Raw genomic sequence first — 57,671 nt, 5'->3', positions numbered from 1 at the left:
GGGCGGCGGCTCGGGCCAGAAGCGCCGGCGGCGGAAGGCGTACCCGGGCAGCGGCACCCGCGCGGTGTCGGCTCCCGCGTACAGCCTCGTCCAGGCGACCTCCACCCCGCCGACGTGCAGCTCGGCGAGGGCGGTGAGCGCCGACGTGGGCTCGGGGCGGTCGCGGCGCAGCAGCGCCACGGCGGAGGTCTCGTCGTCGGCCAGGACGTCGCGGGTCAGCGCGGTGAGCACTCCGCTGGGGCCGACCTCCAGGAACGTACGCACGCCCAGGGCGCGCAGCTGCTCGACGCCGTCGGCGAAGCGGACCGCCTCCCGCACGTGCCGCACCCAGTACTCGGCGGTGCGGATCTCGTCGGGGTCGGCGACGGCGCCGGTCAGGTTCGACACGATCGGCAGCGCCGGCGGGTGCAGCTCCAGCCGGCGCACCACGGCGGCGAACTCGGCGAGCATCGGTTCCATCAGCGGGCTGTGGAAGGCGTGGCTGACCCGCAGCGGCCTGGTGCGTACGCCCTGGTCGGCCCAGCGGCGTTCGAGTTCCTCGACGGCCTCGGCGGCGCCGGAGACGACGACGGCGGTGGGCCCGTTGACGGCGGCCACCGCGACCCGGTCCTCGACGTCGGCCAGAGCGGACCGGACGGCGTCGGCGGGGAGCTGGACGGCCAGCATCGCGCCGCCGGCCGGCAGGGCCTGCATCAGCCGGCCCCGGGCGGCCACCAGCGTGGCGGCGTCGGGCAGCGACAGCACGCCGGCCGCGTGCGCGGCGGAGAGCTCGCCGATCGAGTGGCCGAGCAGCACGTCCGGGACGACCCCCCAGCTCTCCAGGAGCCGGAACAACGCGACCTCGACGGCGAACAGACCGGCCTGGGTGTAGAGGGTCTGGTTGAGCAGCCCGGCCGCCTCGTCGCCCTCGGGCGCGAAGAGCACCGGGGCGAGCGGGCGGGGCAGGTGCCGGTCCAGCTCGGCGCAGACCTCGGCCAGTGCCCGGTCGAAGACGGGGAACGCGGCGGCCAGCTCGCGGCCCATGCCGCTGCGCTGCGCGCCCTGGCCGGAGAAGAGGAACGCGAGCTTTCCGCCGCGCGGACCCGCGCCGGTGACCAGGCCCGGGGCGTCGCCGCCGGCGGCCAGCGCGCGCAGGGCGGCGGCCAGGTCGGCGCGGTCGGTGGCGAGCAGTACGGCGCGGTGCTCCAGGCCGGCCCGGGTGCTCGCCGACGACCAGCCGACGTCGGTCAGCCGCAGCCCGGGGCGGTCGTCGAGCCAGTCGGCCCAGCGGGTGGCCTGCGCGGTCAGGGATCCGGCGTCGCGGGCGGAGACCAGCACCGGCACGAGGCCGGCCCCGTCGACCGGGGCGGTGCCAGGCGCCGTGACCGGGTCGGTCTCGGAGGCGGAGCCGTCCGGGGCGTCCGCCGGGGCCGGGTCGGCGGCGGGTGCCTCCTCGATGATCACGTGGGCGTTGGTGCCGCTCATGCCGAAGGAGGAGATGCCGGCGCGGCGGGGCCGCTCCCCGGCGGGCCACGGCCGCGGCTCGGTGGCCAGCGCGACCGCGCCGGCCGTCCAGTCCACGTTGGGGGTGGGCTCATCGACGTGCAGGGTGGCGGGCACGGTGTCGTGCCGCAACGCCATCACCATCTTGATCACGCCGGCCACGCCGGCGGCGGCCTGGGTGTGGCCGATGTTCGACTTGACCGAGCCGAGCCAGAGCGGTTGGTCGGCCGGCCGGCCCTGCCCGTACGTCGACAGCAGCGCCTGCGCCTCGATCGGGTCGCCGAGGGTGGTGCCGGTGCCGTGCGCCTCCACGACGTCGACCTGCTCGGGCGCGAGCCGGGCGCTGGCCAGCGCCTGGAGCACGACCCGCTGCTGGGACGGGCCGTTGGGGGCGGTCAGGCCGTTGCTCGCGCCGTCGGAGTTGACGGCGCTGCCGCGTACGACCGCGAGCACGGGGTGGCCGTTGCGGCGGGCGTCGGAGAGTCGCTCGACGAGCAGCAGGCCGGCCCCCTCGCCCCAGGCGGTGCCGTCGGCGGCGGCGGCGAACGACTTGACCCGGCCGTCCAGGGCCAGGCCGCGCTGGCGGCTGAAGCCGATGAACGCGGACGGGGTGGACATGACGGTGGCGCCGCCGGCCAGCGCCAGGGTGCACTCGCCCTGCCGCAGCGCCTGGCAGGCCAGGTGCAGCGCGACCAGCGACGACGAGCAGGCGGTGTCGACGGTGACGGCGGGCCCCTCGATGCCGAGCGCGTACGAGATCCGGCCGGACACGACGCTGGCCGCGGTGCCGGTGAGGATGTAGCCCTCGGTGCCGGGCGGCGGCTGCTGAAGCAGCCCCACGTAGTCCTGGCCGGTGGTGCTGGCGAACACCCCGACCTGGTGGCCTCGCAGCGTCGAGGGGTCGATGCCGGCGTGCTCGAACGCCTCCCACGAGGTCTCCAGCAGCAGCCGCTGCTGGGGGTCCATGGCCAGCGCCTCGCGCGGCGAGATGCCGAAGAACGCGGCGTCGAACTCGGTAGCGGAGTCGACGAAGCCGCCCTCGGCGACGTACGACGTGCCGGGATGGTCGGGGTCCGGGTGGAACAGCCGCGCCAGGTCCCAGCCGCGGTCGGCGGGGAACGCGGAGTAGGCGTCGCGGCGGGAGTCGACGAGTTCCCACAGTTCCTCGGGCGAGCCCACCCCGCCCGGGAAGCGGCAGGCCATGCCGACGATGGCGATCGGCTCGCGGCTGGCCGCCTCAAGCTCGCCGAGCTTCCTCCGGGTCTGGTGAAGGTCCGCCGTCACCCATTTCAGGTACTCCCGGAGCGTATCTTCAGTCGCCATTGACGCCACCTCTTCGGGTCGGAGAGAAACAGCGACCCAATACCGTCCACGGACGCCACAAGCCGCGAAGATCCAAACCCATTCAGCCGACCACGAATTGCCAGACAAAATGGCGTTTCAGCCCCCCACCAGGTCTTACGCGCCGGACGAAAGGTAATTGTCGCCGGACGGCGGTCACAACCCCTAGCGTGCCCCTACGGGTGCCCCTAGGTGGCGGGGGCGCAGGCTGGGCCGACCCGCCCTGCGAGCGGTGCGGCGCACCGCCCTCGCGGGGTGCGGCCGGGCGAGTGCGCGGACCCGCCCGGCCCGGCGTGTCACGACCGCCGACAACGGTCGTACGACACCATTTCTAGATCCCTGGCAAATTGCCGCCGGGGCCACCCAGCTCGCGGTGGATGAAATCGAAGATCTCGGCGTCGGTGGCGTCGTCGAGGGTGTGCGTGGCCGATTTCTCCTCGGCGGGACCACGGTCGTCGCCCCACCGGGCGACGAACGCCTGCAGCTGCACCAGCAGCTTCTGCCGGGTCAGCCGGTCCGGCGCCTCGGCCGCGAAGGCGCCGTCGAGCCGTTCCAGCTCGGCGAGCAGCGGCGCCGCCGCGGCGGCGCCGTCCTCGGCGAGCCGGTCGCGCAGGTGCCGGGCGAGGGCCGCCGGCGTGGGGTAGTCGAACACCACGGCGGCGGGCAGATGGACGCCGGTGGCGGCGCGGAGCCGGTTGCGCAGCTCCACGGCCGTCATCGAGTCGAAGCCGACCTCGCGGAACGCCCGGTCAGGCTCCAGCCCCGCGTCGCCGCCGTGGCCGAGCACGGTCGCCGCCAGGCCGCCCACGAGGTCGACGAGGACGCCCTCGCGGTCGGCGGGGCTCAGCGGACGCAGCCGCTCCCGCAGCGCGGTCGCCGCCTCGTCGTCAGCCGGCCGGCGCTCGTCGTCGGCGGGCATCGCCGCGCCCGCCTCCGGGACCCCGGTCAGCAGCGGGCACTGCCGCATCGACGCGAACGTCGGCACGAACCGGTCCCAGCGCACGTCGGCGACGATCAGCGCCCCCTGCGCGCGCAGCGCCTGCCCGAACGCCTCGACGGCCAGCTCCGGGGGCAGGCCCGGCAGGCCCCGCCGGCGCAGTTGCGTCTGCTCCGCCGACTCGGGATCGTCGCGCCACGGGCCCCACGCCACGGCGGTGGCCGCCAGTCCCCCGTGGCGCAGGCTCGCCGCGAGCGCGTGCAGCAGCGCGTCGCCGGCGGACTGGCCGGCCCGGCCGCCCGCGCCCCACACCCCAGTGGTCGAGGTGCACAGCACGAACGCGTCGAGCGGGCGGTGGGCCAGCTCGTCGGCGTACCTCGGGACGTCGCCGACGGTGGCGGCCAGGTCGGCGGCCAGGGCGGCGAGGGTCAGCTCGGTCAGCGGCACCGAGCCGGTCTCGGCCGGGACGTGCACGAGCGCGGTCACCGGCCGTTCCTCGGCGGCGAGCCGCTCCATCAGGTCGCCGAGCTTGCCCGTGGCCGGCTCGGCCAGCGGGAGCACCTCGGCGCCGTGGCGGCCCAGCCAGTCGGTGGTGTGCCGGGCGAGGGGGCCGGTCCCGCCGGTGAGCAGGACGGTGCCGTTCGGCCGGTAGCCGTCGCCCGCCGCCGGCAGCCCGGTGTCGCGGACCAGCCGCCGGGTGTGCACGCCGGCCTCCCGGACGGCGATCTGGTCCTCACCGTCGACGTTGACCAGGGCCCCGGCCAGGGCCGCGTACGCCGCCTCGGCCGGGTCCGCCGGCAGGTCGACGACTCCGCCGACGTGCCGGGGGTGCTCCAGCGCGGCGACGAGGCCGAGGCCCCAGGTGGTGGCCTGCGTCGGGTGCACGACCGCTTCCCCGCCGACGGCGACGGCGCCGGTGGTGGCCAGCCACAGCGGCACGGCCGGGCCGGAGCGGCCGGTGTGCGCCTGCACGAGCAGCAGGTTCGCCGCCAGGCCGGTCGGCAGCGCGGACTGCTCCGGGTGCGGCGCCTCGTCCAGCGCCAGCAGGGACAGCAGCGCCGTCGGCTGGTGCGCGGCGGCGAGCCGGTCGAGGTCGGCGGTCAGACCGTCGCGGGTGACGGTGGCCGGGTCGACGGTCAGCAGGTGCACCGTCGCGGCGCCGGCCGTGAGGGCGGCGAGCACCCGCTCGGTGACCTGGTGCGGCGGGGCCACCACCAGCCACGTGCCGGGGTCGGCGACGGTCAGCGCCCGGCGTTCCCAGGTGACCCGGTACCGCCAGCCGGCCAGGGTGCCGTCGAGCTGCCGGCGGCGCCGCCACGACTCCAGTTCCGGCAGCAGCTCGCGCATCGGCTGGTCCGGGTCGAGGCCGAGGCGGCCCAGGTCGCCGTCGGTGACGGCCCGCCAGAACGCGTCGTCGACCGGGTCGTCGGCGGCCGGTGCCGGCAACGTGTCGAGGGTCGGCCAGTAGCGCTGCGGCCGGAACGCGTACGTCGGCAGCTCGGGCAGCAGCCGGCGATCCGGGCGGGGGCCGGCCAGCGCGGCGAGCACCGCCGCCCAGTCGACGTCGCGCCCGGTGCCGTGCACGACGGCCAGCGCGGCGAGCAGGGCGGCCGGCTCGTCGGCGCCGGCGCGCAGCGCCGCCACGGCCGTGCCGTCGTCGGCGCCGGGGAGCAGGCCGGCGGTCATCGCCGTCAGCACCGCCTGCGGTCCGAGTTCCAGGAAGGTGTCCACGCCCGCGTCGCGCAGCGCGGCGATCCCGTCGGCGTACCGGACGGCCTCCCGGACGTGGCGCACCCAGTAGCCGGGCGTACGGATCTCGTCGGGCTCGGCGAGCCGCCCGGTCAGGTTCGACACGATCGGCAGCAGCGGCGCGGCGAACGTCAGTCCGTCGAGGACGGCTCGGAACTCGGTCAGCATCGGCTCCATCAGCGGGCTGTGGAACGCGTGGCTGACCCGCAGCCGGCGGGTGCGTACGCCGCGTTCCCGCCAGAGCCGTTCCAGCCCGTCGAGGGCGTCGAGGGCCCCGGCGAGGACCACGGCGGTGGGGCCGTTGACGGCGGCGACGCCGACCCGGTCGCCCAGCCCGGCCAGGGACTCGACGACGGCCGCCTCGTCGGCGGCGACGGCGAGCATCCCGCCCCCGGCGGGCAGGGCCTGCATGAGCCGGCCCCGGGCGGCCACCAGCGTGGCGGCGTCGGCGAGGGACAGCACGCCGGCGACGTGAGCGGCGGTGATCTCGCCGATGGAGTGCCCGGCAACGTGCCCGGGCACCACCCCGAACGACTCGACCAGCCGGAACAGGGCCACCTCCAGCGCGAACAGCCCCGCCTGGGTGAAGACCGTCTCGTCGAGCAGCGTCGCCTCGGCGCTGCCCTCGGCCGCGAACAGCACCGGCTTCAGCGGCTGCGGCAGCTGGTGGTCCAGGGCCGCGCAGACCTCGTCGAGGGCCGCCGCGAAGACGGGGAACGTGTCGTACAGCCGGCGGCCGGCACCGGGGCGCTGGGCGCCCTGGCCGGAGAACTGGACCGCGAGGCCGCCGCCGCGTCGCCGGGCGGTGACCAGCGCGGGGTGCTCCTCCCCGGCGGCCAGGGCCCGCAGCGCGGCCGTTCGGGTCGCCCGGTCGGCGGCCACCACTGTGGCCCGCCGGCCGAGGTGGGCCCGGCCGTCGGCGAGCGCCCAGGCGACCAGGTCGGCGGGGTCGTCGCCCGTCGCGACGCGGTCGGCCAGCCGGCCGGCCTGCTCACGCAGCGCGGGCAGGTCGGCTGCGGAGACCGGCCACGGCAGGATCGCCGCGGGACGGTCCCCGTCGGGGAAGGCCGGCTCCGGGCGGTCCGGGGCCTGTTCCAGGATGACGTGGGCGTTGGTGCCGCTGATGCCGAACGAGGAGACGCCCGCCCGGCGCGGCCCTTCCGTGGTGGTCCACGGTCGTGCCTCGGTGAGCAGCGCCAGCGTGCCGGAGGACCAGTCGACGTGCGGGGTCGGCGCGTCGACGTGCAGGGTCTTCGGCAGCACCTCGTGCTGCAGGGCCAGCACCATCTTGATGAGGCTGGCGGCGCCCGCCGCGGCCTGGGTGTGGCCGATGTTCGACTTCACCGACCCGAGCCACAGCGGCCGGTCGGCGGTCCGGTCCCTGCCGTACGTGGCCAGCAGGGCCTGCGCCTCGATCGGGTCGCCGAGGGTGGTGCCGGTGCCGTGCGCCTCGACGACGTCCACGTCGGCGGGGGTGAGGCCGGCGTTGTCGAGCGCGTGCCGGATGACCCGCTGCTGCGCGGGCCCGTTCGGCGCGGTGAGGCCGTTGCTCGCGCCGTCGGAGTTGACGGCGCTGCCCCGTACGACGGCGAGGATCCGGTTGCCGTCGCGCTGGGCGTCGGAGAGCCGCTGGAGCAGCAGGACGCCGACGCCCTCGCCCCAGCCGGTGCCGTCGGCGGCCTCGGCGAACGCCTTGACCCGCCCGTCGGCGGCGAGGCCGCGCTGCCGGGAGAACTCCAGGAACGCGCCCGGCGTCGACATCACCGTCACGCCGCCGGCCAGCGCGAGGTCGCATTCGCCGCTGCGCAGCGCCTGCGTGGCGAGGTGCAGGGCCACCAGCGACGACGAGCAGGCCGTGTCGACGGTGACCGCCGGGCCGTGCAGCCCGAACGAGTACGCCAGGCGGCCCGAGACCACCGACGCGCCGTTGCCGGTCGCCTGGTAGCCCTCCACCTGGGCTCGGGCGCCCAGCAGCAGTGTGGCGTAGTCCTGCCCGTTGGTGCCCATGAAGACGCCGGTGGCGGAGCCGCGTACGCCGTGCGGGTCGATGCCGGCGCGTTCGAAGGCCTCCCAGGTGGTGTGCAGCAGCAGCCGCTGCTGCGGGTCCATGGCGAGGGCCTCGCGCGGGTTGATCCCGAAGAACGCGGCGTCGAAGCCGGCGACGTCGTGCAGGAAGCCACCGCTGCGGGTGTAGCTGGTGCCGACCTGCTCCGGGTCGCTGTCGAACAGGGCGTCGAGGTCCCAGCCCCGGTCGGCAGGCATCGGCGTGACCGCGTCCACTCCGTCGGCCAGCAGCCGCCACAGCTCCTGCGGCGACGACACCCCGCCCGGGAAGCGGCAGGCCATGGAGACGATCGCGATCGGCTCGTCGGCCGCGGGCCGGGCCGCGGTCGCGCCGCCGGCAGCCGGGCCGCCGTCCGCGCCGACCACGATTTCGGTACGCAGGAAGCGGGCCAGTTCCGCCGCCGAGGGGTGGTCGAAGACCACTGTCGACGGCAGGGTCAGGCCGGTGACCCGGCCCAGCCGGTCCCGCAGCTGCACGGCGGCGAGGGAGTCGAAGCCCAGCTCGCGGAACGCCCGGCCGGCCGGCACCTGGTCGGTGGTGGGGTGGCCGAGCACGGCCGCCGCCTCCGCGCGGACGAGGTCGACCAGCAGCGCCTCCTGGCCGGTCGCCGGCAGCGTGGCGAGCCGGTTGCGCAGCCCGTCGGTCGCGGCGGTGTTCTCCGGCCGCTGCGGCTCCCCGGCGACGGCGGGGGCGACCCGGTCGAAGAGGTGGCTCGGCCGTACGGCGGTGAACGCCGTGACGAACCGGGACCAGTCGACGTCCACGATCACCGGGGCCGCCTCGGGGGCGTTCACCCAGCGGCCGAGCGCCGCGACGGCGGCGTCGGGCGCGAGCGGGCTGAACCCGCGGCGGCGCAGGCCGTCCGCGGTCTCCCCGGCGGCCATGCCGTCCTCCGCCCACGGGCCGTACGCCAGCGCGGTGGCGGGCAGGCCCTTCGCCCGGCGGGCGGCGACGAGGGTGTCGAGCAGGGCGTTGCCGGCCGCGTAGCCGGCCTGCCCGCCGCCGCCCCAGACACCGGCGACCGAGGAGAAGACCACGAACGCGTCGAGGTCCCGACCCCGGCAGGCGGTGTCGAGGTGCAGGGCGCCGAGCACCTTGCCGGCCAGGGTCTCCGACAGCTCGCCGTCGGTCACCTCGTGCGCTGCGGTGGTGCCGCCGGACGCCCCGGCGGTGTGCACGACGGCGGTCAGCTCCGGCAGCCCGGAGACCATAGCCTCGACCGCGGCCCGATCGGTGACGTCGCACGCCACCACCCGCACCGCGCCCAACTCGTCGACCAGCTCGGCCGCGCCCGGCGCCGCCGGACCCCGCCGCGAGGCCAGCACCACCTCGGCCGCCCCGTTCGCCAGCAACCAGCGCGCCACGTGCCGACCCAAGGCGCCCGTACCACCGGTCACCAGCACCGTCCCGGCGGGCCGCCAACCCGCACCCGCGGGCGGCGCGGCCGGCACCAGCCGCCGGCCGAAGAGGCCGTTGCGGCGGACGGCCACCTGGTCCAGGGTGCCGTCGGCGAGGACCGCGACGAGCCCGGCGCGGGCGCCGCGGTCGGCGCGGTCGGGCAGGTCGACCAGGCCACCCCAGCGGTCCGGCTGTTCGAGGGCGACGACCCGGCCCAGGCCCCACGCCAGCGCCGCCCACACGTCGCCGGCCCGCTCCCCCGCCGTGACCGGCATCGCGGTCCGGCTGAGCGCCCACACCCTTCCGGCCAGGCCGGTGTCGGTCAGCGCGCGGACAAGGGTGAGCAGCACCGCCGTGCCGGCGGGCACCGCCGGGGTGTCCGCCAGGGGCCGGTCCTGGCGGGGCAGCACGCAGAGCACCCCGGCCCAGCCGTCCCCGCTGATCCGGCCCAGTCGCTCGCCCAGTTCGGCGCGGGCGAGGGTGGACGACACGGTGAGCGTGTCCACCCGGGCGCCCGCCTGGGTGAGGGTCTTCGCCACGCCCGCGTCGGCGCCGCTGTCGACGGTGACGACCAGCCACCGCCCGGACAGCCGGGTCGCCGGGGCCGGCCGTACCGGCTCCCACCCGATCCGGTACGACCACCCGTCGAGGGCGGTGTCGCGCGACCGGTGCTGACGCCAGCGCGCCAGGAGCGGCAGGGCCGGGCCGAGCGCGTCCAGGTCCTCGGTGTCGTCGCCGAGTTCGGCGGCGAGGGCGGCCAGGTCGCCGCGCTCGACGGCGGCCCAGAACTCGGTGTCGCCGCCCTCCGGGGCGGCCTGCCTCGTGGGCGTGCCCTCAGGCCAGTAGCGCTGGTGCTGGAAGGCGTACGTCGGCAGGTCGACGCGGCGCGCGCCGGTGTCGGCGAACCACTGCGTCCAGGTCACCGGCATCCCGTGCACGTGCAGCTCCGCCAGGGCGTGCAGCAGCGCGTGCGCCTCCGGACGGTCCCGGCGCTGCACCGCGACGGCCAGCACGGCGTCGTCGCCGGGCAGCACGTCGGCGGCCATCGCGGTCAGCACACTCTGCGGCCCGACCTCCAGGAACGTGTCCACCCCCGCCTCGCGCAGGGCGGTGACCCCGTCGGCGTACCGGACGGCCTCGCGGACGTGCCGCACCCAGTAGTCGGCCGTACGGATCTCGTCCCCGGCCAGGGCACCGGTCACGTTCGACACGACCGGCAGCAGCGGCGTGGCAAAGGTGAGGCCGTCCAGGACCGTGCGGAACTCGGCCAGCATCGGCTCCATCAGCGGACTGTGGAACGCGTGGCTGACGGTGAGACGGCGGGTACGCACACCTCGGTCCCGCCAGGCCTGCTCCACCTCGTCCAGGGCCTCGACGGCACCGGAGACGACGACGGCGGCCGGACCGTTGACCGCCGCGATACCCAGCCGATCGGTCATCCCGGCGAGAGACTCCGCCACCGCAGCCTCGTCAGCGGCCACGGCCAGCATGCCGCCGCCCGTGGGCAACGCCTGCATCAACCGACCCCGCGCGGCCACGAGGACGCACGCGTCGGCCAGGGACAACACCCCGGCCACGTACGCCGCCGTCACCTCACCGATCGAGTGACCAGCCACCACGTCCGGCACGACCCCGAACGACTCCACCAGACGGAACAACGCCACCTCGACCGCGAACAACCCGGCCTGCGTGAACACCGTCTGATCCAGCAACTCCGCCTCGGCGGAACCCGCCGACGCGAACAGCACCTCCCGCAGCGGGCGCGGCAGCAACGGGTCGAGGTGTCCGCACACCTCGTCCAGCGCGGCGGCGAAGACCGGGAACCCGGCGTACAACTCCCGGCCCATGCCGGCGCGCTGCGCGCCCTGGCCCGAGAAGAGCAGCGCGAGCTGGCCGCGTACGGCGGTGGAGCCGGTCACGACGGTCCCGGAGGGCTCGCCCGCATCGAGGGCCCGAAGCGCGGTGAGCAGGTCGTTGCCGTCGGCCACCACGGCGACGGCGCGCTGTTCCAGCGCGGGCCGGGTGGTGACGGAGGACCAGGCCACGTCCAGCGGACGCGGGGCCTCGTCGACGGCGAGCCAGCGCGCCCACCGGCCCGCTTGGCCGGCCAGGGCCGCGTCGGAGCGCGCGGAAAGCAGCACCGGCACGACCGGCGGCACGTCGCCGGCGACGACCTCACCCTCGATCGTCTCAGCCGGCGGCTGCTCGATGATCACATGCGCGTTCGTGCCGGAGATCCCGAACGACGACACCGCCGCCCGACGCGGCCGGTCCACCCGCGGCCACGGAGTGGGCTCGGTCGCGAGGGCCACCGCCCCGGCCGACCAGTCCACATGCGGCGACGGCTCGTCCACGTGCAGCGTCGCCGGCACCAGGCCGTGGCGCATCGCCATGACCATCTTGATCACACCAGCCACACCCGCAGCCGCCTGCGTGTGCCCGATGTTCGACTTCACCGAGCCGAGCCACAACGGCTCCCGCCCCTGCCGGTCCTGCCCGTACGTCGCCAGGACGGCCTGCGCCTCGATCGGGTCACCCAGCGTCGTACCCGTGCCGTGCGCCTCGACCACATCCACGTCGGACGGCGACAGCCGCGCCGACGCCAGCGCCTGCCGGATCACCCGCTGCTGCGACGGACCGTTCGGCGCGGTCAGACCGTTCGACGCGCCGTCCTGGTTCACGGCCGTACCACGCACCACGGCGTAGATCTTCCGGCCCTCGCGCTGGGCGTCGGAGAGCCGTTGCACCAGCAGCACGCCGATGCCCTCGGACCAGCCGGTGCCGTCGGCGGACGCCGCGAACGACTTGCACCGGCCGTCCTGCGACAGACCACGCTGACGCGAGAACTCGATGAACGTCCCCGGCGTCGCCATCACCGTCACACCACCGGCCAACGCCAGATCACACTCACCCGACCGCAACGCCTGCGCGGCAAGGTGCAGCGCGACGAGGCTGGAAGAACAAGCGGTGTCGACGGTGACCGCCGGGCCCTCCAGCCCGAAGGTGTAGGCGACCCGACCGGACAGCACGCTGCCGGAGGTGCCGGTCCCGACGTAGCCCTCCACCTCGGTCGGCAGGTCCATGAGCCGGGAGGCGTAGTCGTGGTACATGACACCGGCGAACACACCCGTCCGGCTGCCCCGCAACCGCTGCGGGTCCAGCCCCGCCGACTCGAACGACTCCCACGACGCCTCCAGCAGCAACCGCTGCTGCGGATCCATCGCCAGAGCCTCACGCGGCGAGATCCCGAAGAAGCCCGGGTCGAACTCCGCCGCCCCGTACAGGAAACCACCATGGCGCGTGTACGACGTACCGCTGCGGTTCGGGTCCGGGTCGAACAACGACTCCAGGTTCCAGCCCCGGTCCGCCGGGAACTCGGAGATCCCGTCGCCGCCGCCGGCCAGCAGCCCCCACAGTTCGTCGGGGGATTCCACCCCGCCCGGGTAGCGGCAGGCCATGCCCACGATCGCGATCGGCTCGTCGGTGCCGACGACCGGGCCGGCGACCGGGCCGGCGGTCGACTGGCGCACCCCGGCCAACTCCGACCACAGGTGGTCGGCGAGCACGGCCGGGGTCGGGTAGTCGAAGACCAGCGTCGAGGCCAGCCGCAGCCCGGTGGCCGCGTTCACGCGGTTGCGCAGGTCGACGGCGGTCAGCGAGTCGAAGCCCAACTCCCGGAACGCCCGGTCCGCCGGCACCGACTCCGCGCCACCGTGCCGCAACACCTGCGCGACCAGACCCCGTACCAGCACGTCGACCTGGGCGCGGCCCTCGTCCTCGGTCAGCCCGGCGAGCCGGTCGGCCCAGCCGCCACCGCCCTGCCCCGCCTGGCGGCGGGTGCCGGTCACGCCGATCAGGGTACGCAGCATGGCCGGCACGGGGCCGCCGGAGGTCGCCGCCCGCAGCGCGGGCACGTCGATCACGGCCGGTACGAGGACCGCCCGGTCGGCGCCCAGCGCGGCGTCGAACAGCTCCAACCCGGTCCCGGCGCTCATCGGCGTCAGACCCGCCCGCGCGGACCGCGCCCGGTCCGCCTCATCGATCGAGGCGGCCATGCCTGCCGTGTCCCACATCCCCCACGCCAGACTCACCGCCGGCAACCCGAGCTGCCGCCGGTGGACCGCAAGCCCGTCCAGGAACGCGTTACCCGCCGCATACGCCGACTGACCCGGCGAGCCGAGCACACCCGCAACCGACGAGAACACCACGAACAAGTCGAGATCCAGACCCGCCGTCGCCTCGTGCAGGAACCAACCCGCCGACACCTTCGGCGCCAACACCCCCGCCAACCGCTCCGCCGTCAGCCCCTCCACCACACCGTCGTCCAACACACCAGCGGTGTGCACCACACCTGCCAGCCGACCCTCGGCGGCCACCTCGGCCACCAGACCGAACACCTGGTCCCGGTCCGTCACGTCACAGGCAACGACCCGCACGGACGCACCCAGCGCGGACAGCCGCTCCGACAGCTCGCCCGCACCCACAGCCTCCGGGCCGCGCCGCGACACCAGCACGAGAGACCGCACGCCGTGCACCGACACCAGGTGCTCCGCGACCAACGCCCCGAGCGCACCCGTACCGCCGGTGACCAGCACCGCACCGTCACCCACGGCCGGCGTCTCCGCCGCCGTGATGCCGGCCCGGACCAGGCGCGGCGAGTGCACCGCACCCCCGCGGACGGCCAACTGGCCGCCGGTCGCGGTCGGTTCCCGCAGGACGCCGTCCAGCAGGGCCATCAGCGCGGCATCCGGGTCGCCGTCGACGTCCGCGAGCACGATGCGGCCCGGGTGCTCCGACTGCGCCGAGCGCAGCAGACCCCACACCGCCGCGCCGGCCAGGTCGGTCACCCGGTCGTCGTCCCCGACGGACACCGCGCCCCGGGTCACCACCACGAGCCGCGAGTCCGCCAGGGCATCCGCCGCGAGCCAGGACTGCACGGTCGCCAGCACGTCCGAGGTCACCGCCCGGACCGACTCCACCGTCGCCGACCCGGGCACGGGGAACACCGGCAGCAGCAGCGTCCGGGGGACGGACTCCTCCCCCGCGGCCGTCGCCACGCCGGGGTACGTGGGCATTCCGACGGGTGCCGACAGCTCCCGGCCGCCGGTCACCAGCGCCCAGCCGGAAAGCTCCCCGGCGGGCGCGGCCTCCACGGCCGGCCATCGCAGCTCGAACAGCGACCGCGTGGCCACGCCCGGCGCGGCCACGCCGGTCAGCTCCCGCAGGGCGAGGGAGTCCACCGACACGACCGGCGCGCCCACCTCGTCGTACGCGGCCAGCCGCAGCCCGGAGCCGTCGCGGGTCAGGCGTACCCGCAGCGCCCCCGCTCCCGAGGCGTGCACCTGCACGCCCTCGAACGCGAACGGCACCCGTGGCCCGCCCGACTCCTCGCCGCCCAGCAGCAGCCCGATCGGGTGCAGGGCGGCGTCCAGCAGCGCCGGGTGCACGCCGAACCCGGCGGCCTCCGTCGCGTCGTCCGGCAGGACCACCTCGGCGTACACCTCGTCGCCGCCGGTCCAGGCACGCCGGAGCCCCTGGAAGGCCGGCCCGTACGTCAGGCCGTGTTCCGCCAGCGTCGGGTACCAGCTCGCCAGGTCCACCTCCGCCGCGACGGCGGGGGGCCAGGTGACCGGGTCCGGCTCGTCGGCGGTGGAAGGCTCCAGCACGCCCTCCGCGTGCCGGGTCCAGCCCGCCTCGGGATCGTCGTCGGGGCGGGAGTAGACGGCGACGGGACGCTGCGGCGACTCCGACGTGGACACCCGCACCTGGATCCGTACGCCTCCCGTTCCGGGGAGGGCCAGCGGGGTGGCCATGGTCAGCTCCCGCAGCCGGGAGAGGCCCACCTCGTCGCCGGCCCGCACCGCCAGCTCGACCAGGGCGGTGCCCGGCACCAGCGTCAGCCCGGCGACCGTGTGGTCGGCCAGCCACGGGTGCGTGGCCAGGGAGAGCCGGCCCGTCAGCACCATCTCGTCGTCACCGGCCAGGTCCACCGTCGCGCCGAGCAGCGGGTGCCCGGTGCGGCCGAGCCCGGCCCCGGACACGTCGCCCGTACGCGCCCGGCCGGCGGTGGGCCAGTAGCGCTGGTGCTGGAAGGCGTACGTGGGCAGGTCGACGCGGCGCGCGCCGGTGTCGGCGAACCACGACTGCCAGGTCACCGGCACGCCGTGCACGTGCAGCTCCGCCATGGCGTGCAGCAGCGCGTGCGCCTCCGGACGGTCCCGGCGCTGCACCGCGACGGCCAGCACGGCCTCGTCGCCGGGCAGCACGTCGGCGGCCATCGCGGTCAGGACGCTCTCCGGCCCGACCTCCAGGAACGTGTCCACCCCCGCCTCGCGCAGGGCGGTGATCCCGTCGGCGAAGCGCACGGCGTCGCGGACGTGCCGCACCCAGTAGTCGGCCGTGCGGATCTCGTCGCCGGCCAGGGTCCCGGTCACGTTCGACACGACCGGCAGCAGCGGCGTGGCAAAGGTGAGGCCGTGCAGGACCGTGCGGAACTCGTCGAGCATCGGCTCCATCAGCGGGCTGTGGAACGCGTGGCTCACCGTCAGGCGGCGAGTGCGCACGCCCCGGTCGCGCCAGTACCGCTCCACCTCGTCGAGGGCCTCGACGGCACCGGACACCACCACTGCGGTGGGTCCGTTGACCGCAGCGACGCCCACCCGGTCGGTGAGCCCGGCGATCGACTCGACCACTGCGGCCCCGTCGGCCGCCACGGCCAGCATGCCGCCGCCCGTGGGCAGCGCCTGCATCAACCGACCCCGCGCGGCCACGAGGGCGCACGCGTCGGCCAGGGACAGCACCCCGGCCACGTACGCGGCCGTCACCTCACCGATCGAGTGACCAGCCAGCATGTCCGGCACGATCCCGAACGACTCCACCAGACGGAACAACGCCACCTCGACCGCGAACAACCCGGCCTGCGTGAACACCGTCTGATCCAACAACTCCGCCTCGGCGGTGCCCGCCTCGGCGAACAGCACCTCCCGCAACGGACGCGGCAGCAACGGATCGAGGTGTCCGCACACCTCGTCCAGCGCGGCGGCGAACACCGGGAACCCGGCCGACAGCTCCCGGCCCATCCCGGCGCGCTGCGCGCCCTGGCCCGAGAAGAGCAGCGCGAGCCGGCCGCGCTGGCCGGTGGCGCCGGAGACGACCGTACCGGTGGGGTCGCCGTCGGCGAGGGCGGTCAACGCCGCGACCAGGTCGTCCCGGTCGGCGGCGGTGACGACCGCCCGGTGTTCCAGCGCGGGCCGGGTGGTGACGGAGGACCAGGCCACGTCCAGCGGACGCGGGGCCTCCTCGACGGTCAGCCAGCGCGCCCACCGGCCCGCCTGCGCCGACAGCGCGGCGGCGTCGCGGGCCGACAGCAGCACCGGCACGACCGGCGGCAGGTCGCGGGCGACGATCTCGCCCTCGATCGTCTCAGCCGGCGGCTGCTCGATGATCACGTGCGCGTTCGTGCCGGAGATCCCGAACGACGACACCGCCGCCCGACGCGGCCGGTCCACCGCCGGCCACGGAGTGGGCTCGGTCGCGAGGGCCACCGCCCCGGCCGACCAGTCCACATGCGGCGACGGCTCGTCCACATGCAACGTCGCCGGCACCAGACCGTGCCGCATCGCCAACACCATCTTGATCACACCAGCCACACCCGCAGCCGCCTGCGTGTGCCCGATGTTCGACTTCACCGACCCCAGCAACAACGGCCGATCCTGCGGACGCTCCTGCCCGTACGTCGCCAGCAGAGCCTGCGCCTCGATCGGATCACCCAGCGTCGTACCCGTACCGTGCGCCTCCACGGCATCCACGTCCGCCGGGGACAGGCGCGCGTTCGCCAGCGCCTGCCGGATCACCCGCTGCTGCGACGGACCGTTCGGCGCCGTCAGCCCGTTCGACGCACCGTCCTGGTTCACGGCCGTGCCACGTACCACCGCCAGCACGCGGTGCCCGTTGCGCCGCGCGTCCGACAGCCGCTCCACGAGCAGCACGCCGACGCCCTCGGACCAGCCGGTGCCGTCGGCCGAGGCGGCGAACGACTTGCACCGGCCGTCCTGCGACAGGCCGCGCTGCCGGGAGAACTCGATGAACGTCCCCGGCGTCGCCATCACCGTCACACCACCGGCCAACGCCAGATCACACTCACCCGAGCGCAACGCCTGCGCGGCAAGGTGCAGCGCGACGAGGCTGGAAGAACAAGCGGTGTCGACGGTGACCGCCGGGCCCTCCAGCCCGAAGGTGTAGGCGACCCGACCGGACAGCACGCTGCCCGACGTGCCCGTGCCGACGAAGCCCTCGGCGTCCGGCGGCAGGTCCATCAGGCGGGAGGCGTAGTCGTGGTACATGACACCGGCGAAGACACCCGTCCGGCTGCCCCGCAACCGCTGCGGGTCCAGCCCCGCCGACTCGAACGACTCCCACGACGCCTCCAGCAGCAACCGCTGCTGCGGATCCATCGCCAGAGCCTCACGCGGCGAGATCCCGAAGAAGCCCGGGTCGAACTCGGCAGCCCCGTACAGGAAACCACCATGGCGCGTGTACGACGTACCGCTGTGCTCCGGGTCCGGGTCGAACAGGCTCTCCAGGTCCCAGCCGCGATCGGTGGGGAACTCCGAGATCCCGTCGCCGCCGCCGGCCAGCAACGCCCACAGCTGGTCCGGACCATCGACGCCACCGGGGTAGCGGCAGGCCATGCCCACGATCGCGATCGGCTCGTCGGTGCCGGCGGTGAGTACCGCCGTCTGGCGGGCGGTGATCTGCCCGGAGACCTGCTCGTGCAGGTGGTCGGCGAGCACGGCCGGGGTCGGGTAGTCGAAGACCAGCGTCGAGGCCAGCCGCAGCCCGGTGGCCGCGTTCACGCGGTTGCGCAGGTCGACGGCGGTCAGCGAGTCGAAGCCCAACTCCCGGAACGCCCGGTCCGCCGGCACGGCTTCCGCACCACCGTGCCCCAGCACGTGCGCGACCAGACCCCGTACCAGCACGTCGATCTGGGCGCGCGCCTCGTCGGGCGCCAGGCCCGCGAGCTGGTTGGCCCAGTCGCCGCTCCGCGCGGCCCGTCGCCGGGCCGCCGTCGACCCGATCAGGGTACGCAGCACGGCCGGCACCGGGCCGGCGCCGAGCGCTGCGCGCATCGCCGGTACGTCGATCACGGCCGGCACCAACGCCGGCCGCTCCGCCACCAGGGCGGCGTCGAACAGCTCCAACCCGGTCTCGGCGCTCATCGGCGTCAGACCCGCCCGCGCGGACCGCGCCCGGTCCGCCTCGTCGATCGAGGCGGCCATGCCTGCCGTGTCCCACATCCCCCACGCCAGACTCACCGCCGGCAACCCGAGCTGCCGCCGGTGGACCGCAAGCCCGTCCAGGAACGCGTTACCCGCCGCATACGCCGACTGACCCGGCGAGCCGAGCACACCAGCAACCGACGAGAACACCACGAACAAGTCGAGATCCAGACCCGCCGTCGCCTCGTGCAGGAACCAACCCGCCGACACCTTCGGCGCCAACACCCCCGCCAACCGCTCCGCCGTCAGCCCCTCCACCACACCGTCATCCAACACACCAGCCGTGTGCACCACACCCGCCAGCCGACCCCCGGCAACGATTTCCGCCACCAGCGCGGACACCTGGTCCCGGTCCGTCACGTCACAGGCAACGACCCGCACGGACGCACCCAACGCCGACAACCGCTCCGACAACTCACCCGCACCGGCGGCCTCCGGGCCGCGCCGCGACACCAGCACGAGAGACCGCACGCCGTGCACCGACACCAGGTGCTCCGCCACCAGCGCACCGAGCGCACCCGTACCGCCGGTGACCAGCACCGCACCGTCACCCACGACCGGCGTCTCCACCGACGCCGCAGCGACCGCGCGCACCAGACGCGGCACGAACACCGCGCCCGAGCGCACCGCGACCTGACCGCCGTGCGTCGACGGCTCGTCGGCCACCGTGGTCAGCACACCCAGCAGCCCGGCATCCACGTCACCGTCCACGTCCGCCAGCACGATGCGACCCGGGTGCTCCGACTGCGCCGACCGCAGCAGACCCCACACCGCCGTACCGGCCAGGTCCGACATCCGGTCGTCCGCCGCCACCGACACCGCACCCCGCGTCATCACCACGAGCCGCGACTCCGCCAGCGCATCGGCTGCCAGCCAGGACCGGACGGTCGCCAGCACCTCCGAGGTCGCCGCGCGTACCGCGTCGGGGACGGCCGTCTCCGGCCCGTCGAGCGGCAGCAGCAGCGCCCTCGGTGCGACCGTCCGGCCGGCGTCGACCGCCGCGACGAGCGCCTCGACGTCGCCGTACGCCGGCAGGTCGGCGGTTGCCGGCGAGCCGACCAGCGCCCACCCGGAGAGGTCCCCGGTGGCGGCGATCTCCTCGGCCTGCCAGGTGAGTTCGAACATCGCGCGGGCCGCCGCGCCCGCCGCGGTCACGCCGGTCAGCTCGCGCAGGGCGAGGGTGTCGACCGAGACCACGGCCGCGCCCGACTCGTCGCACGCGACCAGCCGCACCGCCGAGCCCGTACGCGACAGCCGCACCCGCAGCACCCGCGCGCCCGAGGCATACACCTGCACACCCTCGAACGCGAACGGCACCCGAGGCCCACCCGACCCCTCGGTGCCGGGCAGCAACCCGATCGGATGCAGCGCGGCGTCCAGCAGCGCCGGGTGCACACCGAAGCGCGCCGCCTCCGTCGCCACCTCGTCCGGCAACGCCACCTCGGCGAACACCTCGTCGCCGCCCGTCCACACCCGGCGCAGCCCCCGGAACACCGGCCCGTACGAAAGGCCGTGCTCCGCCAGCGTCGGGTACCAGCCCGCCACGTCCACCTCGGACGCGCCGACCGGCGGCCACTCCCCCAGGCTCGGCTCGCCGGCCGACGTCGGCTCCAGCACGCCCTCCGCATGCCGCACCCAGTCGGCCTCCGGATCACCCTCGGACTGCGAGTGCACCGCCACGACCCGGACGCCGGACTCATCGGCCGCACCGACGCGCACCTGCACCCGCACCGCGCCGGCCTCCGGCAGCACCAGCGGCGCGGCCACGGTCAGCTCCCGCACCCGCGACGCGCCCACCTCGTCGCCCGCCCGGACCGCCAACTCCACCAGAGCGGCACCGGGAACGACCACCACACCGGACACGACGTGGTCCGCGAGCCACACGTGCGTCGACACCGACAACCGGCCCGTCAGCACCACCATGTCCACACCGGCCACGGAGACCGCCGCGCCGAGCAGCGGGTGCCCGGCCACGCCGAGGCCCGCCCCGGACACGTCGGCGGCACGCGCCTGGCCCGCGCCGAGCCAGTACCGCTGGTGCTGGAAGGCGTACGTCGGCAGGTCGACCCGGGCGGCGCCGGCGTCGGTGAACCACTGCGTCCAGGTCACCGGGACGCCGTGGACGTGCAGGTCGGCGAGGGCGTGCAGGAGTGCCTGCGGGGCGGGCCGGTCCCGGCGCTGGACGGCCACCGCGAGCGCGTCCTCGGCGAGCAGGTCGGCGTTCATCGCGGTCAGGACGCTCTGCGGGCCGACCTCCAGGAAGGTGTCGACCCCGGTGGCCCGCAGGGCGGCGATGCCGTCGGCGTAGCGGACGGCCTCCCGCACGTGCCGCACCCAGTACTCGGCGCGGGTGATCTCCTGCGGGTCGGCGAGCGCGCCGGTCAGGTTCGACACCACCGGCAGCAGCGGCGCCCGGAACGTCAGCCCCGCCAGGACGGCGCGGAACTCGTCGAGCATCGGCTCCATCAGCGGACTGTGGAACGCGTGGCTCACCGTCAGCCAGCGCGTACGCACACCCCGCTCCCGCCAGACCCGCTCCACCTCGTCGAGAGCCTCGACGGCACCCGACACCACCACTGCGGCCGGACCGTTGACCGCCGCGATACCCAGCCGATCGGTCATCCCGGCGAGAGACTCCGCCACCGCAGCCTCGTCAGCGGCCACGGCCAGCATGCCGCCGCCCGTGGGCAACGCCTGCATCAACCGACCCCGCGCGGCCACGAGAGCGCACGCGTCGGCCAGAGACAACACCCCGGCCACGTACGCCGCCGTCACCTCACCGATCGAGTGACCAGCCACCACGTCCGGCACGACCCCGAACGACTCCACCAGACGGAACAACGCCACCTCGACCGCGAACAACCCGGCCTGCGTGAACACCGTCTGATCCAGCAACCCCGCCTCGGCCGTGCCCGACGACGCGAACAGCACCTCCCGCAACGGACGCGGCAACAACGGATCGAGCTGCTCACACACCTCGTCCAGCGCGGTCGCGAACACCGGGAACCCGGCGTACAACTCCCGGCCCATCCCGGCGCGCTGCGCGCCCTGGCCGGAGAAGAGCACGGCCAGCTGCGTACGCGCCGCGCCCGTGCCGGTGACCACGGTGGCGGCCGGCTCACCGTCGGCGAGGGCGCGCAGCCCGGCCAGCAGTTCGTCCCTGTCCGTCGCGGTGACCACCGCGCGGTGCTCCATGACGGCCCGGCTGACGGTCGACGACCAGCCGACGTCGAGGGGGCGCAGTTCCTCGTCGCCGGCGATCCAGCGGGCCCAGCGCTCCGCCTGGGCCGCGACGGCGGCCTCGGAGCGGGCCGACAGCAGCACCGGCGACGGCAGCTGCCCGGCGGTGGGCGTCGGCGCGCCCTCGCCCCGGGTCGGCTCCGCCTCGGCGGGCGGCTGCTCGATGATCACATGCGCGTTCGTGCCGCTGACGCCGAACGACGAGATCGCGGCGCGACGGGGCCGGCCCGCCGCAGGCCAGTCGCGGGCCTCGGTGAGCAGGGAGACCGCCCCGGCGCTCCACTCGATGTGCGGGGACGGCTCGTCGACGTGCAGCGTCGACGGCAGCACGCCGTGCCGCATCGCCATGATCATCTTGATGATGCCGGCTGCCCCGGCGGCGGCCTGGGTGTGGCCGATGTTCGACTTGACCGAGCCCAGCCAGAGCGGCCGGTCGGCGGGCCGGTCCTGCCCGTACGTGGCCAGCAGGGCCTGCGCCTCGATCGGGTCGCCCAGGGTCGTGCCGGTGCCGTGCGCCTCGACGGCGTCCACGTCGGCGGCGGTGAGCCGCGCGTTGGCCAGCGCCTGACGGATCACGCGCTGCTGCGACGGGCCGTTCGGGGCGGTCAGACCGTTCGACGCGCCGTCCTGGTTGACGGCAGTGCCACGCACGACCGCCAGCACGCGGTGCCCGTTGCGCTGCGCGTCCGACAGGCGCTCCACCAGGAGCACGCCCACGCCCTCGGACCAGCCCGTGCCGTCCGCCGACGCCGCAAAGGACTTGCACCGGCCGTCGGCCGACAGGCCACGCTGCCGGGAGAACTCGATGAACGTCCCCGGCGTCGCCATCACCGTCACGCCGCCGGCCAGGGCGAGGTCGCACTCGCCGCCGCGCAGCGCCTGCACCGCCAGGTGCAGCGCGACCAGCGACGACGAACACGCGGTGTCCACGGTCACCGCCGGGCCTTCGAGCCCGAACGTGTACGCCACCCGGCCGGACAGCACGCTGCCGGAGGTGCCGGTGCCGAGGTAGCCGCCCACGCCCTCGGGCAGGTCCTGCACGCCGGAGGCGTAGTCGTGGTACATCAGGCCGGCGAAGACGCCGGTCCGGCTGCCGCGCAGCCGCGACGGGTCGAGGCCGGCCGACTCGAACGTCTCCCAGGACGCCTCCAGCAGCAGCCGCTGCTGCGGGTCCATGGCGATCGCCTCGCGCGGCGAGATGCCGAAGAAGTCCGGGTCGAACTCGGCGGCCCCGTACAGGAAGCCACCGTGGCGGGTGTACGACGTCCCGGGGTTGTCCGGGTCGGGGTGGAAGAGCCGGTCGAGGTCCCAGCCCCGGTCGGTGGGGAACTCGCCGATGCCGTCGGCGCCGGCGGCGACCAGGTCCCACAGCTGCTGCGGGTTCGTCACGCCACCCGGGTAGCGGCACGCCATGCCCACGATGGCGATCGGCTCGTCGACGGTTGTCGCCCGCACGGCCTGCTGCTGCGCGGCGACCTGGCCGGACAGCTGCTCGTAGAGGTGCTCCGACAGGGCACCGGGGGTCGGGTAGTCGAAGACGAGTGTCGACGTGAGCCGCAGCCCGCTCGCGCTGTTGATCCGGTTGCGCAGCTCGACGGCGGTCAGCGAGTCGAAGCCCAGCTCCCGGAACGCCCGGTCCGCCGGCACCGCCTCGGCGCCGCCGTGGCCGAGGACCTGCGCGATCATTCCGCGCACCAGCAGCGCCACCTGCGTACGCGCCTCCTGCGGGTCGAGGCCGGCCAGCCGGTCGGCCCACGCGCCGGTGCCGGAGCGGCGGCGCTTCGCGGCCGGTCCGACCAGGCCCCGCAGCATCACCGGCACCCGGCCGGCGGCGGTCTGCGCCCGCATGGCGGGCAGGTCGACCACGGCCGGCACCAGGGCCGCGCCGCCGTGGGTCAGGGCGGCGTCCCACAGCCCGAGCCCGACGGGGGCGGTCATCGGGACCAGGCCGGCCCGGGTCACCCGGGCCCGGTCGGCGTCGTTGATCGACGCCGCCATGCCGTCGGTGTCCCACATGCCCCAGGCGAGGCTGACGGCGGGCAGCCCGCGCTGCGCCCGCAGCAGGGCGAGGGCGTCCAGGAAGGCGTTGCCGGCCGCGTACGCGGCCTGGCCGGGAGAGCCGAGCACTCCGGCGACGGAGGAGAAGAGCACGAAGAGGTCGAGGTCCAGCTCGGCGGTCGCCTCGTGCAGCCACCAGCCCGCCGTGACCTTCGGGGCAAGCACGTCCGCCAGCCGGTCGGCGGTGATCCCGCTGACGATGCCGTCGTCGAGGACGCCGGCGGTGTGGACCACCCCGGCCAGGCGGTCGTCGGCGGTGATGGACCGGACCAGCTCGCCGACGCGCTCGCGGTCGGTGACGTCGGTGGCGACCACCCGGGCGGTCGCGCCCAGCGCGGCCAGCCGCCGCACCAGTTCGTCGGCGCCGGGGGCAGCCGGCCCCTGCCGGGACACCAGCACCAGCGAACGCACGCCGTACGCGGTGACGAGGTGTTCGGACACCAGGGCGCCCAGCGATCCGGTGCCGCCGGTCACCAGGACGGTTCCCCCGCCGAGGGCCTCCGGGGTGCGCGCGGCGCCCGTGGCGCGGACCAGCCGCGGCAGGTACGCCGTGCCCGACCGCACCGCGACCTGCCCGCCGAGGGCGGGGCCGTCGGCGACGGCGGCGAGCAGGGCCAGCAGGTCGGCGTCCAGGTCGGTGCCGGGTTCCAGGTCGGCCAGCACGATCCGGCCGGGGTGCTCCGACTGGGCCGAGCGCAGCAGGCCCCAGACCGCCGCCCCCGCCAGGTCGGTGACGCGGTCGTCGGCGCCGGTAGCCACCGCGCCGCGGGTCACGACGACCAGCCGCGAGTCCGCCAGCGGCCCGGCCGCCAGCCACGCCTGCACCACGCCGAGGACGTCCGCCGTGACGGAGCGCACCGCGTCGGGCACGTCCGCGCCGGAAGGCGCCGGGGTGACGGGCAGCAGCAGCGCCGCCGGGGCGGTGCCGTCCGTCGCCACCGTGGTCAGATCGGCGACGCCGGCGTACGCCGGAAGCTGCGGGGCGCCGTCGAGCGGACGCCCACCGAGCACGACCCAGCCGTACGTGCCGTCGGGCGCGGCGATCTGCTCCGGCTGCCAGGAGACCTCGAACAGGGATCGGTACGCCTCGTCCGGCGCGGCCGCCAGGCCGGTCATCTCGCGCAGCGTCAGCGAGTCCACCGACACCACGGGCACGCCCGTGGTGTCGGTGGCTACCAGCCGCACCGAGCTGCCGGAGGCGGTGAGGCGGACCCGGAGCGTCCGGGCGCCGACGGCGTGAACCTGCACCCCCTCGAACGCGAACGGCACCCGGGGACCGCCGCCCGCCTCGTCGGCGGGCAGCAGCCCGACAGGGTGCAGGGCGGCGTCCAGCAGCGCCGGGTGCACCCCGAAGCCCGCCGGATCACCGGCGAACTCGTCGGCGAGGGCGACCTCGGCGAACACCTCGCCGTCGGCGGTCCACGCCCGGCGCAGGCCCCGGAAGACCGGCCCGTACGCGAGCCCGTGCTCAGCGACCGTCGCGTACCAGCCGATGACGTCCACCTCGGACGCGCCGGGTGGCGGCCACGCGCCAAGGGTGGGCTCGTCGACAGTGGGGGCGTCGACGAGGCCGTCGGCGTGCCGGGTCCACCCCGACTCGGGGTCGTCCTCGGACTGCGAGTGCACGGTCACCGACCGGCTGCCGGTGCCGTCGACGGGACCGACCCGGACCTGCACCCGTACCCCGCCGCCGGTGGCGGGCAGCACGAGCGGGGCGAGGACTGTCAGCTCACGGACACGGGAGGCACCGACCTCGTCGCCCGCCCGGACGACGAGGTCCACCAGGGCGGTGCCCGGCACGACCACGGCGCCGGAGACGACGTGGTCGGCGAGCCACGGGTGCGTCGACACCGACAGCCGGCCGGTCAGCACCACCATGTCCTCGCCGGCGACCGACACCGCCGCGCCGAGCAGCGGGTGTCGCGCCACGCCGAGGCCGGCCCCGGAGACGTCGGCCGACTGGCCGGCCGGCGGCAGCCAGTACCGCTCCCGCTGGAAGGCGTACGTGGGCAGGTCCACCCGCCGCGCGCCGGTCTCGGCGAACCACGACTGCCAGGTCACCGGCACGCCGTGCACGTGCAACTCGGCCAGGGCGTGCAGCAACGCCTGCGCGTCCGAACGGTCACGGCGCTGCACAGCCACCGCCAGCACGGCCTCGTCATCGGCGAGCAGGTCGGCGTTCATAGCGGTCAGGACGCTCTGCGGGCCGACCTCCAGGAACGTATCCACACCGGCAGCCCGCAGGGCGGCGACCCCGTCGGCGTACCGCACAGCCTCGCGCACGTGCCGCACCCAATACTCCGGCGTGCAGATCTCGTCACCGGCCAGGGCACCGGTCACGTTCGACACGACCGGCAACAACGGCGCCGCAAACGCCAACCCACCCAGAACCGTACGGAACTCATCGAGCATCGGCGCCATCAACGGGCTGTGGAACGCGTGGCTGACGGTGAGCCGGCGGGTACGCACCCCCCGATCCCGCCAGGCCCGCTCCACCTCGGCCAGGGCCTCGACGGCACCCGACACCACCACTGCGGCAGGCCCGTTGACCGCCGCGATACCGACCCGATCGGTCAGCCCTGCGACCGACTCCGCCACGGCCGCCTCATCAGCGGCTACGGCCAGCATCCCGCCACCGGTCGGCAGCGCCTGCATCAACCGACCCCGCGCCGCCACAAGCTCACACGCATCCGCCAGGGACAACACACCCGCGACATGCGCCGCCGTCACCTCACCGATCGAGTGACCGGCCACCACGTCGGGAACAATCCCGAACGACTCCACGAGGCGGAACAGCGCCACCTCGACCGCGAACAACCCGGCCTGCGTGAACACGGTCTGGTCCAGCAGCTCCGCCTCGGAGGTGCCCGCCTCGGCGAACAGCACCTCCCGCAGCGGGCGCGGCAGCAGCGGGTCGAGGTGTCCGCACACCTCGTCCAGCGCGGCGGCGAACACCGGGAAGACCCCGTACAACTCCCGGCCCATCCCGGCACGCTGCGCACCCTGACCGGAGAACAACAGCGCCAGCTGGCCGCGCTGGCCGCCCGGGCCGGTGAGGACGCCGGCCGAGAGCTCGCCCGCCGACACGGCTTCGAGGCCCGCCAGCAGTTCGTCCCGGCTCGCCCCGGACACGACGGCCCGGTGCTCCAGTACGGAGCGCGACGCCACCGAGGACCACGCCACGTCGAGCGGGCGCGGGGCCTCGGTGCCGCCGAGCCATTGCGCCCAGCGGCCGGCCTGCGCCGACAGCCCGGCGGCGTCGCGGGCCGACAGCAGCAGCGGCAGCACCGCCGGCACCCGGGACGGCTCGTCACCGGTGACCGGCTCGTCGCCGTCGGCCGGCTCGTCCGCGTCGGTCGGCGCGGACGGCTGCTCCAGGATCAGGTGCACGTTCGTACCGCTGATGCCGAACGACGACACGGCGGCCCGGCGCGGCCGGTCCACCGCCGGCCAGGGGCGCGCCTCGGTGAGCAGGGAGACCGCGCCGGAGGACCAGTCCACGTGGGGGGTCGGCTCGTCGAGGTGCAGGGTCCGCGGGAGCAGGCCGTACCGCATCGCCTGCACCATCTTGATCATGCCGGCGACGCCGGCCGCGGACTGACTGTGACCGATGTTCGACTTGATCGAGCCGAGCAGCAGCGGCCGGTCGGCGGGGCGGCCCTGGCCGTAGGTGGCCAGCAGGGCCTGCGCCTCGATGGGGTCGCCGAGGACGGTGCCGGTGCCGTGCGCCTCGACGGCGTCCACGTCGGCCGTGGTCAGCCGGGCGTTTGCGAGGGCCTGCCGGATCACCCGCTGCTGGGCGGGGCCGTTGGGGGCGGTGAGGCCGTTGGACGCGCCGTCCTGGTTGACGGCGCTGCCGGCGAGCACGGCGAGCACCTGGCGGCCCTGCCGCCGGGCGTCGGAGAGCCGCTGGACCAGCAGCACGCCGACGCCCTCCGACCAGCCGGTGCCGTCGGCGTCGGCGGCGAAGGACTTGCAGCGACCGTCCGGGGCGAGGCCGCCCTGGCGGGAGAACTCGACGAAGGCACCGGGGGTCACCATGACGGTGACGCCGCCGGCCAGCGCCATGTCGCACTCGCCGCCGCGCAGCGCCTGAGCGGCCAGGTGCACAGCCACGAGGGAGGACGAGCAGGCGGTGTCGACCGTCACCGCCGGGCCCTCCAGCCCGAAGGTGTACGACACGCGGCCGGAGATGACGCTGTGCGCGCCGCCGGTGAGCTGGTAGCCGGCCAGCTCGGCCGGTGTGTCGGTGGTGCCGTAGCCCGACGGGGAGGCGCCGACGAAGACGCCGGTACGGCTGCCGCGCAGCTCGTCCGGGTCGATGCCGGCCTGCTCCATGGCCTCCCAGGACGCCTCCAGCAGCAGGCGCTGCTGCGGGTCCATGGCGACGGCCTCGCGCGGCGAGATGCCGAAGAAGCCCGGGTCGAAGGTGGTGGCGCCGTCGACGAAGCCGCCCTCGCGGGTGTGCGAGACGGGTTGCCCGTCGGCGTCGACGGCCAGCAGCCGGCCCATGTCCCAGTGCCGGTCGTCGGGGAAGCCGCTGATGCCGTCGCGCCCGGTGGCGACCAGGTCCCACAGGTCGTCCGGGTTGGCCACGCCGCCCGGATAGCGGCAGCTCATACCGACGATGACGATCGGGTCGCCGTCCACCGGCCCGGCGGGGCCCCAGGCGGTCACGGTCTCGACCTCGTGCAGGCGCAGCGTCACCGACAGGTGGTCGGCGAGGGCAGCCGGGTTCGGGTAGTCGAAGACCAGGGTGGTGGGCAGGGTGAGGCCGGTGGCGGCACCGAGCCGGTTGCGCAGCTCGACGGCGGTCAGCGAGTCGAAGCCGAGTTCCTTGAACGCCCGGCCGGCCTTGACCAGGTCCGTGCCGGAGTGGCCGAGCACGGCGGCGGTGTGCGTGCGTACGAGGTCGGTCAGGTGGCGGTCCTGCTCGGCGCGGGGCAGCGTCAGCAGGTGCTGGCGCAGCCCGCCGCCGGCGGTGTCCTCCGGCTCGGCGTCGACCACGCGCAGGGCGTCGCGCGCCTCGGCGACGTCGTCGAGCAGGGGGCGGGCGCGGGCGGCGGCGAACGCCGGGGTGAACAGGGACCAGTCGACGTCCGCCACGGTCACCGACGGCACGGCCCGGCCGACGGCGCTGCGCAGCGCGTACACGGCCTGGGCCGGGGACATCGGGCTGAGGCCGCGGCGGGCCAGCAGTTCCTGACCCTCGCCGCTGGCCATGCCGCCCTCGGCCCAGGGGCCCCAGGCCACGGCGGTGGCGGCCAGGCCGCGGGCGCGGCGCCGCTCGGCGAGGGCGTCGAGGAAGGCGTTGCCGGCGGCGTACGCGGCCTGTCCGCCGCTGCCCCAGATGCCGGCGATGGAGGAGAACAGCACGAACGCGTCGAGCGGCCGGTCGCCCAGCAGCTCGTCCAGGTGCACGGCGCCGGCGATCTTGCCGTCGAGCACCCCGGCCAGCCCGGCGAGGTCGGTGTCGACCAGCATGGTCAGCTGGCCCACCCCGGCGGCGTGTACCACCGCGGTCAGCGGCGCCGGGTCGGCGTCGACGTCGCGCAGCAGCGCCTCGACGCGGGCGCGGTCGGCCATGTCGGCGGCGACCAGGGTCACCCGGGCGCCGAGCCCGGTCAGTTCGTCGCGCAGCTCGGCCGCCCCGGGGGCGTGCTCGCCGCGGCGGCTGGTCAGCACGAGGTGCTCGGCCCCGTTGGCCGCCGCCCAGCGGGCCACGTGCGCGCCCAGCGCGCCGGTGCCGCCGGTGACGAGGACGGTGCCGGACGGCTGCCAGCGGTCGACGGCGCCGACGGCCGCCGGCGTGGCACGCACCAGTCGCCGTACGAAGACGCCGGAGGGTCGTACGGCCACCTGGTCCTCGGGGCCACCGCCGGTGAGGACGCCCACCGCGTGGTCCCAGTCGCCGCGCCCGGGCGCGTCCGGCAGGTCGACCAGGCCGCCCCAGAGCTGCGGGTGTTCCAGCCCGGCGACCCGGGCCAGGCCCCACAGTCCGCCCTGGGCGACGCTGCGCACCGGGTCGGTGTCGCCGGTGCCGACCGCGCCCCGCGTGAGCATCCACAGTGGTGCCGTGACGTCGGCGGCGTGCAGGGCCTGCACCAGCGTCATCGTGGCGGCCGTGCCGAGCGGCACCGCCGGCCGGCCGGGGTGAGGCCGCTCCAGCAGGCCCAGCAGGGAGACGATCCCGGTGAACGGGGCGTTCTGTACGGCCTGGGCCACCCGCGACGTCACCTGGTCGCGCTCGGCGAGCGGGTCCACCGCCAGCCGGGACACCTCGCCGCCGGCGGCGCTCAGCGCCCCCGCGAGCGCCCCGGCCCACTCGGTCGTGGCGGCGTCGTCGGCGGGCTCCACGAGCAGCCACCGGCCCGACGGGGTGACCGGTGCGGGGGCGGCGGTCCGCTTCCACACCACCCGGTACGACCAGCCGTCGACGACGGCGTCCCGCAGCCGCGCCCTGCGCCAGGACGACAGCACCGGCAGGGCCGGGGCGAGCACGTCCAGGGCCGCGCCGTCGACGCCGATCTGCGCCGCGAGCGCCGCCACGTCGGAGCGCTCGACGGCCGACCAGAACTCGACGTCCACCACGTCCGGGCTGACCGGGCCGGTGGCCGAGGCCGGCATCTGCTCGGGCCAGTAGCGCTGCCGCTGGAACGCGTATGTGGGCAGGGCGACCGGGGTCGCTCCGGTGCCGGCGTAGAGGGCCGCCCAGTCGACGGGTGTTCCGTTGACGTGCAGTTCGGACAGGGCGGCGAGCAGGGCCCGCGACTCGGGGCGGTCGGCGCGCAGGGCGGGTACGGCGACGACCGGGGTGTCGTCGTCGACGTCCGCCGGCTCCCGCCCGCTCAGCACGTCCCGGGTCATGGCGGTCAGGACGCTGCGCGGGCCGATCTCCAGGAACGTGTCCACCCCGGCGGCGCGCAGCGCGGCGACCCCGTCGGCGAAACGCACAGCCTCCCGGACGTGCCGCACCCAGTAGTCGGGACTACGGATCTCGTCGACGTCGGCCAGCGCACCAGTCACGTTCGACACGACCGGCAACCCCGGCGCCTCGAACGTCAACCCGTCCAGGACCACCCGGAACTCGTCCAGCATCGGCTCCATCAACGGACTGTGGAACGCATGACTCACCGACAACCGGCGCGTACGCACACCCCGCCCACGCCAGACCCGCTCCACCTCGTCGAGCGCCTCCACCGCACCGGAGAGCACCACCGACGTCGGCCCGTTGACCGCCGCGACCCCCACACCGGTCAAGCCGTCCAGCGTCGCCAGCACATCGGCCTCGGCCGCCGCGACGGCCAGCATCCCACCACCGGCCGGCAACGCCTGCATCAACCGGCCCCGCGCCGCCACCAACACACACGCATCCGCCAGCGACAACACCCCCGCCACATGCGCGGCCGTGACCTCGCCGATCGAATGACCGCCGACCAGGTCGGGGGCGACGCCGAAGGACCCGACGAGCCGGAACAGCGCCACCTCGACCGCGAACAGACCGGCCTGCGTGAACACCGTCCGGTCCAGCAGCTCCGCCTCGGCGGAACCCTCGGGTGCGAACAGCACCTCCTTGAGCGGGCGCGGCAGCAGCGCGTCGAGCTGTGCGCACACCTCGTCCAGCGCGGCGGCGAAGACCGGGAACTCCGCGTACAACTCCCGGCCCATGCCGGCGCGCTGCGCGCCCTGACCCGAGAAGAGCACCGCGAGCGGACCCCGGTCGGCGGCCTGCCCGGCGACCAGCGCGCCGGACGGCTGGCCGGCGGCGAGGGCGCGCAGCCCGGCCAGCAGCTCCTCGCGGTCGGTGGCGGTGAGCACCGCGCGGTGTTCCAGCGCGGAGCGCGACACGACCGACGACCAGCCGACGTCCACGGTGCGGAGGGCCTCGTCGTCCTCCAGCCACCGGGTCCAGCGGCCCGCCTGCGCGCCGAGCGCGGCCTCGGAGCGGGCGGAGAGCAGCACGGGCACCGCCGGCAGGGCGCTTGTGGGTGCCGGTCCGGCGTCGGCGGGCTCGACGGCATCCGGCGTCGGTGGCTCCTCGATGATGGTGTGCGCGTTCGTGCCGGAGATGCCGAACGACGACACGGCCGCCCGGCGGGGACGGTCGGTCGCCGGCCACGGCGTCGCCTCCGTCACCAGCGACACCTCGCCGGCCGACCAGTCCACCTTCGGCGTCGGCTCGTCGACGTGCAGGGTGGACGGCACCAGCCCGTGCCGCATCGCCATCACCATCTTGATCACACCGGCCACGCCCGCGGCGGACTGACTGTGACCGATGTTCGACTTGATCGAGCCGAGCAGCAACGGCCGGTCGGCGGGGCGGTCCCGCCCGTACGTGGCCAGCAGGGCCTGCGCCTCGATCGGATCGCCGAGGACGGTGCCGGTGCCGTGCGCCTCGACGGCGTCCACGTCGGCCGTGGTCAGCCGGGCGTTTGCGAGGGCCTGCCGGATCACCCGCTGCTGGGCGGGGCCGTTGGGGGCGGTGAGGCCGTTGGACGCGCCGTCCTGGTTGACGGCGCTGCCCCGGATCACGGCGAGGATCGGGTGTCCCTTGCGCTGCGCGTCCGACAGCCGCTCCACCAGCAGGATGCCGACGCCCTCGGACCAGCCCGTGCCGTCGGCGGCGGCGGCGAACGACTTGCAGCGGCCGTCGGGGGCGAGCCCTCGCTGCCGGGAGAAACCCACGAACGGGCCGGGGGTGGCCATGACGCACACGCCGCCGGCCAGGGCCAGGTCGAAGTCGCCCTGCCGCAGCGCCTGGCACGCCAGGTGCAGGGCGACCAGCGACGACGAGCAGGCGGTGTCGACGGTGACCGCGGGGCCCTCCAGGCCGAGGGCGTACGCAATCCGGCCGGAGACGACGCTGGTGGCCGTACCGGTCAGCAGGTAGCCCTCGTCGGCGCCCTCGGCCTCGCTCTGCGGGCCCATGCCGTAGCCGTTGGCGGCGGTGCCGACGAAGACGCCGACCTTCTGCCCCCGCATCGAGGCGGGTGCGATGCCGGCGTGCTCGAACGCCTCCCACGACGTCTCCAGCAGCAGCCGCTGCTGGGGGTCCATCGCCACGGCCTCGCGGGGCGAGATGCCGAAGAACCCGGCGTCGAAGTCGGCCGCGTCGTAGAGGAAGCCGCCCTCGCGGGTCGTGGAGCGGCCGGCGCGGTCGGCGTCCGGGTCGTACAGGTTGTCCAGGTCCCAGCCCCGGTCCGTCGGGAAGCCGCCGATCGCGTCGCTGCCGGAGGCCACCAGGTCCCAGAGCTGCTCGGGGCTGGCGACGCCGCCCGGGTAGCGGCAGGACATCGCGACGATCGCGATCGGCTCCCGGGCGGCGGCGGTCAGCTGCTGGTTGAGCTGGCGGAGGCGGCCCGTCTCCTTGAGCGACGCGCGAAGCGCCTCGACGACCTTGTCTGCGGACGTAGACATCATGAGCTCCGTACTGGGGACAACGGTCAGGAATCGGTTCCGTCAAGCGCCAGCCTGACGAGGGTGTCGGTGTCGAGGTCGTCGAGGTCCAGGGCCTCGTCGGTGGGCTCGGCCCCGGTACCGCCGTCGGCGTCGGCGAGGTTGAGCAGCAGGTCCAGCAGCCCCGCCTCGCGCAGGCGGGCCAGCGGTATCGCCGCGAGCGTCTGCCGGACGGCCGCCTCCGCCGGGTCGCCGTCGTCCGCCTGCGCCGCCTCGGGCACCAGGCCGTCGAGCAGGTTCTCGGCGAGCACGGCCGGGGTCGGGTGGTCGAAGACGAGGGTCGCGGGCAGTGACAGGCCGGTGGCGCCGGTGAGTCGGTTGCGCAGCTCGACCGCCGTCAGCGAGTCGAATCCGAGTTCCTTGAACGCCCGCTGGGGCTTGACCCGGTCCGTGCCCGCGTGGCCGAGCACGGCCGAGGCGTGGGTACGGACCAGGTCGACCAGGTGCCGGACCCGCTCGGGGCGGGGCAGGGTGAGCAGGTGCTCCCGCAGGGCATCGGCAGCGCCGGGCTGCTGCTCCCCGGCGTGGGCGTGCAGCGCATCCCGGGCCTCGGCGATGTCGTCGAGCAGCGGCCGGGGGCGGGCCGAGGCGTACGCCGGGGCGAAGACCGCCCAGTCGACGTCCGCCACGGTCAGCGCCGCCCTGGGCAGGCCGGCGGCGTACCGCATGGCGTGCACGGCGTCGGCCGGCGCCATGGCGGTCAGGCCGCGCCGGGCCAGCATCTGCTGGGCTTCGCCGGTGGCCATGCCGCCGTCGGCCCACGGTCCCCAGGCCACGGACGTCGCCGCCAGGCCCCGGCCGCGCCGCTGCTCCGCGAGCGCGTCGAGGAAGGCGTTGCCGGCGGCGTACGCGGACTGTCCGCCGCTGCCCCACACCCCGGCGATGGAGGAGAAGAGCACGAACGCGTCCAGCGGCCGGTCGCCGAGCAGGGCGTCCAGGTGCAGCGCGCCGGCCACCTTGCCGTCGAGCACGCCCGCGAACGCGGCCAGGTCGGTGTCGGCGATCAGCCCGGACTCGCCGGCGCCCGCCGCGTGGACCACGGCCGTCAGCGGCGCGGGATCCTCGTCGAGGCGGGCCAGCAGCTCCGCCACCTGGTCGCGATCGGCGACGTCACAGGCCACGACCGACGCCCGTACGCCCTGGGCGGTGAGCTCCTCGCACAGCTCGGCCGCCCCGGGGGCGCGCTCGCCGCGGCGGCTGGTCAGCACGACGTGCTCCGCCCCGTTGGCCGCCGCCCAGCGGGCCACGTGCGCGCCCAGCGCGCCGGTGCCGCCGGTGACCAGCACGGTGCCGGACGGCCGCCACCGCTGCGCCGCGTCGGGAACGGTGGGTGCCGAGCGGACCAGGCGACGGACGAACACCCCGGAGGGGCGCACGGCCAGCTGGTCCTCGTCGCCGGCGCCGGTCACCACCCGCACCAGCCGGTCCCAGGCCGTCGCGTCGACCTGCTCGGGCAGGTCCACCAGCCCGCCCCACAGGTGGGGGTGTTCCAGGCCCGCCACGAGCCCCAGGCCCCAGAGCCCGCTCTGGGCGACGGCGTGCACGGTGTCCCCGTCGCCGGTGCTGACCGCGCCCCGGGTCAGGCACCACAGCCGGGTCGTCGCCCCGGTGTCGTGCAGCGCCTGGAGCAGCAGCAGCGTGGCGGCCGCCCCGACCGGCACGGCCGGGTGGGCGGGGTGCGGCTGGTCGCGGAGGCCGAGCAGGGAGAGCACGCCGGCGACGGGGCCGTCGGCCAGCGCGTCGCCCAGCCGTCGGGCGAGGCCCACCCGGTCGGTGCCGACCGGGTCGACGGTGAGCCGGACCACGTCGGCGCCGACCTCGGCGAGGGCCTTGGTCACCGCCTCCGCCCGGGTGCCGTCCGCCAGGTCGTCCTGCGCCGTCACGAGCAGCCACACGCCGGGCCGCGCCGGTTCGGCGGTGATGTCGGTGCGCTTCCATCCGACCCGGTACGACCACGCGTCCAGGACGGCCCGCTGCGTACGCGCCCGGTGCCAGTTCGACAGGACCGGCAGGGCCGGGGTGAGGGCGTCCAGGGCGGTGCCGTCGTCGCCGAACTGCGCGGCGAGGGCGTTCAGGTCGCCGCGTTCGACGGCGTTCCAGAAGTCGGCGTCGCCGTCGTGGGTCGCCGTCTGTCGCGGTCGGCTCGCCGGCTCGGGCCAGTACCGCTCGCGGTGGAAGGCGTACGTGGGCAGGTCGACCCGGGCGGCACCGGTGTCGGTGAACCACTGCCGCCAGGACACCGGGACGCCGTGGACGTGCAGCTCGGCCAGGGCGTGCAGCAACGCCTGCGTCTCGGACCGGTCCCGGCGCTGCACGGCCACCGCGAGCGCGTCCTCGGCGAGCACGTCGGCGTTCATCGCGGTCAGCACGCTCTGCGGGCCGACCTCCAGGAACGTGTCCACACCCGTCTCACGCAACGCGGTCACCCCGTCGGCGTAGCGCACAGCCTCCCGCACATGCCGCACCCAGTACTCCGGGCTGCGGATCTCCTCGGCGTCAGCCAGCGCACCGGTCACATTCGACACCACCGGCAACAACGGCGCTGCGAAGGCCAGCCCCTCCAGCACCGCCCGGAACTCCGCCAGCATCGGCTCCATCAACGGACTGTGGAACGCATGACTCACCGCCAACCGACGCGTCCGCACACCCCGCCCACGCCAGACCCGCTCCACCTCATCCAACGCCTCCACCGCACCCGACACCACCACAGCAGCCGGACCGTTGACCGCCGCAACACCGACGTCCGCCAACCCCGCGATCGACTCCCCCACCGAAGCCTCGTCCGCCGCCACCGCCAACATCCCGCCACCCGCCGGCAACGCCTGCATCAACCGACCCCGCGCCGCCACAAGCTCACACGCATCCGCGAGCGACAACACACCCGCCACATACGCCGCCGTCACCTCACCGATCGAGTGACCGGCCACCACGTCGGGAACGATCCCGAACGACTCCACCAGACGGAACAACGCCACCTCGACCGCGAACAACCCGGCCTGCGTGAACACGGTCTGGTCCAGCAACTCCGCCTCGGCCGTGCCCGCCGACGCGAACAGCACCTCCCGCAGCGGGCGCGGCAGCAGCGGGTCGAGGTGTCCGCACACCTCATCCAACGCCGCCGCGAACACCGGGAACCCGCCATACAACTCCCGGCCCATACCCACCCGCTGCGCACCCTGACCCGAAAACAACAGCGCAAGCTGACCACGCTGACCGGCGGCGCCGGTCACGACAGCTCCCGACGGATCGCCGGCCGCCACGGCCGCGAGACCCGCCAACAGCTCGTCCCGGCTCGCGCCGGACACAACCGCCCGGTGCTCCAGCACAGACCGCGACGCCACCGACGACCACGCCACATCCACCACACGCGGAGCCTCGCCGGCCGCCAGCCACCCCGCCCACCGACCCGCCTGCGCCGACAGCCCGGCCACGTCGCGGGCCGACAACAGCACCGGCACCACCGCCGGCACCTCGCGTGCGACGACCTCACCCTCGATCGTCCCGGCCGGCGGCTGCTCGATGATCACGTGCGCATTCGTGCCGGAGATCCCGAACGACGACACCGCCGCCCGACGCGGCCGGTCCACCCGCGGCCACGGGGTGGGCTCGGTGGCCAGGGCCACCGCCCCCGCCGACCAGTCGATGTGCGGGGACGGCTCGTCCACGTGCAGGGTCGGCGGAACGAGGCCGTGGCGCATCGCCATGACCATCTTGATCACACCAGCCACACCCGCAGCCGCCTGTGCGTGCCCGATGTTCGACTTCACCGAGCCGAGCCAGAGCGGCCGGTCGGCGGGCCGGTCCTGCCCGTACGTGGCCAGGACGGCCTGCGCCTCGATCGGGTCACCCAGCGTCGTGCCCGTGCCGTGCGCCTCGACCACGTCCACGTCGGACGGCGACAGCCGCGCCGACGCCAGCGCCTGCCGGATCACCCGCTGCTGCGACGGACCGTTCGGCGCCGTCAGCCCGTTCGACGCACCGTCCTGGTTCACGGCCGTGCCCCGCACCACGGCGTAGATCTTCCGGCCCTCGCGCTGGGCGTCCGACAGGCGCTGCACCAGGAGCACGCCCACGCCCTCGGACCAGCCCGTGCCGTCGGCCGACGCCGCGAACGACCGGCACCGGCCGTCGGCCGACAGGCCCCGCTGCCGGGAGAACTCCACGAAGGTGCCGGGCGTGGCCATCACCGTCACGCCGCCGGCCAGCGCCAGGTCGCACTCGCCGCTGCGCAGCGCCTGCACCGCGAGGTGCAACGCCACCAGGCTGGACGAGCAGGCCGTGTCCACGGTCACCGCCGGGCCTTCGAGCCCGAACGTGTACGCCACCCGGCCCGACAGCACGCTGCCCGAGTTGCCGGTGCCGATGTAGCCCTCGACCTCGGGCGTCTCCATCAGGCGCGTCGAGTAGTCGTGGTAGATGACGCCCGCGAAGACACCGGTCCGGCTGCCCCGCAGGCCCGACGGGTCCAGGCCCGCCGACTCGAACGTCTCCCAGGACGCCTCCAGCAGCAGCCGGTGCTGTGGGTCCATGGCGAGGGCCTCGCGCGGCGAGATGCCGAAGAAGCCGGGGTCGAACTCCGCCGCGCCGTATAGGAAGCCGCCGTGGCGGGTGTACGAGGTGCCGGCGTGGTCGGGGTCCGGGTCGTACAGGGACTCCAGGTCCCAGCCCCGGTCGGCCGGGAACTCCCCGATGCCCTCCCCACCGGTGCTGACCAGCCTCCACAGCTCGTCGGGAGACTCCACCCCGCCGGGGTAGCGGCAGGCCATGCCGACGATCGCGATCGCCTCGTCGGCGTCGCCGGCCGTCGCCTCGTCGGCCGCGACGGCACCGGGTCGGGTGCCGGCGAGTTCCGCGTACACGTGGGCCGCCAGGACCTGCGGGGACGGGTAGTCGAACACCAGGGTCGAGGTGAGGCGCAGGCCGGTCGCGCCGTTCACCCGGTTACGCAGCTCGACGGCGGTCAGCGAGTCGAAGCCCAGGTCCTTGAACGCCCGGTCCGCCGGCACCGCCTCGGCGCCGCCGTGCCCGAGGACCTGCGCGACCAGGCCCCGGATCAGCTCGTCGACCTGTGCGAGGCCCTCCTCGGCGCTGAGCCCGGTGAGGCGCCCGGCCCAGCCGCCGGGGGCGCCCTGGCCGGCGCGGCGGCGGGTCGTCGCCACGTCGACCAGGTTGCGCAGCATCGGCGGTACGACCGCGCCGGCGGCTGCCGCCCGCAGCGCGGGTACGTCGATCGCGGCCGGCACCAGCACCGCCCGCTCCGCCCCCACGGCGGCGTCGAAGAGTTCCAGGCCGGTGCGGGCGTTCATCGGCCGCAGGCCGGCGCGTGCCGTACGGGCCCGGTCGTTGCCGCCGATCGAGGCGGCCATGCCTGCCGTGTCCCACATCCCCCACGCCAGACTCACCGCCGGCAACCCGAGCTGCCGCCGATACACCGCCAACCCGTCCAGGAACGCGTTACCCGCCGCATACCCCGACTGACCCGGCGAACCCAGCACACCAGCAACCGACGAGAACACCACGAACAAGTCGAGATCCAGACCCGCCGTCGCCTCATGCAGGAACCAACCCGCCGACACCTTCGGCGCCAACACCCCCGCCAACCGCTCCGCCGTCAGCCCCTCCACCACACCGTCATCCAACACACCAGCCGTGTGCACCACACCCGCCAGCCGACCCCCGGCGGCCACCTCGGCCACCAGACCGAACACCTGGTCCCGGTCCGTCACGTCACAGGCAACGACCCGCACGGACGCACCCAACGCCGACAACCGCTCCGACAACTCACCCGCACCGGCGGCCTCCGGACCACGCCGCGACACCAGCACCAGCGACCGCACACCATGCACCGACACCAAATGCTCCGCCACCAGCGCACCGAGCGCACCCGTACCACCGGTCACCACCACCGCACCGTCACCCACGACCGGCGCCTCCACCGACGCCGCAGCGACCGCACGCACCAGACGCGGCACGAACACCGCGCCCGAGCGGACGGCCAACTGGCCGCCGGCCGGGTCCGCGGCGAAGCGGGCCAGGACGCCCAGCGTGCCGGGGTCGACCGCGTCGTCGACGTCGGACAGGACGATGCGGCCCGGGTGCTCGGACTGCGCGGAGCGCAGCAGGCCCCACACCGCCGCCGCGGCCAGGTCGGTCACCCGGTCCCCGTCGCGGACGGCCAGCGCGCCCCGGGTCACCACCACGAGCTTCGAGTCGGCCAGCGCGTCGACGGCCAGCCACGCCTGCACCAGGCCCAGCACGTCGGCGGTGACCGTGCGGACGGTCCGCGCCGGGTCGCCGTCGTCGGCGGGCGACGCGGCCGGCGTGAAGAGCAGCAGGCGCGGCGGGGCGATGCCGGCGTCGATGGCGGCGCGCAGCTGCCGGATCGTCTCGGCGGAGGGGCCGCCGGGGACGCCCGGCAGGGCCGGCCCGCCCAGCACCGCCCAGCCCGACGCGTCGTCGACCGGGTCGGCCTCCTCGGCCTGCCAGGCCACCTCGAACAGGGAACGCGACGCCGCGCTCGGGGCGGCCACGCCGGTCAGCTCCCGCAGGACGAGGGAGTCCACCGACACCACCGGCGCGCCCGCCTCGTCGCGGGCGGTCAGCCGCACCGCGGAGCCGTTGCGGGTCAACCGCACCCGCAGCAGCCTCGCGCCGGAGGCGTGCACCTGCACGCCCTCGAAGGCGAACGGTACGCGCGGCCCGCCCGACTCCTCGGTGCCGGGCAGCAGCCCGATCGGGTGCAGGGCGGCGTCCAGCAGCGCCGGGTGCACGCCGAAGCGCGCCGCCTCGGTCGCCGCGTCGTCCGGCAGGACCACCTCGGCGAAGACGTCGTCCTCGCCGGTCCACACCCGGCGCAGCCCCTGGAACGCCGGCCCGTACGACAGGCCGTGTTCCAGCAGCGCCGGATACCAGCCGGTCAGGTCCACCTCGGTGGCGCCGGCGGGCGGCCAGGCGGCCGGCTGCGGTTCGTCGGCCGTGGCCGGTTCCAGCACGCCCTCCGCGTGCCGGGTCCAGCCCGCCTCGGGATCGTCGTCGGGGCGGGAGTAGACGGCGACGGGACGCTGCGGGGACTCCGACGCGGAGACCCGCACCTGGATCCGTACGGCGCCGGACTCGGGGAGCACCAGCGGCACGAGCACCGTCAGGTCCCGCAGCCGCGGCAGGTCCGCCTCGTCGCCGGCGCGGACGGCCAGCTCCACGAGGGCCGTGCCCGGAACGAGCGTCACGCCGGAGACGACGTGGTCGGCCAGCCAGGGGTGGGTGGTCGGGGAGATCCGGCCGGTCAGCACGATCTCGTCGTCGCCGGCCAGGTCCACGGCAGCGCCGAGCAGCCCGTGCTCGGCCACGCCGAGGCCGGCGCCGCTGACGTCGCCGGCGCGCAGCCGGCCCACGGCCGGCCAGAAGCGCTGCCGCTGGAACGGGTACGTCGGCAGGTCGACGGGGCGGGTTCCGGCCGGCAGGAGCGCGGTCCAGGTGACCGGCGTGCCGTGCGCGTACAGCTCCGCAAGCGCATGGACCAGCGACGCCGGCTCGGGTCGGCCGGGGCGCAGGGTCGCCACGACCGTCGCCGCGTCGTCGTCCGGCAGGCAGGCGCCCACCATGCCGGCGAGCACCGCGTCGGGGCCCAGTTCGAGGAACGTACGGACGTTGCGCTCGCGCAGGCTCGCGACCCCGTCGGCGAACCGGACGGTCTGCCTTAGGTGGCGGACCCAGTAGTCGGGGGTGCCGATCTCGTCGGGGTCCGCGATCCGGCCGGTCAGGTTCGACACGATCGGCAGGACGTGCCAGTGGAACGTCAGCCCGTCGAGCACCTGCCGGAACTCGGCCAGCATCGGCTCCATGAGCGGGCTGTGGAACGCGTGGCTGACGGTCAGCCGGCGCGTACGCACACCCCGGTCCGTCCAGGCCCGCTGCACCTCGTCGAGGGCCTCGGCGGCGCCGGAGACCACCACGGCGGTGGGGCCGTTGACGGCGGCGACGCCGACCCGGTCGGCGAACGGAACGATCGACTCGGCCACCGCGTCCTCGGCGGCGGCGACGGCGAGCATGCCACCACCGGCCGGCAGGGCCTGCATCAGCCGACCCCGCGCCGCGACCAGCGCACACGCGTCGGCCAGGGAGAACACACCCGCCACATGCGCCGCCGCGATCTCACCGATGGAGTGCCCGGCCACCAGGTCCGGCACGACACCCAACGACTCGACCAGGCGGAACAGGGCCACCTCGACGGCGAACAGCCCCGCCTGGGTGAACACCGTCTGGTCCAGCAGCCCCGCCTCAGGCGTACCCGCCGCAGCGAACAACACCTCCCGCAGCGCACGCGGCAGCAGCGGATCCAGGTGAGCACACACCTCGTCCAAGGCCGCGGCGAACACCGGGAACGCCGCGTACAGCTCACGACCCATACCGGCGCGCTGCGCGCCCTGACCGGAGAAGAGGACGGCGGTGCGGCCGCTGCGGGCGATTCCCCGCACGACGGCGGCCGAGGGCTCGTCGTCGGCCAGCGCGCCGAGGGCGGCGAGCAGTCCGGCGCGGTCGCCGGGCAGCAGCACGGCGCGGTGCTCGAAGGCGCTGCGGGCGGTGGCGAGCGCCCGGCCGACGTCGGCGACGGTCAGGTCCGGCTCACCGTCGACGAGGGTCCGCAGCCGGCGCGCCTGCTCGTGCAGGGCGGCGGCGTCGCGGGCCGACAGGACGCAGGCGACGAGGTCGCCCGGGACGCCCGTGGCGGGTGCGGCCTGCGCCGGGGCGGGCTCGGGGGCCTGCTCGACGATGGTGTGGGCGTTGGTGCCGCTGATGCCGAACGACGACACCGCCGCGCGGCGGGGCCGGTCGACGGCCGGCCACGGCCGCGCCTCGGTGAGAAGGGCGACCGACCCGGCCGTCCAGTCGATGTGCGGGGACGGCTTCTCGGCGTGCAGAGTCGGCGGCAGGATGCCGTGCCGCATGGCCAGCACCATCTTGATCACACCGGCGACACCGGCCGCCGCCTGGGCGTGGCCGATGTTCGACTTGACCGACCCCAGCCACAGTGGATGGTCCTGCGGTCGGCCCTGCCCGTACGTGGCCAGCAGCGCCTGTGCCTCGATCGGGTCTCCGAGGGCGGTGCCGGTGCCGTGCGCCTCGACGGCGTCGACGTCGGTGGTGGCGAGCCGGGCGTTGGCGAGCGCCTGCCGGATCACCCGCTGCTGGGCGGGGCCGTTCGGCGCGGTCAGGCCGCTGCTGGCGCCGTCCTGGTTGACGGCGCTGCCCCGGACGACGGCGAGCACCCGGTGGCCGTTGCGCTGCGCGTCGGAGAGTCGCTCCAGCAGGAGCATGCCGACGCCCTCGGCGAAGCCGGTGCCGTCGGCGCCTGCGCCGAACGCCTTGCACCGCCCGTCGGGCGACAGGCCGCGCTGCCGGGAGAACTCGGTGAGCATGCCGGGGGTGGACATGACGCTCACCCCGCCGGCGAGGGCGAGGCGGCACTCGTCCTGCCGCAGCGCCTGGGTGGCCAGGTGCAGCGCCACCAGCGACGACGAGCAGGCGGTGTCGACGGTGACGGCGGGGCCCTCCAGGCCGAACAGGTACGAGATGCGGCCGGAGGCGACGCTGCCCGCGCTGCCGTTGCCGACGTGGCCGTCCAGGTCGTCGGTGCCGCCGGCGGCCTGGGAGGCGTAGTCGTGGTAGATGAGCCCGACGTAGACGCCGGTGCTGCTGCCCCGCGCCGAGTGGGGGTCGATCCCGGCCCGCTCGAATGCCTCCCAGGAGGTCTCCAGCAGCAGCCGCTGCTGCGGGTCCATCGCCAGGGCCTCGCGGGGGGAGATCCCGAAGAAGGCGGCGTCGAACTGGGCGGCGTCGTGGAGGAAGCCGCCCTGCCGCGGTACGGCGTCCGGGTCCTGGTCGCCGGCGCGCAGGTCGTCGAGGTTCCAGCCCCGGTCGGTGGGGAAGGGCGAGATGACGTCGGTGCCGGCGGTGACCACGTCCCACAGCTGCTCGGGGGTCTGCACGTCGCCGGGGAACCGGCAGGCCATGCCGATGATGGCGATCGGTTCGTCGAGGGCGGCGGCGGCGCCGGCCGCCACGGGCCGGTCCACGGTCGCCGCGCCGCCGAGCTCCCGGTCCAGGAACTCGGCGAGCACCACGGGGGTCGGGTAGTCGAACGCCACGGTCGCGGGCAGCCGCAGGCCGGTGGCGGCGGAGAGCCGGTTGCGCAGTTCCACCGAGGTGAGCGAGTCGAAGCCCAGTTCCTTGAAGGCGCGCTGGGCGTCGACGGTCTCGGCCGAGCGGTGCCCGAGCACTGCAGCCACGCTGGTGGCCACCAGGTCGAGCAGGTGGGAGCGCCGCTCCGCCGGGCCGAGCGTCGCCAGCCGGTCCCGTACGGAGGCGGTGTCCGCGAGGCCGCGACCCACCGCGCGCCGGGCCGGTCCGCCCGCGCGGACGAGGTCCCGCAGCAGGCTGGGCACGTTCTGGCCGGTCGGCCGCGACGCCGGCGGCAGGTTCATGAGGACGAGGTGCGCCGCGTCGCGCTGTCGCGCCAGCTCGTACAGCGCCACACCCTGCCGGTCGGTCAGCGGGGCGCTGGTGGCGCGGATCGCCTTGCGGTGCTCGCTGCCGCCCAGGTGGGCGGTCATGGCGCTGCTGGTGGCCCACAGCCCCCACGCGATGCTGGTGGCGGGCAGCCCCTGCTCGCGCCGGTACTCGGCGAGGGCGTCGAGGAACGCGTTCGCCGCCGCGTAGTTGCCCTGCCCCGGCGAGCCGAGGGTGGCCGCCACCGACGAGAACAGCACGAACGCCGACAGGTCCAGGTGCGCGGTGGCCTCGTGCAACACCCAACCCGCGTCCACCTTCGGCGCCAGCACCGTACGCAGAGCGGACTCGTCCAGCGAACCGATGGTCGCGTCCGCGATCACCCCGGCGGTGTGCACCACAGCCGTCAACGGGTGCCCCGGGTCCACCAGTTCCAGCAGCCGGGTCACCTGCGCGGGGTCGGTCACGTCGGCGGTGCCGGCGGTGACGCGGGCGCCCGCGCGGGTCAGCTCGTCGACCAGCTCCCGGTAGTGCTCGGGGCCACGGCGGGAGGCCAGCAGCAGGTGCCGGGCCTGGCCGGTGGCGACGAGGTGCCGGGCGAACACGCCGGCGAGGGCGCCACCGGCGCCGGTGACGAGCACGGTGCCGTCCGGGTCGGCGGGGGCGGGCACCCGCAGGACGACCTTGCCGATGTGGCGGGCCTGACTCATGTGGCGCAGTGCCTGCCGGGCCTGGCGTACGTCCCACGCCCGCAGGGGCAGCGGGCGCAGCGCGCCCCGCGCGAACAGGTCGAGCAGCTCGGTGAGCATCTCCCCGATGCGCCGGTGCCCGGCCTCGTTGAGGTCGAACGCGCGGTAGGTGACGCCCGGATGCCCGGCGGCGACCGTCTCGGGGTCGCGTACGTCGGCCTTGCCCATCTCCACGAACCGGCCGCCGCGCGGCAGCAGCCGCAGCGACGCGTCCACGAAGCCACCGGCGAGGGCGTCGAGCACCACGTCCATCCCGGCGCCGCCGGTGGCCGCGCCGAAGGTCTGCTCGAACTCGATGGTCCGCGACGACGCGATCCGCTCCTCGGCCACCCCGAGTTCCCGCAGCACGCCCCACTTGCCGGGGCTGGCGGTGGCGTACACCGTCGCGCCCCAGTGCCGGGCGAGCTGGATCGCGGCCATGCCGACGCCACCCGCGCCGTTGTGGATCAGCACCGACTCACCGGCCCGCAGGTCGGCCAGGTCCCGCAGCGCGTAGTACGCGGTCAGGAACACCACCGGCACGGAGGCGGCCTGCGCGAAGGACCAACCGGCGGGGATCCTCGCCACGAGGTCGCGGGTGGCGATCACCTCGGGGGCGAAGGCCGGCTCGAACATGCCGAGCACGCGGTCGCCGGGGACCAGGTCGGTCACGCCCGGGCCGACCTCGATCACGACGCCCGCGCCCTCGCTGCCCAGCACGGCCGCCGGATCCGGGTACATGCCCAGCCCGATCAGCACGTCACGGAAGTTCACGCCGGCCGCGCGCACCGCGATGCGCACCTGACCCGCGTCCAGGGCGACGGAGGTGGCGGGCACCATGCCGACACCGTCGAGGGTTCCGGGGCTGACCGCCCCGACCCGCCACAGTCCGTCCGGCGGGACGAGTTCGTCGGCGGCCTGGCCGGCGGGCCGGCCCAGGCGGGGCGTGCGCACCTCGTCGCCGCGTACGGCCACCTGGCCGCCGGTCGGCGAGGGGTTCTCGGCGACGGCGGCGAGCACGGCGAGGGTGGCCGGGGTGAGGTCCCCGTCGACGTCGGCGAGGACGATCCGCCCCGGGTGCTCGGACTGCGCCGAGCGCAGCAGACCCCAGACCGCCGCGCCGGGCAGGTCCCGCACCGCGTCCGCCGGGGTGGCGGCCACCGCCGCGCGGGTCAGCACCACGAGCGTGGTGTCGGCCAGCGCCTCGCTGTCCAGCCAGCGGTGCAGCACGGCCAGGACACGGGCGGTGGCCGTACGGACTTGGTCGGGCAGGTCGCCCTCCGGGGTGCCAGCGGGCACGGGGACCACGAGCGCGCGGGGCGCCTCGACCGTGCCGGCCGCGACCGCCGCGGTCAGCTCGTCGACGGTCGGGAACACCGGCGTGGCGAGGCCCGCCGGGGCGGGTCCGTCGCCGAGCAGCGCCCAGCCGGAGACGTCCCGCGCCGGGGTGACCGCCTCGACCGGCCACGTCACCTCGAACAGCGACCGCTGCGCGGCCTCCGCGCCGGTGGCGTCGGTCATCTCCCGCATGGCGAGCGACTCGACTGACACCACGGGCGCGCCGGACTCGTCGCCGGCCACCAGCCGCACGCGCGAGCCCGCCCGGGTCAGCCGTACCCGCAGCGTCCTGGCGCCGGAGGCGTGCACCTGCACGCCCTCGAACGCGAACGGCACGCGCGGTCCGCCGGAGCGCTCGGCCGTCAGCAGCCCGACGGGGTGCAGGGCGGCGTCCAGCAGCGCCGGGTGCACGGCGAAGCCGGCGGCGTCGTCGGCCGCCTCGTCCGGCAGGGCGACCTCGGCGTACGCCTCGTCGCCGGCGGTCCACAGCCGCCGCAGGCCCCGGAACGCCGGCCCGTAGGCCAGGCCGCGCTCCGCGAGCGCCGGATACCAGCCGGCGAGGTCCACCTCGGTGCCCCCGGCCGGCGGCCAGGAGCCCAGCGTCGGCTCGTCGGTGGCCTGCTCCAGCAGACCGTCGGCGTGCCGCGTCCAGGAGTCCCCGGGGTCGCCGTCGGGCTGCGAGTGCACCGCCACGCTCCGGGTTCCGGAGCCGTCGGCCGCGCCGACGCGCACCTGCACGCGGACCGCGCCCGGGTTCGGCAGCACCAGCGGCGCGGCGACGGTCAGCTCCCGCACCCGGGAGGTGCCGACCTCGTCGCCGGCGCGCACCGCGAGCTCGACCAGGGCCGTGCCCGGCAGCACCACGGCGCCGCCGACCACGTGGTCGGCCAGCCACGGGTGCGTGGACGCCGACAGCCGGCCGGTCAGCACGACCTCGTCGTCGCCGGCGAGGCGCACCGCCGCGCCGAGCAGCCCGTGCCCGGCCGCGCCCAGCCCCGCGCCTGACACGTCGCCGGTGGCGGAGCGGTCCAGCGCCGGCCAGAACCGGGCCCGCTGGAAGGCGTACGTGGGCAGGTCGACAGGGGTGGCGCCGGAGCCGGCGAAGACGCGCGACCAGTCGACGGGCACACCGGCGACGTGCAGCTCGCCGAGGTTGGCCAGCAGCTGCCGCGGCCCGTGCTCGTCGCGGCGCAGCGAGCCCACCACCACGCCGCCGCCGGCCGCCCGGTCGAGCGCGTCCTGCACCGCGATCTTGAGTACGGGGTGCGGGCTGACCTCGACGAAGGTCCGGAAGCCCTGCTCGATCAGCTGGTCCACGACCGGCGCCAGCCGGACTGTTTCCCGCAGGTTGCGGTACCAGTAGTCGGCGTCGAGCCCGGCGGTGTCGATCGGCTCGCCCGTGACGGTGGAGTGGAAGGCCACGGTGCTGGTGCGGGGGTCCACAGTGCCGAACCCGGCGGTCACCTCGTCGCGGATCGGGTCGACGTGGCCGCTGTGCGCCGCGAAGTCGACGGCGACCTGACGGGCGCGGACGTCGCGCTCGGCGCAGTGCGCGAGCAGCTCGGCGACCGACGCCGAGTCGCCCGCGACCACTGTCACGGCGACGCCGTTGAGGGCGGCGACGGAGAGGCTGCCCCGCCACGGCGCGATGAGCCGCTCGGTGTCGGCGGCCGGGAGCGGGACGGAGACCATGCCGCCGCGACCCGCGATCGCCAGCAGGCCGCGGCTGCGCGCCACGACGAGCCGCGCGGCTTCGGCGAGGGTCAACGCGCCGGCGACGCAGGCCGCGGCGAGTTCCCCCTGCGAGTGCCCGACGACGGCGGCCGGTTCCACGCCGCACGAGCGCCAGAGCTGCGCGAGGGACACCATGACGGAGAAGAGCGCGGGCTGGACCACGTCCACCCGGTCCAGGGGTGGCGCGCCGGGCGCCTGCCGCAGCACGTCCTCCAGGGACCAGTCGACCAGCCGGGACAGTTCCTCGGCGCACTCGCCCATCCGCTGCCGGAAGACCGGCGAGGTCTCCATCAGGTCCAGCGCCATCGACGTCCACTGGGAGCCCTGGCCGGGGAAGACGAAGACGACCTTCGACGCGGCGTCCGCGCCCGCCGGGGAGCTGTCGCCGTCGGCGAGGGCGGCCAGGCGGGCGAGCGCGTCGTCCCGGTCGGCGGCCACGACGACCGCCCGGTACGGGTGGTGCGCCCGCTGGGTGGCCAGGGAGAAGCCGAGGTCGCGCGGGTCGAGGCCGGCGTCGCCGGCGAGCCGTTCGCCGAGGCGGGCGGCCTGCGCCCGGAGCGCGCGGGGGCTTCTGCCGGAGACCGGCAGGGGTACGGCGGCGGGCCCGACCAGGCCGGGAACGTGCCCCGCCGGCGCGGGCGTCGCCGGGGCCGGCTCGTCGGGCGCCTGCTCGATGATGGTGTGCGCGTTGGTGCCGCTGATGCCGAACGACGACACGGCGGCCCGGCGCGGCCGGTCGACGGCGGGCCACGGCCGGGCCTCGGTGAGCAGGGCGACGGCCCCGGCGCTCCAGTCGACGTGGGGCGAGGGCTGGTCCACGTGCAGGGTCGGCGGCAGCACGCCGTGCCGAATCGCCAGCACCATCTTGATCACGCCGGCCACCCCGGCCGCCGCCTGGGAGTGGCCGATGTTCGACTTGATCGAGCCGAGCCAGAGCGGCTCGCCGTCGGCGCGGTCCTGCCCGTAGGTGGCCAGCACCGCCTGCGCCTCGATCGGGTCGCCGAGGACGGTGCCGGTGCCGTGCGCCTCGACGGCGTCCACGTCGGCCGGGTCGAGCCGCGCGTTCTCCAGGGCCTGGCGGATGACCCGCTGCTGGGACGGGCCGTTCGGGGCGGTCAGCCCGTTCGACGCGCCGTCGGAGTTGACCGCGGAGCCGCGCAGCACCGCGAGTACCCGGTGGCCGTTGCGTCGGGCGTCGGAGAGGCGCTCCACGAGCAGCATGCCGACGCCCTCGGCCCAGCCGGTGCCGTCCGCGCCGGCGGCGAACGCCTTGCACCGCCCGTCGGGGGCCAGCCCGCCCTGCCGGGAGAACTCGGAGAACATGCCGGGCTGCGCCATGAGTGCCACCCCGCCGGCCAGGGCCATGTCGCACTCGCCGCCGCGCAGCGCCTGGGCGGCGAGGTGCAGCGCCACCAGGGACGAGGAGCAGGCGGTGTCGACAGTGACCGCCGGGCCTTCGAGGCCGAACATGTAGGCGACCCGTCCGGAGGCGACGCTGCCCGCCGTGCCGGTCAGCAGGTGCCCCTCGAGGCCGTCCAGGTCGTCACGTCCGCTGGTGGCGTAGCCGGAGGAGGCGGCGCCGACGAAGACACCGGTGGCGGTGCCGCTGAGGGCGGCGGGGTCGATGCGGGCGTACTCGAAGCTCTCCCAGGCGGTCTCCAGCAGCAGCCGCTGCTGCGGGTCCATGGCGAGGGCCTCGCGGGGGCTGATGTTGAAGAAGCCGGCGTCGAAGTCGGCCGCGTCGTAGAGGAAGCCGCCCTGGTGGGTGACGGTGCCGCCGGCCTGGTCGCCGTCGGTGCCGTACAGCCGGTCGAGGTCCCAGCCGCGGTCGGCCGGGAAGTCGCCGACGGCGTCGGCCCCGGAGGTGACGAGCTGCCACAGCTGCTCGGGGGTGGCGACGCCGCCGGGGTAACGGCAGGCCATGCCGATGATGGCGATCGGCTCGTCGGCGTCGGCGGTGACGACCGTACGGACGGTGGCGCCGGTGCCCGTGGCCGGGCCGAGCTGCGCGAACAGGTGCTCGGCCAGCCGGGCCGGGGTGGGGTGGTCGAAGGCCAGCGTGGCGGTCAGTCGCAGCCCGGTGGCCGCACCGAGGCGGTTGCGTAGTTCCACCGAGGTCAGCGAGTCGAAGCCCAGGTCCTTGAAGGCCCGGGCGGCGGGAACCGACTGCGCCGAGGCGTGCCCCAGCACCGTGGCGGCCTGGCCGCAGACCAGGTCGACGAGCGCCTGGCGGGCATCGGCCTCGGAGAGGCCGTCGAGTCGGTCGCGCCACGACGCGCCGGCGGTCGGCCGGTCGCCGGCGGTACGGCGTCGGCCGCCGCCGCGCAGCAGGTGCCGCATCAGCGGCGGCACACCGCTGGCCTCGCCGGTGACGTGGAGTCGGGCCGCGACGACGACCGGCCGGGCGGCCGGCAGGGCGGCGTCGAAGAGTTCGGCGCCCTCGGCCGGGGAGAGCCGGCTCATCCCGACGCGCCGCAGCCGCTGCTGGTCGTCGCCGTCGAGGTGGGCGGTCATCGTGCTGTCGGTGGCCCACATGCCCCAGGCGATGCTGGTGGCGGGCAGCCCCTGCTCGCGCCGGTACTCGGCGAGGGCGTCGAGGAACGCGTTCGCCGCCGCGTAGTTGCCCTGCCCCGGCGAGCCGAGGGTGGCCGCCACCGACGAGAACAGCACGAACGCCGACAGGTCCAGGTGCGCGGTGGCCTCGTGCAACACCCAACCCGCGTCCACCTTCGGCGCCAGCACCGTACGCAGAGCGGACTCGTCCAGCGAACCGATGGTCGCGTCCGCGATCACCCCGGCGGTGTGCACCACAGCCGTCAACGGGTGCGCCGGGTCGATCCCGGCGACCAGCTCGGTGACCTGGGCGGGGTCGCTGACGTCGACGGCCACGGCGGTGACGTCGGCGCCCGCGTCGGTCAGTTCCCGGAGCAGGGTGGCGTACGCGTCGTCCCGGCCGGGTGCGCGGCGGGAGGCCAGCAGCAGGCGCCGGGCCTGGCCGGTGACGACGAGGTGCCGCGCGAACACGCCGGCCAGGGTTCCGGCCGCGCCGGTGACCAGTACGGTGCCCTCGGGGTCCACGGGCGCGGGGATGCGCAGCACCACCTTGCCGACGTGGCGGGCCTGGCTGACGTGCCGCAGCGCCTGCCGGGCCTGACGCACGTCCCACGCCCGTACGGGCAGCGGGCGCAGCGCGCCCCGCGCGAACAGGTCGAGCAGCTCGGTGAGCATCTCCCCGATACGGGTGCTGCCCGCCTCGTTGAGGTCGAACGCGCGGTAGGTGACGCCCGGGTGCCCGGCGGCGACCGTCTCGGGGTCGCGTACGTCGGCCTTGCCCATCTCCACGAACCGGCCGCCGCGCGGCAGCAGCCGCAGCGACGCGTCCACGAACTCACCGGCCAACGCGTCGAGCACCACGTCGACGCCGGCACCGCCGGTGGCCGCGCCGAAGGTCTGCTCGAACTCGACGGTCCGCGACGACGCGATCCGCTCCTCGGCCACCCCGAGTTCCCGCAGCACGCCCCACTTCCCGGGGCTCGCCGTCGCGTGGACGGTGGCGCCGAGGTGGTGGGCGAGCTGGATCGCGGCCATCCCGACGCCACCCGCGCCGTTGTGGATCAGCACCGACTCACCGGCCCGCAGCCCGGCGAGGTCCCGCAGCGCGTAGTACGCGGTCAGGAAGACCAGCGGAACCGACGCGGCCTGGGTGAAGGACCAGTCGGCGGGCATCCTGGCGATCCGCTGCCGGTGTGCCACCGCCTGCGGGCTGAAGCCGAGTTCGAACATGCCGAGCACGCGGTCGCCGGGAGCCAGGTCGGTCACGCCCGGGCCGACCTCGATCACGACGCCCGCGCCCTCGCTGCCCAGCACGGCCGCCGGATCCGGGTACATGCCCAGCCCGATCAGCACGTCACGGAAGTTCACGCCGGCCGCGCGCACCGCGATGCGCACCTGGTCCTCGCCCAGCTCGGCGGGCGCGGCCGGCACCGGCGCGATCCCGTCCAGGGTGCCGCCGGTGACGGGGGCGAGGTGCCACGGGCCGGGCGGCGGCGTCAGCTCGTCGCCCGCGGGTCGCGCCAGCCTCGGCACGAGGGTCCGCTCGCCACGCACCGCGAGCTGGCCGCCGGAGACCGACGGGTCGACCGCCGCCCCGGCCAGCACGGCGAGGGTCGCGGCGGTCAGCTCGCCGTCGATGTCGGCGAGGACGATCCGCCCCGGGTGCTCGGACTGCGCCGAGCGCAGCAGGCCCCAGACGGCCGCGGCGGCCAGGTCGCCGACCCGGTCGTCGTCCGCGGCGGCCACCGCGCCGCGGGTCACCACCACGAGCTTCGACTCCGCCAGCGCGTCGGCGGCGAGCCAGGCGCGCAGCACGTCCAGGACGGAGCCGGTGAGCGTCCGTACGGCCTCCGGCACGGCGACGCCGGGGTCGCCGGTCGGCACCGGCAGCAGCACCTGCCGGGCCGTGGTGCCGGCCGCCGCCAGGGTCGCCACGTCCGCGAAGACCGGCAGCTCCGCCAGCGCGGCCGGGACGGCACCGCCCAGCGCCGCCCAGCCCGCGAGGTCGTCCACGCCGTCGATCTGCTCCGCCTGCCAGGTCACCTCGTACAGCGAGCGGGCGGCGGCGCCCCGGGTCGCCGTCGCGGTCATCTCCCGCAGCACCAGCGAGTCCACCGACACCACCGGCGCGTTCGAGCCGTCGCAGGCGACCAGCCGCACCCCGGAGCCGTCCCGGGTCAGCCGCACCCGCAGCGTCCGGGCGCCCGAGGCGTGCACCTGCACGCCCTCGAACGCGAACGGCACGCGCGGGCCGCCCGTGGCCTCGGCCGCGAGCAGCAGCGCCACCGGGTGCAGCGCGGCGTCCAGCAGCGCCGGGTGCACCCCGAACGCGCCCGCCTCGCCGGCCGTCCCGTCCGGCAGCGCCACCTCGGCGTACGCCTCGCCGTCGGCCGTCCAGGCCCGCCGTACGCCCTGGAACACCGGCCCGTACGACAGGCCGTGCTCCGCCAGTGCCGGATACCAGCCGGTCAGGTCCACCTCGGTCGCGCCCGCCGGCGGCCACTCGCCGAGGCCCGGCTCGTCGGTCGACACCGGTTCGAGCAGGCCGTCGGCGTGCCGCACCCACTCGGTCTCGTCGTCCTCGGGCTGGGAGTACACGGACACCGTCCGCACGGCGGCTTCGTCGGCCGCGCCGACGCGCACCTGGACGCGTACCGCGCCGGACGCGGGCAGCACCAGCGGCGCCGCCACGGTCAGCTCCCGTACCCGCGACGCGCCGACCTCGTCGCCGGCGCGGACCGCCAGCTCCACCAGGGCGGTGCCCGGCACCACCACGGCGCCGGCGATCACGTGGTCGGCCAGCCACTGGTGCGTCGACGTCGACAGCCGGCCGGTCAGCACCACCTCGTCGTCGCCGGCGAGCCGCACCGCCGCGCCGAGCAGCGGGTGCCCCGCGACGCCGAGGCCGGCGCCCGACACGTCGCCGACCCGCCACGGCAGCACCTCGGGCCAGAACCGCTCCCGCTGGAAGGCGTACGTGGGCAGGTCGACCCGGGCGGCGCCGGTGTCGGCGAACCACTCCCGCCAGGACACCGGCACCCCGTGCACGTGCAGCTCGGCGAGGGCGTGCAGCAGCGCCTGCGCCTCGGGCCGGTCCGGGCGCTGGGCGGCGACGGCGAGCACGTCGTCGCCGGGCAGCGCGTCGGCCGTCATCGCGGTCAGTACGCTCCGCGGCCCGACCTCCAGGAACGTGTCGACCCCGGCGTCGCGCAGCGCGGCGAGCCCGTCGGCGTAGCGGACCGCCTCGCGGACGTGGCGAACCCAGTAGTCCGGGGTGCGGATCTCGTCGGCGTCGGCGAGCGCACCTGTCACGTTCGACACCATCGGCAGCGTGGGCGCGGCGAAGGTCAGCCGCTCGACGATGCCGCGGAAGCGCTCCAGCACCGGCGCCATCAGCGGGCTGTGGAACGCGTGGCTGACGGTCAGCCGGCGGGTACGCGCGCCCCGGTCCCGCCAGACGCGCTCGACCTCGTCGAGGGCGTCGACGGCGCCGGAGACCACGACGGAGGCCGGGCCGTTGACGGCGGCGATGCCGACCCGGTCGGTCAGCCCGGCGATCGACTCCGCCACGGCCGCCTCGTCGGCGGCCACGGCGAGCATGCCCCCGCCGGACGGCAGCGCCTGCATCAGCCGGCCCCGCGCCGCCACCAGCAGGCAGGCGTCCTGGAGCGACAGCACCCCGGCCACGTGCGCGGCGGCGATCTCCCCGATCGAGTGCCCGCCCACATAGTCCGGCGCGACGCCCATCGACTCGACCAGCCGGAACAGCGCCACCTCGACGGCGAAGAGTCCGGCCTGGGTGAACGCGGTCTGGTCCAGCAGCTCCGCCTCGGCGGAGCCCTCCGGTGCGAACAGCACCTCCTTGAGCGGGCGCGGCAGAACCCGGTCGAGGTGCCCGCACGCCTCGTCGAGGGCGGCGGCGAAGACGGGGAACTCGGCGTACAGCTCACGGCCCATGCCGGCGCGCTGCGCGCCCTGGCCGGAGAAGAGCACCGCCAGCGGACCCCGGTCCCCGGCCTGGCCGGCGACCACGATGCCCGACGGCTCGCCGGCCGCCAGGGACCGCAGGCCCGCCAGCAGACCCGTGCGGTCCTCGGCGAGCAGCACCGCGCGCCGGTCGAGCGTCGTGCGGGCCACCGTCGAGGAGAAGGCCACGTCGAGCGGGCGCTGTCGCTCGTCGCCGGTCAGCCGGCGGACCCACCGGTCGGCCTGGGCGGCGAGCGCGGGCGGCTGCGCGGCGGAGAGCAGCACGGGCACGACGGTGGGACGACGGGACCAGGTGGCGTCGTCGCCGGCCGGGTCGGGGGCCGGCGCCTGCTCCAGAATCAGGTGGGCGTTCGTGCCGCTCATGCCGAAGGACGACACGGCGGCCCTGCGGACGTGCTCGCCGCCGGCCCACGGGCGCGCCTCGTCGAGCAGGGCCACCGCGCCGGTCGACCAGTCGATGTGCGGTGAGGGCCGGTCCACGTGCAGGGTGGGCGGCAGCACGCCGTGCCGCATCGCCATCACCATCTTGATGACGCCGCCGGCGCCGGCCGCGGCCTGGGGGTGGCCGATGTTCGACTTCAGCGAGCCCAGCCACAGCGGGCGGTCGGCGGTGCGGCTCTGCCCGTACGTGGCCAGCAGCGCCTGTGCCTCGATCGGGTCGCCGAGCCGGGTGCCCGTGCCGTGCGCCTCGACGGCGTCCACGTCGGACGGGCTGAGCCGGGCGTTCTCCAGCGCCTGCCGGATGACCCGCTGCTGCGAGGGGCCGTTGGGGGCGGTCAGTCCGCTGCTGGCGCCGTCCTGGTTGACGGCGCTGCCCCGGATCACCGCCAGGACGGGGTGCCCGTTGCGCCGGGCGTCGGAGAGCTTCTCGACGAGCAGCATGGCGACGCCCTCGGACCAGCCGGTCCCGTCGGCGTCGGCGGAGAACGCCTTGCACCGCCCGTCGGAGGCGAGCCCCCGCTGGCGGGAGAACTCGACGAACGCACCCGGCGTGGCCAGCACTGTGACGCCGCCGGCCACGGCGAGGGAGCACTCGCCGTCGCGCAGGGCCTGACCGGCGAGGTGCAGGGCGACCAGCGACGAGGAGCAGGCGGTGTCGATGGTGACGGCCGGCCCCTCCAGCCCGAAGGAGTACGCCAGCCGGCCGGACATGACGCTCGCGGCGGTGCCGGTGAGGACGTAGCCCTCCGTGCCCTCGGGCAGTTGCCGCAGCACGGACGTGTAGTCCTGCCCCGCGGTGCCGACGAACACCCCCGTGCGGCTGCCCCGCACCGACGCGGCGTCGATGCCGGCCCGCTCGAAGACCTCCCAGGTCACCTCGAGCAGGAGTCGCTGCTGCGGGTCCATGGCCAGCGCCTCGCGCGGCGAGATCCCGAACAGGGTCGGGTCGAACAGGCCGGCGTCGCGCAGGAAGCCGCCCCGGTTGCTGTACGTGGTGCCGGGGTGGTCGGGGTCGGGGTCGTAGAGCCCGTCGAGGTCCCAGCCCCGGTCGTCGGGGAACGTGCCGGTGGCGTCCACCCCGCCGGCGACGAGGTCCCAGAGGTCCTCCGGTGAGGCGACGCCGCCGGGGAAACGGCAAGCCATGCCGACGATCGCGATCGGCTCGGCGTCCTCGTCCTCCAGCTCGGTCAGGCGCCGACGCGCCAGGCGGAGCTCGGAGGTCACCCACTTCAGGTGTTCGAGGAGCTTGTCTTCGTCCGCCATGACCCACCCGCCCAGAGCTTGCTATCGATCGGAATCTGCCGATTCGTTGACCACACCACCGCCGACGGCCGGCTTCGTGCACAGGTGGGCGGAGACGCGGCCGTTCGGCTCACGGACCCCACACCTGTTCCTGATTCCGGTTGTCGTGCCTGCTCAGGCGCCCGCCACGCCGGACAGGTCCGCCGACACATGCCCGCCACCGTGACTGGACGGTACTGAGCGCCAAAGGCCCGCCCAACCCCTAGAGAACCCCTGATCGACCGGCCCGCGAGCGGCGTCGCGGCAGGCCCGGCGAGCGGCGGTGACCAGCGCCGCGAGGGCCGCTCAGGCGGGCTGTCCGGCGGCCGACGGCAGGATGCGGCGCAGTCGGCCGGGAGGCGTCGAGCGGCGGCGCCACTCCCGTGGGTAGCCGACCGAGACCTCTTCGAACCGGACCCCGTCGTACCAGGTGGTGCGCGGGATGTGCAGGTGGCCGTAGACGGCGACGCGGGCGTCGAAGCGGACGTGCCAGTCGGCCGTGGCCTCGGTGCCGCACCACTGGGCGAACTCGGGGTACCGCAGGATCCGGGTGGGCTCGCGCACGAGCGGGAAGTGGTTGACCAGGACGGTGGGCAGCCCGCCGCGCTCGGCGGTCAGCCGCCGCTCCGTCAGGGCCAGCCGCGCCCGGCACCAGGCGTCCCGCGTCGGGTACGGGTCCGGATGCAGCAGGATCTCGTCGGTGCAGACCACGCCGACCTCGTGGGCCCGTGCCAGGGCCTGCTCCTTCGTGTACGTCCCCGGGGGCCGGAAGGTGTAGTCGTAGAGCAGGAACAGCGGCGCGATCAGGACCGGGTCGTCGCCCTGCTGGTCCCAGACGGGGTACGGGTCCTCCGGGGTGATGACCCCGAGCCCCCGGCACAGTTGCACCAGGTGCTGGTAGCGCGCGTCCCCCCGCAGCTGGATCGGGTCCTCGCGGGGAGTCCACAGCTCGTGGTTGCCGGGGGCCCAGATGACCTTGGCGAAGCGGCGGCTGAGGAGTCCCAGCGCCCACTCGATGTCGCCGACGAACTCCCCGACGTCGCCGGCGACGACGAGCCAGTCGCCGTCGCGCTCCGGCTGCAGCCGCTCGACGATGGCCTTGTTCTCCGCGTGCACCACGTGCAGGTCACTGATGGCGAGCAGTTGAGGCAAGCCGGATCCGGCCATGCGGACCTCCCGTCCATCCGGGGTACCGCACGCACCCACATCCGTACCGCTCGGCTGCCGGTGGGCAGGGCGAGACGGCCTGGCGTGCTCCGACCCTACGGAGCCGGGCCCGCACCGGCACACCCCTAGACGGGATACGTGGACCCCTAGGCAGCCGCGCCTGCCCGACGGCGCCGGTCAGGCGTCCGGCGCCGTCGGGTGTCCCTCTCCCCGGCCCGTCCCGCCCGGGGTCGGGCAGTGTCCGCTCAGGACTTGCCGAACTCCCGCTGGATGATGTCGAAGAGCTCGTCCCGGCTGGCCGACTCCAACTCCTCTGCGGCGGCCGGCGCCGGTGCGGTGGCGGCGGGTCGGCCCCGCCACCGGGTCAGCAGGTCCTCCAGCCGACCGACGACCGCGTCGTCGACCTGGTCGCCCGGCAGCCCGCCGAGGAGCTTGTCGAGGCGTTCGATCTCGGCCACGATCGGCAACGCCGGCTGCTCGGGCGCCAACTCGGCCCGCAGGTGACCGGCGAGCGCGTTCGGGGTGGGATGGTCGAAGACGAGGGTGGCGGGCAGTCCGATGCCCGTTGCGGCGGTCAGCCGGTTGCGCAGCTCGACTGCGGTGAGCGAGTCGAAGCCCAGTTCGAGGAAGCCGCGGGCGGGCCTGATCCCGCTCGGCGTGGCGTGTCCCAGCACCGCCGCGGCGGTGCCGCGGACCAGGTCGAGCAGGATGCGGTCGCGCTCCGACCCGGAGGCGGCGGCGAGCCGCTCGCGCAGCGCCGACGCCGCGCCGCGGTCCTCGCCCTTCGGCGCCTCCTCGGCCTGTGCGGGCTGTGCTTCGGGGATGTCGGTGAACAGACGCGACGGACGCAACGCCGTGAACGACGGCACAAACCGATCCCACCGCACATCCGCCACCACCACCTGCCCCTCACCACCATCCAACGCCCGCTG

5 protein-coding genes (1 of these 5 running past the window's edge) are annotated in these 57,671 nt (G+C 75.5%); all 5 read right to left on the bottom strand.

Annotation, left to right across the window (positions count from 1 at the left end; translation table 11 throughout):
* On the bottom strand, window positions 1-2,805 hold the 5' portion of the coding sequence (locus tag FB454_RS30335) for a type I polyketide synthase (protein WP_145823993.1). The gene continues 7,335 nt to the left of window position 1, outside the view; only the first 2,805 of its 10,140 coding nucleotides appear in the window; the start codon lies at window positions 2,803-2,805; its stop codon lies beyond the left edge, outside the window.
* 349 nt (window positions 2,806-3,154) lie between these two features.
* Entirely contained in the window at window positions 3,155-32,965 is a 29,811-nt protein-coding gene (locus FB454_RS30330) for a type I polyketide synthase (RefSeq protein WP_145823992.1), read from the bottom strand.
* 26 nt (window positions 32,966-32,991) lie between these two features.
* Window positions 32,992-55,554 (bottom strand): type I polyketide synthase, encoded by a 22,563-nt coding sequence (locus FB454_RS30325; protein ID WP_145823991.1) that lies wholly within the window; start codon window positions 55,552-55,554, stop codon window positions 32,992-32,994.
* 324 nt (window positions 55,555-55,878) lie between these two features.
* Entirely contained in the window at window positions 55,879-56,739 is an 861-nt protein-coding gene (locus FB454_RS30320) for a metallophosphoesterase family protein (RefSeq protein WP_145823990.1), read from the bottom strand.
* Between the two features lie 245 nt (window positions 56,740-56,984).
* Window positions 56,985-57,671: phosphopantetheine-binding protein (locus FB454_RS30315; protein WP_377649534.1), on the bottom strand; the 687-nt coding region annotated here is incomplete at its 5' end.

This window comes from Micromonospora sp. CNZ297 (assembly GCF_007827625.1).
Note: the sequence above shows the minus strand (reverse complement) of the source record. Positions and strands in the feature narration are given on the sequence as shown.

Coding starts and splice junctions, on each gene's coding strand:
- FB454_RS30320 (WP_145823990.1), bottom strand. CDS start 56,739: ATGGCCGGATCCGGCTTGCCTCAACTGCTCGCCATCAGTGACCTGCAC.
- FB454_RS30325 (WP_145823991.1), bottom strand. CDS start 55,554: ATGGCGGACGAAGACAAGCTCCTCGAACACCTGAAGTGGGTGACCTCC.
- FB454_RS30330 (WP_145823992.1), bottom strand. CDS start 32,965: ATGTCTACGTCCGCAGACAAGGTCGTCGAGGCGCTTCGCGCGTCGCTC.